The following is a 46,715-nucleotide window of genomic DNA, read 5'->3' as shown; positions in this document are numbered from 1 at the left end:
CTATTTTATATATATTAAATCCTTTTTGACTGAACTTTTCTTCATACTCAGTTCGAATGTTATCCTCATCTTCATCTGCATGTAAATCTAAGTTTAATTCTAGAAATTCCGTTTTAAAATTATTTAATGAAACTAAACTATATTCAAATAAACCTCTATTATCCGTTTTAAATTGCAATACTCCATCATCTTTTAATATAGATTTATATTGTTTTAAAAATGATTTATACGTGAGACGTCTCTTTTCGTGACGGTTTTTAGGCCACGGATCAGAGAAGTTTAAATATATTTTAGACACTTCATCTTTATTAAAATACTCGTCTAATAGATTCGCATCATATAAAAGCAGACGAACGTTTGTCAGCCCCTCTTCTAACACTTTCTCTAAAACACGAATGAGTACGTTTTTCTCAATTTCAATTCCGACATAGTTAATATGTGGATTTTGTTTTGCAAGAGTCGTTATAAACTGACCCATTCCAGTACCAACTTCGATATGAATGTCGTTATCATTACCAAAGTACTCTTTAATTTTTGTTTTATATGTACCATCTACGTCGACGATATGACTATTTTCAGTTAAATAGTCCATCGCCCATGGCTTGTTTCGCATTCTCAATGTACTTACCTCTATACCATCATATCTTTCTCTAAAATATCATTTAAAAAAATAATCCAATGGTTCATTTCTTTATATCTTTTACGGTCTTCGTACCACTGAATCATCGTTAAACATTGAATGAGTGTATACCACTTCATACGCTGTCTAAAATCATGATCGAGTGATTTTCCGTATTTAGATAACCAATTTTTCCAATCTTTAAAATCGACATACGTATATAGAATCATTCCGATATCGATTGCAGGGTCGGCGATCATCGCACCTTCCCAGTCTACTAAAAATAGTTCGTCTTCATCAGATAACAACCAGTTTTGATTATTGACATCTCCGTGACATACTCTACAAAATTCAGAATCGATATGTGGAATTTTATTATTTAAATATTTGATCGCTTTTCTTACTGTTTTATGCGCGTTAATTTTTGGTGAAAGTGAGGATTCGATTCTGTTTAATAATAATTCTGGTAACATCGGTTGCATCCCGAGACGCTCTAGCGTGTTAAGTAATTTATCCGATGAATGAATTTTACGCATAAGTGAAGCGACACGGTCAGAGTTCATTTCTTCATCGGTTAAACATCTACCGTTTTTCCAATGTTGAGCTGTAACAACTTCGCCTGTTTCGATACGTTTTGTCCAAACGAGTTTAGGTACGATTCCTTCTACTGATAGCATCGTAATAAACGGGCTTGTATTACGTTTTAAAAAGAATTTGTCGCCATTAATCTCTGCCTTATACGCATCGCTAGACGAGCCACCAATAGGGTCTAACGTCCACCCTAGCTGATAAAAATGCTCCACCGTGTTCACCTCACTTTCTCTTCATAAACGTTTCATTAAAAAAAGCGCTAAGTAAATTTTTTAATTAGCGCACGATTAGTTGTATTTAAAATACTATCCACTTTTATAACTAAATTCAAGGTAAAAATGACGCTATATTTTGCCAACTGCTGTTATATCTTAATTAATAAGTGCTTAAGCGACCAATGTTATAAATGTTATTTTTTTGTTAATTAAAGTTAAGTTTTGTTAAACGAATGTACGTTCTGATTTAACACATTTTAAAAAATTAATAAAAATAGACAGACCGATCGTCTGTCTATTATAAATATTATTTTTCTAATTTACCGTTTACAAGAATTTCATATAGTGCTTCTAAATAAATCGTTGTCGCTAATAAAAGTTCTTCTACTTTCATTTGCTCATTCGCTTGGTGCATTGTATCTTTTGTATCTTTAAACATCGCACCGTACGCTACACCATTTTTTAGTACACGCGCATACGTTCCACCACCGATTGTGAATGGTTCAGTGTCATCATCGACATGTTTACGATATGTTTCAGTTAACACTTTAACGAGCGGAGAATCTTTTTCGACATAATGCGGCACTTGATCATTTACGTTTTCGATTGAAACACCGTATACTTCTACATCGTTTTTAAGTGCATTTAGTGACGCTTTAAAGTCCATTCCCATTGGATAACGTAAGTTCACACCGAAATAACTTTTATCGTTTAAATCATAACGAATGATTCCTGTGTTGACTGATGTTTCACCCATTTCGTCATGGTTAAAGTCCATTTCAAATAATTTACCGTCATAATTATCTTCAATATATCTATCGTAAAATGACACGAACTTATGTGCACGTGCATCGATTGGAATAACTTTTAAGAAACGTAGTAATTCTATTCCTGCGTTTTTACCTTCAAGTGGTGTTGAACCGTGTGCACTTTTCCCGAACACAGTAATATTTACTTTGTTGCTGTCTTCAATGAAGTCACCTTTTAATTGCATCTCATCTAAAAACGATTCAAATGACTGTTTTAATTTTTCAACATCTTTTACAGTTAAATTCGCCGTCGCTGATTCAGGTACCATATTGTATCGATCACCTGACGTGAATGTATTTAGTACAATATCTCCATACGCATCGTCATCGCTTTTAAACACGATGTCAAACGTCGTAATACCCTTTTCACCATGAATGACTGGAAACTCAGCATCTGGTGCAAATCCTGAATCTGGCATTTCTTCATTTTTAAAATATGCATCTGTACATAACCAATCAGACTCTTCGCCCGTACCTATGATTAAACGCACACGCTGATTTAATGGTACTTCAAGATCTTTTAAAATCTTCATTGCGTAATAAGCTGCGATAGTTGGTCCTTTATCGTCTTGGACACCGCGCGCATAAATAATATCATCTTTAATCACCGGTTCAAACGGATTAGAGTCCCAACCTGTTCCAGCGGGAACGACGTCAACATGTCCGAGAATACCGAATAGCTTTTCACCGCTACCGAGTTCAATATGGCCTGCTAAATTATCGACAACTTTCGTATCCATTCCGTCACGGTCACCTAAAGAGAGCATGTACATTAACGCTTCTTTCGGTCCCTCGCCGACAGGTGCACCCGGCTTAGCTTCTGTACGAACACTTTCAATTGAAAGAAGACCGTTTAAATCCTCGAGTATTTTATCTTTATACTGATTTACAATTTCATTGAAATTCATACAACTACTCCTTTCTATTTGTAATTATTATACTAAATAAAAGTTCTCACACAATAAAAAATCCTTTAGCACATGCTAAAGGATGAGAATTATTCTTTATTCATTAACGTTAAAACAAAGAATAGTATATAGCTAATTAATAAAACTGATCCACCGATAATATAAATGATGAGTGATACAGTATCCGGGAAACTAAATGGATTCACAAATTGGAACCACATGCCGAGTGTTAACCCAACAGTTCCAATAATTGCCGTCCATACATGTAACTTCGCAAGGAAACTTTCTTTTTGATGAAATACTCTATAATACATCGCGAAAGAAAATAAACTTAGCCATCCGACGACTAAAATATGTGCGTGGATCGGTCGAAGTTCATAACCACCAGAGCCCGCCATATGTGCACCCATAAATGCACCCATCAGTCCAAAAGCTGCAGAAAATCTTAATAACGTTTTACTATAACTCTTCATAATTGCCTCCAAATGTTGTTTTACCTTTATTTCAAACTATACATAGTGAATATGAACGCAATATGAATTGGATTTTTGTAAATTGGATGAGGGCAGTGCTAGATTGGCGTTGGATCGTTGAGTTATAACCTTTAAAGTGTATTAGTTCATCTTATTATGGATATAATTAACAAAAAAATTTAGATTTTGTTAGATATATCGATTTATCTAACAAATTTAGGTCCTGTGCCTCAATTTTTGTTAATTATAATTTTTTATCTAACATATTTCGCGCATGTGATCCGATTTTTGTTAAATATCCTAATATATTTAACACTTTTTCATTTTCAAAGTCTATTTTTGTAAATAAGGATGAAGAGCCAGCTATTTAGTTATTATTACGGTTATCATTAAAAGCAATTTTACTCTTAAACAGATATAAAACACTTTATCCAAAATATAATTAACAAAAAAATTTGGATTTTGTTAGATATATCGATTTATCTAACAAATTTAGGTCCTGTGCCTCAATTTTTGTTAATTATAATTTTTTATCTAACATATTTCGGGTCTTCGATCCGATTTTTGTTAAATATCCTATTATATCTAACAGATTTCAACCATAGTCATTCATTTTTGTAAAATACAACATCATTCTAGCTCAATTTATCGACTTTCCTCATAACACAACGCATTTTAAGATAAAAAACACCCTAAAACATTTGTTTTAGGGTGTGTCTGATTACTTATCTTCTTTTACGATGTGCACGTTGTGGTTACTATCGAATTTACCTTCTTCATCCACAACTTCATAGTCCTTTTTGTTGCCTTGCTTCTTGTCGTATTTATCAAATTGTTTTTCAGTATTCTTTACTGATTTTTCATTTTTGGCTTTTTGTTGCTCTTTCTTAACTTCATTTGCAGCTAATCCGCCTTCGTCTGCAAGAACTGCTTTAGAACCTTTCGTGCTCTTTTCAGCTGTAGAATCCGGAGTTGTGTACACTTCGTCCTTTTTATCTTCTACTTTTTCTTTAACTTCCTTTTTTTTTGATTCGACGTCTTCTTTCACGTCTTCTGCTTTGTCTTTAGCTTCATCGACTTTATCTTCAGCTTTAGATTTCACTTCTTCAGCTTTATCTTGAGCTTTGTCTTTCGCGTCTTCAGCTTTAACTTTCACATCTTCAACTTTTTCGTTGACTTGTGATTTTACGTCTTCTACTTTATCTGCCACTTGATTTTTAACATCTTTCGCGTTGTCTTTTAACTCATTTAAGTCTTTTGAAGCTTTGTTTTGGAAGTCTACTGCTTCATTTTTAACTTTGTCGACAGTGCCTTTTGCCTTTTCAGCAAGTTCATCGACTTTGCCACTCGCCGAATCTTGAACGTTTTTAGCATATCCTTTTGGATCTTCTTTTGCTTTTTCTATTTCACGTTTTACCACTTCTTCGTTATCTGCTAATTTTTTAACTGCGTAACCTACACCAACAACTGCTGCTAACTGTAACACTCTCTTTAATAATTTCTTCATAATAAAAAACACCTCTTCGTTGTAATTAGTTTCTCAACTATCTATTACATACCCGATGGTGTTTTTTATAAACCTTTTTTAAATTAATTTTTTTAAATCCGTTAATTCATCTTCTGTTAAGCGTCGATATTCGCCCGCTTCAAGTGTCTCATCTAATACTAGATTTCCAAACTTGACTCGTTTTAACTCGAGTACTTCGTTATTTAAATATTTAAACATTCGCTTCACTTGGTGAAATTTACCTTCTGAAATTGATAAAAGAACTTCATCCTCTTCGATGACTTCAACTTTGGCAGGTTTTGTCGTGAAGTCTTTTAACGGTATACCTGTTTCTAAAAAAGTAATATCTGACTTTGATACATCATGTTTAAGTTTACAATAGTATGTCTTAAATACTTCTTTTTTCGGACTCAGCAATTGATGACTTAACTTACCATCGTTTGTGATGATGAGTAGTCCTGTCGTATCGATATCGAGACGACCAACTGGAAATAATTCACGATACTGAGAATGATCGATTAAATCAATAACAGTCTCATGCTCAAAGCTTTCAGTCGCTGAAATCACATTTTGTGGCTTGTTTAACATAAAGTACATATATTCTTCTAATACAACTGTAAAGCCATCGACTCTAACTTCATCTTCGACTTTTACTTTTAATTTTCTGTCTTTAACGGTTTTTCCCCCTACAGTTACACGACCACTTTTGATCAATTCTCCGACTTCTTTTCTAGAACCAAAATTTGCATGCGCTAAATATTTATCGAGTCTCATAAGAATCTCACCTTACTTCGAATCTTATTTGCACGTTCACCAAGTACTCTGTCCGCCAGACCGGATTTAAATATGACCACTAAATAAATGAACGCTCCGACAATGACACACGTCGCGAGAGTTACAATCGCATTTCTTCTTATTGTAATATCTAATGATAAAACAAATAATCCATAAACGATTTCTACAGCTAGAAGCATAATTAAACTGTATAGAACGATTTCTAACATCGGTGTTAATATTTTTCTAAAACTAAATTTTCCATACTTTTTAATGATAAAGAAATTGAACATCACTCCACAAAATAGCGCAATGAGTGTTGAAATAACTGCACCAACAGTGTGGAAGTACATAATTAATGGGAAGTTTAGCGCTGCTTTAATGACTAAGACGAGTAACACTACAAGCACATTAAACTTTTGCTTCTCTATTCCCTGGACGATAGATGCTGTCATACTAAATACAGAAATCACAATACAAACTGGCGCATAAATCGTTAAAATTTTAATACCCATTTCACTAAAACTATAAAATGATGTATATAACGGCACTGCCATAATCATCATACCGACTGCTGCGGGTACGACTAATGTCAGTTGAAGTAACAACATCGTACTTACTTGATGCTCGAGTTCGTTAAACTTCTTTTGTTGAAAACTTTTCGTTATAAACGGCAAGATCGTAATTGAAAACGACACAGCTAAACTGACTGGAATCATAACGAGTTTTTGAGTCGTAATATTTAACATTCCAAACCATGCATCTTGCACGTTTGACGGTACCCCTACAATTGCCAGTGCGTTATTATGTGTCAATTGGTCAATAAACATCATCATTGGAAATGTAATACCGATAACTACAAATGGAATACCAGATAAAATAATCTCTTTATACATTTCTTTATAAGATAATGTAATACCAGTCTTATCTTCTTTAAGAGAAGCTTCAATCAATTTTTTACGTTTAAACCAAAATACTGCTAGTGTAATTATCGCACCTATTGCTGCGACAAAAGCTGCAAATACAGCGATTTGGTTCCCCTGTTGAATCGTTCCACCCATCACACGAATCACAACGTATGATCCGACTAAAACGATTGTGATACGTACAACTTGTTCTACAACTGATGAAACACTTGTTGGACCAAATGATTCAAACCCTTGGAAGACACCGCGCCACGTCGCCATAAATGGAACGACGATTACTGCAAATGCGACGACACGAATAATATTTGTAATTTCATCGTGTCCCCATACGTGCTCACCATCTGAAGATGCCGCGAGCTGAATATCAGCAATGACAGGTGCGAGTAAATACAGTACCATAAAGCAAATCAACCCAGATACTAACATAACGACAAGACTCGAACGATAGAGTTTTTGCGTCGTTTGAAATGCACCGAGAGAATTATACTTTGCAACGAATTTTGAAACAGCACCTGGCACACCTGCGGATGCGATTGAAAGCATGATAGTATAAGGTGTATAAGCATATCCGTATAGTGCTAGATTTTCTTCTCCACCCATGATGCTATAAAATGGAATGATATAAATCATTCCTAAAAATTGTGTAATTAGACTCGCTGAAGACAAGAACAGCGTACTTCTAAACATTTTTTGATTTGAATTTGACATTTAAAAACCTTCTTACATAATCATTAAGCTATATTATAATAGATTCATTCGTTTTTTTAAATCAATTGAGGTGAAACACGATGTACGATACGATAATTATCGGTGGCGGAGTATCCGGTATAATGGCCGCTGTCGCTGCAAGTGAAAACAAGCAAAAAGTCTTACTCATCGAAAAAAATAAGCAGCTCGGTAAAAAACTTCTGATTTCTGGTGGCGGTAGATGCAACGTGACGAATAACCTACCGTACGAAGAGATAATTCAAAACATACCAGGTAACGGTAAGTTTTTATACGGGCCGTTTTCTATATTTGATAACCAATCAATCATACAATTTATAGAGTCGCACGGCGTCAAATTAAAAGAAGAAGATCACGGAAGAATGTTTCCTGTTTCAAATAAAGCTAAAGATGTCTTACAAGTGTTTTTAAATTGTTTAGACAATCAACACGTCGAAATATTATTAAATACCGAAGTGAAGGAGATTCTTCATGATAATGCTTCAATCACAGGTGTTAAATTAACAGACGGCAAGACAATTAAAAGTCATAATATTATCATTACAACTGGCGGTAAAAGTGTACCGCACACTGGATCTACCGGAGATGGATTTAAATTCGCTAAAAATCTTGGGCACTCAGTGACAAACCTATTTCCAACAGAAGTGCCAATTTTAAGTAACGAACCTTTTATAAAATCTGGAGACTTAAAAGGTTTAAGTTTAAAAAACGTTAAACTATCAGTTTTAAAGAAAAACGGGAAACCAAGAATTTCTCATCAAATGGATATGTTATTTGCTCATTTTGGAATTACTGGACCTGCAGCGTTACGTTGTAGTCAATTTGTAATTAAAGAACTTGAAAAACAGAAGACAGAAACTGTTATGATGGAACTAGATTATTTTCCAGAGTTTTCGAGTCATGACTTACGACAAAAAATTGAAATTGATGTCAAAGCAAATAAAGATAAAGCCGTTCATAACGTATTAAAACAATTTATCGAAAATAGATATGTCGATTTTATGTTTAATCATTTAAAGTTAGATAAAACGATGACTGGACATAATTTTGATAACGAATCTAAAAACAAAATTTTAAATTTTTTAAAATCATTTCAATTTAAAGTCACCGGTACACAACCGATAGAAAAGTCGTTTGTCACAGGTGGCGGTGTCCACTTAAAAGAGATTGACCCAAAAACAATGGAAAGTAAAATAATAAAAGGTTTACACTTTGCTGGCGAAGTATTAGATATCCATGGATATACTGGAGGGTATAACATCACAAGTGCATTAGTTACTGGATACGTCGCAGGACAGCACGCTGGGCAAAATACAAATTAGGGAAGGTATACAATGAAAGAATTAAAAAAATCACCAAATTATTCATCTCTTGAATATAGAGAACAACATATATTACCACTCATGAAAGAAACGATGGGACGCTTAAAGTTTCTCGAATCTTCAATCGTTAAAAATAAAACGATTCAACCAGAGCATTTAAATAAACTCATTCAAAACCATGTGGAACATATGCTTCTTGCGATGAGTTACGAACAAGTCGTTTCATATCGTATCAATGAAGATAATGAAGAGATACCGTTAGATGACTATTACGCAATGCATGCGCTTTTCAGATCGACACCCGATAAATTTGGCACATATAACTACACAGATGCACAAAAAGATATTCATGAAAAAGTACTACGCTCATTAGATGAGTATGTTGAAAGAGAAACACATATCATTAAAGCATTACCTTTTGATCATAATGAGTATTACGATGGTCTAGTGAAGGTGCTCGATCACCTCATAAAAAGCAACATTTTAATTTTATCTAAAGTGTTAAATAAAAAATTCCGTACCGAAGCACTAAATCATTTAACGACGAGTGTCATCGAACAGCTATTTGTGTATACAGAACTCGAAAATCCATTCATTACAAGTTATGCTCAATACAGTCTCGCTTTCTATGATCAATCATTAAAACAACAAATGCTTAATGCTGAAATCAAAGAAGATTAACTTTAGCAAAACCTCATCATTGTATGAGGTTTTTTAGTTTATGCTAAAAATTATTTTCTTTTACTTAATGATGCAGTATAATGAAAGTGATTACATAATTATTAGGAGTGATACTATGTTGACAACACTACTCCCCTTTCTCATGATGACTGCTTTGTTTATCGGTATCGTATATTTTAAAAGGTTTTTAGTTAGAAAAATTTAGCCCTGCCTTCATAATTATTTTGGAGAATAAAATTTAAAAAGAAAAAAACTGCGTCACGATAAAAATCGTAGACGCAGTTTATATTTTAATAACGAACTATTTTAATTCGCCACTATATTTACAAGTTTTCCAGGTACGACGATCACTTTTCGAACCGTTTTACCTTCAATTGCTTCTTTTACCTTTTCATCGTTTAATGCAATCTCTTCTACTTGTTCTTTACTTAATGTTGGATCCATCATAATACGTGCTTTTGGTTTTCCGAGTACTTGTACGAGTACTTCGACTTCATCTTCGACAAGCTTTGACTCGTCAAATGTTGGCCACTCTGCGTACGTAATTGTATCTGTTTCACCAAGTTTTTCCCATAACTCTTCAGAGATGTGTGGTGCGATTGGTGATAATAGTTTTACGAGACCTTTCGCATAATCTAGTGACACTTCATCGACTTTATACGCTTCATTTACGAATACCATCATTTGAGATATTGCCGTATTAAAATGCATATTATCATAGTCTTCTGTCACTTTTTTAACTGATTCGTTGTACACTTTATCGAGTTTAGGCGTTTCTTTATCGACAACCGTTTCTTTTACATTGTTGTCCTCGTCAATTAATAATCTCCATACGCGGTCTAAAAATCGTCTCGCGCCGTCTACACCTGTCGTTGTCCATTCTACTGAGGCGTCTAACGGCCCCATAAACATTTCATATAGACGTAAAGTGTCTGCTCCGTGGCTTCTTGTAATGTCATCTGGGTTTACGACGTTACCTTTTGATTTAGACATTTTTTCGTTACCTTCACCGAGGATCATTCCTTGGTTAAATAATTGTTGGAATGGTTCTTTTGTTGGAACAACACCAATGTCATATAAAAACTTATGCCAGAATCTTGCATATAGTAAGTGAAGCACAGCGTGTTCAGCTCCACCAACGTATAAGTCAACAGAGAGCCAATGTTTTAATTTTTCTGGATCTGCAATTAACTCATCGTTCGTTGGATCAATGTAACGAATGTAATACCAGCAAGACCCTGCCCACTGTGGCATCGTGTTCGTTTCACGACGACCTTTAACACCATCTTCACGAACTACAGTTAGCCACTCTTCATTGTTAGCAAGTGGTGATTCACCTGTTCCGGAAGGCTTGATTTCGTCCATTTTTGGAAGTTCTAATGGTAATTCACTTTCCGGTACTGCAGTTGAAGTTCCATCTTCCCAGTGGATAATAGGAATTGGCTCTCCCCAGTAACGTTGTCTAGAGAATAGCCAGTCACGTAATTTGTACGTTACTTTTGCTTCCCCTACTTTTAATTCTTCTAACTGTTCGATTGCTTTTTGAATCGCGTCTTCGTTATTTAATCCGTCTAAAAATTGAGAGTTTACGTGTTTTCCGTCACCAGTAAACGGGAGTTCTTCGTCACTATCTACAACACGTTTAATATCTAAGTCAAACTTTTTAGCAAATTCATAGTCTCTTTCGTCATGTCCAGGAACCGCCATAATCGCACCTGTTCCGTACGACGCAAGTACATAATCTGCTATGAAAATTGGCATCGATTCGCCACTAAATGGATTCACAGCATAGCTTCCAGTAAATACACCTGTTTTATCTTTTTGAAGTTCTGTACGTTCTAGATCTGATTTATGAGATGCTTTTTCAACATACTCTTCGACAACAGATTTTTGATCATCTGTCGTAATTTTTTGAACTAAATCATGCTCTGGTGCAAGCACTGCATACGTCGAACCAAATAACGTATCTGGACGTGTCGTAAATACTGTAAATGTTTCTTCAGTGTCTTTAACATTAAACGTCACGTGTGCACCTTCAGAACGGCCAATCCAGTTTCGCTGCATATCTTTTAATGATTCAGGCCAATCTAAATCGTCTAAATCTTCGAGTAAACGATCTGCATACTCTGTAATTTTTAAGACCCATTGACGCATCGGTTTACGAATTACTGGGTGTCCACCACGTTCAGATAATCCGTCGATGACTTCTTCGTTCGCAAGTACTGTACCAAGTGCTGGACACCAGTTTACAGGCACTTCATCAACATACGCGAGTCCTTTTTCATATAGTTTGATGAAAATCCACTGTGTCCATTTGTAATAATGCGGATCTGTCGTGTTTACTTCACGGTCCCAGTCATATGAGAAACCGAGCTCTTGAATTTGACGACGGAAGTTATCGATATTCTTATTGTTAAACTCATGAATATCGTTTCCTGTATCTATTGCGTACTGTTCAGCTGGTAATCCGAACGCATCCCACCCCATCGGATGAAGTACGTTATATCCATTCATACGCTTATAGCGCGCTAAAATATCAGTCGCTGTATACCCTTTTGGGTGACCGACGTGAAGCCCAGAACCTGAAGGGTACGGGAACATATCTAGCACATAATATTTCTCTTTACTAAAATCGCTCGTGTCCGTTTTAAATGTTTTGTTTTCTAGCCAATAATCTTGCCACTTTTTTTCAATTTTACGATGATTAAATGACATTTTCTTCCTCCTATATAAAAATCCCAATGTCAAAAGACATTGGGACGATCTATTAGACCGCGGTACCACCCGCATTCACATCATTGTGCAACTTCATTTAGAATTTTAGTTGTAATTAATGGACGAGTTCGTAAATTTTTGACGTTAGTTTTCACCAGCCACTAACTCTCTAAAAGTCATACGTTTACTACTATTTCCTAAAGTTATTATAATTCGTTTAATTATTTTTTGCAAACTTCTTTTCTAAATAAAACGACATCTTAAAATCTATATATTAGGCTATAATATATTAAGTAATATTTTGGAGGCCGTTATGCTAAATAGAGTTTTAGATCAAAGTAAACAGTTCGCTTATGATATACTTCACCCTCACTCGATCGCGGTAGATGCGACATGTGGCAATGGAAATGACACTTCATTTTTACTAGACCATATTTCAAAAGGTAAAGTATACGCATTCGATATACAAAGTGAAGCGATTGAATCGACGAAAGAAAAAATCGCCCATCATAAAAATCTAGAACAGCTCACTCTCATTCATGATAGCCATGAGAATGTTTTACAGTATGTCGACAAACATATCGACGTCGCCATGTTTAACTTAGGTTTTTTACCGAAAGCTAACAAAACAATTACGACACTTTCTCATTCAACAATCACTGCTATCGAAGCAATACTATCAAAGTTATCCGTCGGCGGTCGTATTATTATTACGATTTACCATGGCCATGAAAATGGAAAAGATGAAAAACGCGCAGTCTTATCATATGCAGAAAAACTCGACCAACACTTTTTTAACGTTTTAATGTATCGTTTCATCAATCAAATAAATGATGCACCTTTTATTTTAGTCATTGAAAGAAGACGATCTAGCCCATGAATCCGATGCGATGTTGAATATCATCTAAAAATCGTTCGAGATGATAAAACGGCACGCTTATATTTTCTCTTTGGAAAATACCGTGTTCTATATTATTCAGTCGGACGATTTTTAAATAACCATTGTCCACTTTTTTTATGATATTTACATTTCGGTCCACATCAATGATGTCATTCTCATTTGAATGGATACATAGTACATCTACATGAATTAAATCCATATCATTTTCTATATTATTCATACGTTCGTTGATTAAGCTATACCAATGATAACTCACTTCTTCAGTAAGTAGTTCGTCTTTAGAATAACGCTCTAACCATTTGTTATCTGATGTAAAACTCGACAAATCGACACCAAGTTTAAATTTCGATTCGTCTCTCGATAAGCGAATTGAGGATTTTAGTAGATTTTTACGGTTTATAAACGACTGTTTAAACGTAAATAATGGATTTAAAAATATAGCACCATCAATTTGTATCGACTCTTCTTTTAATGCTTCAGCTAATATGAGTCCACCTAAACCTTGTCCGACAACGATTACTGGTAGTTCATATCGATTGGCTACATCTACCCATTCTGTGAGACGTTCGATATATTGTTTAAAATCTTCGACATGTCCTTTATTCATACGTGTCGTTTGACCTTGGCCTGGTAAATCTCCCATTAACACATGGTAGCCAATACTATTAAATTTTGAAATTAGATCGATGTAATACTCATGGTGTTCAATCATGTCATGTAATATTACAATAGTTCCTTTTGCTTTATTTTCAATTTCCCATTTCCACATAATTTTCCTCCTTACATATTGTAAAAAATTTGATATTATATAATTATAACAAAGTTAAAGGACGCGTTTATAATGATATTAAACTATAAAGAACACGTTCCAAAAATTCATGATAGCACTTTTATTGCTCAGAATGCTACAATAATCGGTGATGTTGAAATCGGTGCACACTGTTCTGTTTGGTTTGGTGCGGTAATACGAGGTGACGTTGCGCCAGTCAAAATTGGAGATTATACAAATATCCAAGATCAATCGGTCCTTCATCAGTCTCCTAATATGCCACTCACTATAGAAGACAATGTCACAATTGGGCACAGAGTGACGTTACACAGTTGTACAGTTAGAAGTGGTGCGTTAGTCGGTATGGACTCAACGATATTAGACGGTGCAGTAATTGGTGAGAACGCATTTATTGGTGCAGGTTCACTCGTTACTTCAAATACTGAAATACCACCGAATAGCCTAGCATTCGGCCGACCAGCAAAAGTGATTCGACAATTAACGGATGAAGACATACAAGAAATGACACGTATTAACGCAACATATGTCAATCATATTCCGCATTACAAAGGGTAGTTCTTATTATTTTTATATTTTATACATTTTGGAGGAATTTTTAATGGCAGTTTTACGCGACTTTTTTATTGGTTTATCTCAAATTAAACCAGTAAACGATGCAACGAAGAAAATGGGATTACGTTTTGGTGCTCAACACGTTGTCGGAGGAACAAAAACAGACGACACTGTTGAAAAAATCCGTCAACTAAACCAAAAAGGCTTATCTATTACAGTTGATAACCTTGGTGAATTTATTGAAGATCGTGCTCAAGCAGAAATAGAAAAAAATCTAATTCTCGACATGATTGATGCGATTCATAAAAATCACTTAGATGCACATTTTTCAGTTAAATTAACACAACTTGGTTTAAACCTTGGAGATGACTTCATCTTACAAAACATGCGTGAAATTATGGAAGCTGCTAAAAAAGCAGATAACATGTTCGTAAATATCGACATGGAGAACTACGCTTCTAAAGAAAAAACGTTTTTTGTTTTAGATGAGTTATTAAAAGATTACGACAATGTCGGTACAGTGTTACAAGCATACTTATTTGATAGTATGGAAGACGCTGAAAAGTACAAGGATAACCGTACGCGCTTAGTTAAAGGTGCTTACAAAGAAGATCCAAGTATCGCATACCAAAGTAAGAATGATATTGACAACAACTACTTTGATTTAATTAAATATCACTTAACTCACGGTAAAGGTTTCACTTCGATTGCAACGCATGACCATAACATTATTAACCGCGTGATTGATTTCGTTGAAGCGAATGACATTTCACACGATTCATTTGAATTCCAAATGTTATACGGATTTAGAAACGATTATCAACTCGAATTAGTTGAAGAAGGCTACAACATGACAGTTTACGTACCATACGGTAACGACTGGTACGCATACTTCATGAGACGTCTTGCAGAACGCCCTCAAAACTTAAACTTGCTCGTTAAATCAGTAACGACAAATAAAAAGTTCAAAGTCGGTGCTGCAGCTGCTGCGGCAGTCGGTGCTGGAATCGCAGTAACAAAATTATTCAAAAAATAATATAATAAAGGATACGGATCTTCCGTATCCTTTATTTATTAGGTGAATTTTATGAATAAAAAAAGAATGTTTTTAGTATTTCTAGGTGGTACATTAGGCGGACTCTGTCGATTTAGTATTGATACTACCCTTCAATATTTTGACAGTTTCTTTATGATTTCTACAATCACCGTCAATTTAGTCGGTCCATTTTTACTCGGACTCGTATACAATCGTTTTAATGATACTCTTTATGCATCAATATTTATAACTGGATTCCTCGGATCATTTACGACGTTTTCTACATTGACTGTACATCTTACAATGACTTTAGAGTATAATGTCCTCTCGTTTTATATCTATTTATTATGTGCAATGACATTTGGTTTCGTGATGTTTTTAATCGGAATAAAAGTGCAACAGTTAGTTGGTGAGCGCCATGTTTAAATTACTGATAATTATTTTACTTTCTGGAATTGGCGCTGTCGTTAGAGACATGATATCTATACATATGCCTAAATCATTATATGGCACACTAATTGTCAATATTCTCGGCGCATTTTTAGCAGGCACAATAATTCGTAGTCAGTTTATTAATGGAGAGTATTATGATTTAATGATGGTTGGATTTTTAGGCGGTTTTACGACATATTCTGCTTTTACAAAAGATCAATACGAATTGTTCAAAGAGAAACAATATATCAAACTTTTCCTATACACACTAATAATGTTTTCACTTACGTTGTGTGCATTTTTTGTCGCATTATCAATCAATATTTTAAATTAAAAAAACTCACGGAAGTATTACACTTTCGTGAGTTTTTCAATTAAGGATTTAGTCGCATTAGTGATTCTGCGATTTCATCTAAATCTTTTACTGTATATTGGAAACGACCTTGGAAGACGTGTTTATTGAAGTAGTCTTCAAGTTGTTCTGTTCCTACGATTACTTTCGCATTGCTATCTGTTGCGTAGTTCATAATCGTATGACCACCGTTATCTTTCGGGTTAAAGTAAATAATAGGTACGACGTCAAACTGTAATTTTAATACGTTTCTCAGTTTTTCAGCTGTCATCTCAGTATCTTCGATCGTGTTGTTGTAATAATTTACAGCCACTTTTTCATCGTTTTCTTTTTCAAATATTAACGTTTGTTCTTTGTTTGGATCTAAGTTTAACAGTTGGAAAATCCCTTCTAAATAAGGAATCTCATCGTACTGTTCTTCAGTCACACCATGTAAAATATGTCCGCTCCAATATTTTGAATCGATTAAATAAATACCTGTGCGCGTTAATACTAAGTGATCAATCTTACGCGTGTTCGTATAATTTCTAGATGGTAAATAAATATTCGACAGAATGTACATATCAGACTCGCGAATTCTCTCTTCTGTGACGAGTTTATTTTTAAAGTTTAATAGTGCTAAATCTGTTAAATATTCACCTTTATCAACAGTAAATTGTTGGATACTTGATAATTTATTGTTTAAAAGTGTTGTATCTTCTAAATATTTTTCATTTAAGTGAGACACTTCTTTTTTATGTGCCATGCGTTCATCTTCTTGATTTTTAACATAGCTTTCGATGAGTGTTTCTTCTTTCTTTTTATATAATCTTTCATTTTCTTCAACTTCGTTACGATGTTTCACGTAGTAAATTAAAAATGAAATAATAACTATAAGTAACAAAGCTGCAACGATAATAAATAGAGGCTCTGTTAGTATTTCTGTTGACATAAAACTCACTTTCCTTTCAATTAACTTTGTTAATTATACCAATAATTTAAATAGAAATAAAATTAAAACAGCTCATGATGAGCTGTTTTACTAATTAAGATATGATTTTAAAGTATCTACTTTATCGAGTGCTTCCCATGGGACGTCGATATCGTGACGACCGAAGTGTCCGTAACTTGCTGTTTGTTTATAAATCGGACGCTGTAAATCTAACATTTCAATAATACCATCTGGAGTTAACGTAAATTCATTGCGTACTGCGGCTGCAATTTTTGAATCTTCGATTTTACCTGTTCCAAATGTATTTACTGAAATCGAGACAGGTTCAGCAACACCAATCGCATATGATAACTGAATTTCACACTGTTTAGATAAACCACTTGCAACGATATTTTTAGCAATGTAACGCGCTGCATAAGCTGCAGATCTATCTACTTTAGTTGGATCTTTTCCACTAAATGCTCCCCCACCATGTCGTGCATAACCACCGTAAGTATCGACAATAATCTTACGTCCAGTTAATCCTGCATCTCCATGTGGTCCACCGATAACGAATCGACCTGTCGGGTTAATGATCATCCGAGTATCCTCGTCGATGAGATTTTCATCAATAACATAATCGATAACTTCACGCTTAATATCTTCTTTAATTTCACTATGTGCGACTTTTTCATCGTGTTGTGTGGATAAGACGATTGTATCTACACGTAACGGCTGATTATTTTCATCGTATTCGACAGTGACTTGAGTTTTTCCATCTGGTCGAAGGTAGTCTAAAACATGCGTTTTACGTACTTCTGTTAGACGACGCGCGAGTTTATGCGCTAAAGTAATTGGAAGTGGCATAAATTCCTCAGTTTCGTCTGTCGCGTAACCAAACATTAAACCTTGGTCACCTGCTCCAGTAGTTCCGCTCTCTTTTGATTCGTTATCCCCTTCTCCATCAACTCCTTGAGCAATATCGACTGACTGCTCATCAATTCCTGTTAATACAGACATCGTTTTATAATCATATCCGTATTCAGCATTCGTATAACCAATTTCTTGTACCGTGTTTCTAACGATTTTAGGAATGTCGACGTACGTAGACGTTGAAATTTCTCCAACGATCATTGCAAGACCAGTGTTTACAACAGTCTCACATGCAACACGTGCATCTTTATCGTCTTTAATAATCTCGTCTAAAATCGCATCTGAAATTTGGTCTGCAACTTTATCTGGATGACCTTCTGTTACAGACTCTGACGTAAATAATCTACGTTCCATTATATTTTCTCCTTAAAATATATTAGCTATCTCTTTCGATAAAAAAAGCCTTTTCTCACACATAGAGAAAAGGCCACCCTTTTCTCTTATCGTTCAGAAATCATTATTTCTGCAACCTTTAGCACCATTCTTCTACGTTAGAAGGGGTTGCTGGGCTTCACAGGGGGTATTCCCTCCACCGACTCTTGATAAGAGATAACTTGTTTACTAGAATACACAACATCAATGAAATTATCAAGTACTTTTAAAACATATCGCGATTCGGTGGAATCTTTTAGTATCTTGTATTAAAATATTAGATGATAAACAAAATTTGGAGGAAATTTATATAATGTCAAACTCTGTGAAAAGAATCGAAGCACTTGTACAAAAAGATTCAACAAACAATCAATTATCACGTGCAGAGCTTGTAGAAGCCGCATCTAGAAGAAAAGAAGGTAAAATTGCATCGAACGGTGCATTCACTGCAACTACTGGTAAATATACAGGTCGTAGCCCTAAAGACCGCTTCATCGTTGAAGACGATGTGACAAGAGACACTGTAGATTGGGGAGAAGTAAACCAACCAATTAGTGGTGAAGTGTTTGATGCACTACTCGACAAAGTGTTAGATCACTTAGATAGTAAAGATGAATTATACGTATTTAACGGATATGCAGGTGCAGATACGGATTCACGTTTAAACATTCGTGTCGTAAACGAATTCGCATGGCATAATTTATTCGTAAAAGCTTTATTTATCGATCCAGAAACAAAAGAAGAAGGTTTAAACATTACACCTGACTTTACAATTGTTTCTGCACCATCATTTAAAGCAGACCCATCTGTAGATGGTACGAACTCTGAGACATTTATTTTAGTTAACTTTGAAAAACAAATCGTTTTAATCGGTGGAACTGAATACGCTGGAGAGATGAAAAAATCTATCTTCTCTGTAATGAACTACCTACTTCCTCAAAAAGGTATTTTAAGCATGCACTGTTCAGCAAACGTCGGTGAAAATGATGATGTAGCGTTATTCTTTGGATTATCTGGTACTGGTAAAACAACACTTTCAGCAGATCCAGAACGTGGTTTAATCGGTGACGATGAGCACGGATGGAACGAACACGGTGTATTTAACATCGAAGGCGGTTGTTACGCAAAAGCAATAAACTTATCTGAAGAGAAAGAACCTGAAATTTACCGTGCAATTAAATTCGGAAGTGTATTAGAGAACGTTATTTTAGACGATGAAAGAGATCCAGACTACGATGATAATTCTCTAACTGAAAATACACGTGCAGCGTACCCAATTAAACACATCGACAATGCGGTATTACCATCAAAAGCTGGTCACGCGAAGACGATCGTATTCTTAACAGCTGACGCTTTCGGAGTACTCCCTCCAATTGCGAAATTAACAAAAGAACAAGCAATGTACCACTTCTTAAGTGGATTCACATCGAAACTCGCAGGAACTGAACGCGGAGTAACATCTCCTGAACCAGTATTCTCAACGTGCTTCGGTGCACCATTCTTACCATTACATGCATCAGTATATGCAGATAGACTCGGTGAATTAATCGATGAACACGACGTTTCAGTTTATCTTGTAAACACTGGTTGGACTGGTGGAGAATACGGTGTTGGTGAACGTATGAACTTAAAATACACTCGTAAAATGGTTTCAGACGCTGTTGAAGGTGAACTTAAAAACCATGAGTTTGTTACTGATGAAACGTTCGGTTTACAAATTCCAACTGAAATCGAAGGCGTTCCTAGCGACGTATTAAACCCTAGAAAAACATGGGCAGATAAAGATGCTTACGACAAAGTAGCTGGTCAACTGATTGACTCATTTAAAGAAAACTTCAAAAAATTCGGTGATGATGTAAAAGAAATCGCTGAAAAAGGCGGATTCTAAACTCCGCATCATAATATAAAACGCACATTGATTATTTAATCAATGTGCGTTTTTCTATATAGATACATTATACAATCATCTTTAAGTAATCGACTTTTATCGGTTTCTTTTATTTCTTCAACGGAGTGAAACAATATCGGACCTTTCGTTTCTAAATAGTCACTTTTTTCTTCTATATCAGATAACTCTACACGATAGACCGCTTTATAAAACGGTGTTGTTTCGTGAACTTTATACGTCCCGAGATACTCGACAGTTTTAACGACTCCCCCAGTCTCTTCAAATACTTCCCGTTTTAACGCTTCTATAATCGTTTCACCCGCTTCTACTTTTCCTCCTGGGAATTCAATACCACGTGTTTTATGTCGAGTAAAGACATATTTATTATTATAAATTGGAATTGCAAGACAATGTGTCGCTTCAATTGATTCATCAAAAAACAACTCTACTACATTACCATTGTCATCTATAAACTGCTTCATCTGCTCACCTCAATTGAAATTAAAGTTGCTATTCTGTTATATTAAATTTAATAAGAAAAGATGGTGCACATGAAAAAAATAATCTTACAAATGATTCGCTTTTATCAGCGGTATATTTCACCTATGTCTCCCCCATCATGTCGATTTTACCCGACGTGTTCTCAATATGCGATTGAAGCGGTGGAAGAACACGGTGCATTTAAAGGGAGTTATTTAGCTATTCGCCGTATTTTAAAATGTCATCCGCTTCATAAAGGTGGATTTGACCCTGTCCCTCCTAAAAAGAAGAAGTAGATGTTGTGATATACGCCTCTCGGTTTAATTTTCTAGAAATTTTACCAGATGGCGTATATTTTATTTCTTTAACGACTATAATTTCTTTTGGATGCTTATAACGTGCTAAATGTGTGTTAAAAATATTGATGAGTGCTCTCTCATCAATATTTTCCTCAATGAGTAAAACAGGAACTTGTCCCCACTCTTCATCTTCTTTTTTAACAACAACACACGTTTTTAAATCTGTATATTGTAAGACGATATCTTCGATTTCTTTTGGATAAATATTTTCTCCACCACTAATAATTAAATCATCTCTACGATCTAATATATATAAATATCCACCTTTAACTTCGGCGATATCTCCAGTATTAAAAAAGCCATCTTCTGTAATCATTTCAGCATTTAAATATCCACTCGTGACATTTTCACCTTTAACGAGCAACTCATTATTCTCATTGACACGGATATTTTCATTGGTTTTACCTACCGTACCCGTTAATATATTGTCATCATCATAGGATACAATAACAATTTGAGAACACGTTTCTGTCATACCAAAACTATTAAATACCGGTAATTTAAATTGAAGTGCCTCGTTTAGTAATTTAGGTGTCGTATTTGCTCCACCCATTAAAATCGCTTTTAAGCGAGATAAATCCGTGCTATGAATCATTTTGTCGTTCATAATCCGAGATAACATAATCGGTACAAATGACGTATGTGTCACTTTATAGCGTTCAATATCATTTAAAACGTGTTTAGAATCGAATCTATTATGGATAATTAACGTACACCCTGAAATTACTGCACGCATTAATATCGAAAAGCCCGAGATGTGAAATATCGGATTGACCATGAGCCATGTACTATTCTCATCATAATTTAACCCATTCATCGCATTTATATGAGACGCATAATGGTTTAAATACGTTTGAGTCACGGCTTTCGGTCGTCCTGTCGTCCCACTCGTAAACATGATTGATAATATATCATCATCATTTGCTTCAACCTCTTCATATGATGCTTTATCGTGCTGTATGATTTCTCTATAGTAGATGACGTTTACGTTCACTTTATTTAAAACGTCTGAGTCAATCGTTGAAAAAATTGTATCGACATTAACGTCCATTAGTTGATTGTTAATTTCTTCAGATGAAAGACGTGTGTTCACCATGACGATTTCGATATGACGCTCAATTAAACTATGTATTAAAATCGCACTATCTACACTGTTATCTATAAATAACCCAACTCTTTTAATGTTAGGAATTCTTTGAGAGAGATCGTGTACTTTATCTTGTAATTGTTTATAAGTTAAATGTAAGTCTTCGTAAATGACCGCGATCTTTTCCGGATAATTTTTTGAATTACGGTGAAGCCAGTGATTCAATATAAACACTCCTTTAACTATCCTATTATATCAAATCTTTAAAGTGACTCGTATCATTTAGACAATCATTAGAAAAAATGATAAATTATAATTAAGAAAACAACGAGGGAGACGAAATTATGGCAGGCCATTCAAAATGGAATAACATTAAACAACGTAAAGGTGCCCAAGATAAAAAACGCGGTAAAATCTTCCAAAAGTTATCGCGTGAAATTTATATGGCAGCAAAACAAGGTGGCGGAGATCCAGATACGAATCCAGCACTACGTTTAGCTATGGACCGTGCACGTTCAGAAAATATGCCTAAAGACAACATTACACGTGCAATCGACAAAGCAACATCATCTGGCTCTGGTGAAAACTACGATCCAGTAATGTATGAAGGATACGGCCCAAGTGGTGTCGGTATTTTAGCAGAAGCATTAACAGATAACCGTAACCGAACAAACACAAACGTACGTATCGCATACAATAAAAACGGTGGAAACATCGGTGAAGCGGGTTCTGTAAGTTATATGTTTGAACGTAAAGGATATATTGTAATCGAACGTAGTACGACAGAAGACGATGAAGAAACAATGTTATTAGAAGTGCTTGAAGCAGGTGCTGAAGAGTTAGAAACGAGCGATGAAGTATTTGAAATCTTCACTGAACAAGCAGACTTCGCACAAGTGAGAGACCATTTAGAAGAAAAAGGATACACGTTAGCACAAAGTGAATTAACGATGATTCCGATGAATACAGTCGCATTAAGCGATGAAGACTATGAAATTTTAGAAAACATACTCGACGCGCTCGATGATGATGACGACGTAACTGACATCCATCATAACGCAGTACGTGCAAGTGAAGAATAAAATAGAAATTCCACTTAAGTTTAGTAGCTTAAGTGGAATTTTTTTATATTATAAACTCTCTTTTTATACATAATAAATTCAAAATATCATCATTAAAATTTAATGTGAATTCTGTTAAAACACACTCCCTATTTTGAAATAAAAAAGAAATAATACCCATTTTTTATTACTAAGCGCTAACAACTCAATGAGAATTCAATGAAAAGTATTGAGTGTTAATTTTCTTTTCTCTATATTAAATGTGCTCTCGTATTGATATAGAGCACATTATATCTAAAAGTGATAACACTTGAAAGCGAATGATTTTATTGAAATTTTTATTGATACTGATTTTGTATCCAGCAATTATGTCTATGTACTGGACAATCGGATCTTCCCTTTACTTTATTAGGTATGAGTTATTTTCAAAAAGTCGACCGATTCCATCAGATTTAAAAGGAATCACATTTGTCGTCGCTTGTTTTAATGAACAAGATACGTTAGAAGAAACACTTACATCCCTAGTACATCTCGATTATCCTTTAAAAGAAATTATTATGGTCAATGATGGGAGCACTGACTATACAGCTGCAAAATTAACTGACTTAAAAAGTCGCTATGATTTTAAATTTATTAATTTAAAAGAAAACAAAGGTAAAGCAAATGCATTAAATGAAGCGGTTAAAGAAGCATCGTATGATTACGTTCTATGTATAGATGCGGATACTGTAATTTTTGACGGCGCACCCCAGTATATGATGACACATATGTTAAACGACAATTCGATCGGTGCAGTTACAGGTAACCCAAGAATTCGTAATAAGGACTCTATGCTTGGAAAAATACAAGTCGTTGAATACGCGAGTATTATTGGTGGTATTAAACGTGCACAAAGTTTAGCAGGTGCAATCAACACTGTTTCAGGTGTATTTACATTGTTTAGAAAAGAAGCACTAGAAGACGTCGGTCTGTTTGATACGGATATGATCACTGAAGATATCGCTATGTCTTGGAATCTGCATTTAAATGATTGGAAAATCCTTTACGAGCCACGCGCGATGTGTTTTATGCTCGTTCCTGAAACGCTTGGTGGTTTATGGAAGCAAAGAGTGCGTTGGTCTCAAGGTGGTCATGAAGTTATTATTCGTGATTTTAAAAATATTATCAAAAAGGGACAATTCCCGCTTTATCTATTACTGTTAGAATCTCTACTTTCAATTTTATGGATTTATATCATATTGCTAACATTGTTCTTTACAGTAATGAGGTTAGATTTACTAAATATTTTTAGTGTTAGAGAACAATTAAGTTTACTCGTCATCAGTGCTTTAATATTAACGTTCTTTAATATTATTCAGTTTTTAGTCGCTTTATTTATCGACGTAAAGTACGAACGTAGAAATATTATTGGCCTTCTCTTTTTAAGTTGGTATCCAACGGTTTACTGGCTAATTAACGGTCTCGTCGTATTGTTTGCATTACCGAAAGCACTAAAGCGTAAGAAAGGAGAGTTTGCGACATGGACAAGCCCAGACAGAGGAGACATCCAGTAGTACACTCCAATCTGAACCTTTTAAGAGAAACAATTCTTTATGTGAGTTCTATTCCATTATGGCTATATTGTTTATTCGTTATTTACATTACATCTATGACACTTTTAAATATTAATACAGAGTTCGTACAGCTCGCTAGAATCTCAATGTCTATCAGTCGTACAGATTATATCGATATGTTTAAATCCGTGTTTTACTTCATAATTGTTATAGTAATTTTCTTCGTTGTGAGATTTATTCAATCGTTTAAAGAGGAAAAATTATGAAGAAATTGTGTATAGCTCTACTACTTACATTCATGATATTTATGAATATACCAAACGATGTCAAAGCATCTGAGGAGTGTCTCGCGTTAAATTATCATCGCATCCGTGAAGAAACACTTCTATATAAATTGCTCAAAGTCATTGCACCAAACAAAGAGCAAGATATCTATAGTGTCACAACTGATGAGTTTGAGCGGCAGATGAAATGGCTCGTAGATCACGATGCAACGTTTGTTAATGCAGAAGAGTTAGAATTTTACTACGAAAAAGGAGAATTCCCTAAGCGATGTGTTTGGGTGAATTTCGATGATCTGGATGATACGGTTTTAAATGCTGAAGAAATATTGAAAAAGTATGATATAAAAGCTACAGGTTTTGTTATCACTGGCCAAGTCGGTAACGATAATTATTTAAATTTAACTTTATTAGATCTCGACGGTTTAAAGAAACTCTATAAAACAAATCGATGGGAATTTAGCTCTCATACAAATAACTTACATTTCATGGATAAACATCATAAAACCATTTTAAATAGAACAGAAGATCAAGCGTTAACAAAAGATATTAAAACGAGTAATGCTTACCTTAAAAAACATTTTAACGAAACCAATCATCGACTCGCCTATCCGTATGGCTATGTCGATGATTCCAAATTAAGTGCGATTAAAAGTGCAGAAATTGTATACGGCTATTCACTTCAGGAAGCACCTATTCGAACAGACAGTCATCCTTATTATTTGCCTCGCATTTTAATTACAGAATCTTCGTTTAAAAAACTTGTGGAAGAATGGGATGAATTTAAATGAAAAATAAGAAACTAGAGCTCGTATACGTACGTGCAATAATATGTACTTCGATTGTATTAACGCATATTTTAACGTCTTATACAATACAAGAAGCGACGGAGACAGTTGAGTATGAATACTTATATATCATACGAAATATATTTATTTTTGGAGTGCCATGTTTTTTAATTTTAAGTCAACTACTGGTGACTGCAAGGTATGATTATATACCTTATAACTTTATAAGAAAAAGAATTGTTTATGTGTTTATACCGTACTTTTTTGTCGGCATTTTATACGCTTATACTATGAAATATGGCAGTGATGAGAGTTTCATCGAAATCTATAAAGATGCTGTAATCATCGGAAACTGGTACGGGTATTTTATTATCATATTTTTATTTACGATTTTACTCAATTTACTTTTTAAAAGGATACCTCTAAAAATATTCGGAAATATTTGGGTCTTGTTTAGTGCACTCATAGTCCAAGTCGTGTTCTTCTATGTAAGAAATCACTATGACTGGTTCCAAGAGTTTTTAATACATGACTATCCATTAAATGAGCACACGTTCTTTCTAGGCTGGATATTCTACTACTTTTTAGGTGGCTTTATTGGCTATCATTATGATAATGTAATCAAGTTCTTAGAGGATTATCTAGTGATCGTCATCGCAGCTTCAATATTAGCGTTTGTCATTTTCGTCATGTACTTTAACCACGATTACTATACAGTTCAAAGTTTTGCAGGAAAACTCATACCGTATAATACAATGATGTTTTTCTTAGTACTCGGAATAGCGATTCATTGTAATACGATTGCTTATTCTTACGTCGTATTTGTGTCGCATTTCTCATACCAAATTTATTTACTTCATCCGTTATATTTAAATAGCGTGTATGACGTCACTCGACCATTTGTAGATTCAACACTTGCATTCATATTAATAACACTGTTCGTTGTTCAAACAAGCATCATCGGATTTTCAATATTCGTTCATACATTCTCAGTAACACGAATTTTATTTGGTACGAGAGATTTTAAATATATATTTAAAGAAATAGATGCAAAATATCTATCATAAAAAGAGCTACTTCCCATAAAATTTTGGGAGGTAGCTCTTTTCATTTTCATATGTCAATAATCCAATAAATTAAAAATCACTCAGTTTATCTATTTTGTTGTAGAGACTAGTCCACTGAGATTTAAGATATTTAGTTGATTCATCAAATAACTTTTGTCTCGCATCATTTTGTTCATCATCATATTTTTTACGTGTAAATTCACCCTTGTACTCCAAAGGAAACTGACCATTAGGTGGACTAAAAGTGTCGCATTCATATATTTTAATCGGTGTCATTTTGGTTTTATGATACAAATCATTTGTATATTTTATAAGATGATCTGTATTTTCAATTTCTGACAGTCTGAATTCAAGTAAATTTTTCGCTTCCAGTGCTGGATAAGTCAACTCAAAATAATTTTCACTTATTGATTGTAAGTTGTTTTTATAACCCTCCTCATCTCGAATTCGATGAAGTAAATTATTGTATACAACCTTCTTTAGTTCACTGACTTTTAATAAGTAGTCACTAGTTAACTGTCTGATATCCTCAATTCTCTCTTTTTGAGACTCAACAATAACCTTCACTTCTAACTCTCTTGTATGTTGTTCATTCAATTGCTTCAATTGCTCAGCGAATTGTTGTCTTTGTTGTTCTATTATCTCTTTATGTCGTATATTGGTATCTTCGATTTCACGTTCTCTAAATTTCGCCATTTTCAAAAATTGATAAACACTAAGGAAAAGATTTATACCAACTAAAATATATAGTAACCAGTGTGAAGAATTGCTACTTACTAAAGCTTCTGAAGCTTGTACTCCTGCATTCATGAAAACACTCCTTTAAATAATTAATCATCTCTTTATAATAAAGTTGATTTTCTTATCAAAATAATGTCGTTATATTATTTTGCATCAAATTAAATAATTTAATTTTATACAAATCCCTTTTGTATTAAAGCACCATTCATTTCGTTGACAATTAAGCCTTTTGCGTAAACGAAACAGACACCTTCTTTATACAAATCGTTTTTATATAAAATTAATAAAAACGATTTTACGCAAAACTCATTTGCGTAAACTTAATCCTTTATTTCTCTTTTTAAGGTTTTAAAAATGATTAACAACGCACCGAGAATGACTGGTCCTGCCATTAATTTTTGAAATACTGGATCATTTGGCATAATAGAAGTAAAACTATTGAGAAATACATATATGATGATTAAAAACAGTACGACTACATCTACGAATTTCATAAGTCACCTTCTCTTTATGTATATTTAATAAGTAAACATTAATCAATGTTGATATTTTATCCTCTTAAATCTATTATATACAATTTACAAACTTTAGGGTAGTATATTGTGATTTCCATAAAAAATACCGTCCTTATACTAGGACGGTATTTATATTATTCATTCACTTATTGTGCTTTAAATTGTTTAAGCATTTCTCGTACTTCATCTGTATTTTTAGTGCTTATTAATGCGTGTCTTAACTGACTCGCTCCTCTAAAGCCTTTGACATATATTTTAAAGAATCTGTGTAACGCTTGAAACGGACGTTCTTCGAGTTCTTTTGAGTATTTGTCATGTAGATCTAAGTGCAAATAGAGTAGTTCGAGTAATTCGTCGCTTGAATGTTCTTTCGGTTCTTTTTCAAAAGCAAATGGATTATGGAATATCCCTCGCCCAATCATCACACCATCTACTCCATATTTTTCAACGAGTTCTAAACCTGTTTTACGGTCAGGGATATCTCCGTTTATTGTGAGTAACGTATTCGGTGCGATTTCGTCTCGTAATTGTTTAATTTCTGGAATTAGCTCCCAATGTGCGTCAACTTTACTCATCTCTTTACGTGTACGTAAATGGATAGATAAGTTCGCAATATCTTGTTTTAAAATATGCGTTAGCCACGGCTTCCATTCGTCTATTGACGTGTACCCAAGTCTCGTTTTTACACTTACTGGAAGTCCCCCAGCTTTTGCTGCTTCTATTAAATCAGCTGCAACGTCTGGTCGTAAGATTAGACCACTTCCCTTGCCGTCACCAGCGACATTTGGGACTGGACATCCCATATTTAAATCGATCCCTTTAAATCCTGCTTTGGCCATACCGATACTCATCTCACGGAAGAACTCCGGTTTATCACCCCAAATGTGTGCAACCATTGGTTGTTCATCTTCAGTAAATGTTAAACGACCACGCACACTTTTATTACCTTCAGGGTGACAGTAACTTTCAGAGTTCGTAAACTCTGTAAAATAAACGTCTGGACGAGCCGCTTCTCCAACGACATGTCTAAAGATGACGTCCGTCACATCCTCCATCGGTGCAAGCACAAAAAATGGTTTCGGAAGATCGTTCCAAAAATTCTCTTTCATCTATCGTTCAATTCCTCTCAAACACAGTTAAAATACTAATTATTATAACGTAATATTGTACCCACCAGTTATACCATAAATTTGTCCTGTCGTGTAGCTACTTTCTTCACTACCTAAAAGTACATAAACTGATGAGAGCTCTACTGGTTGACCAGCTCTACCAAGTTGTGAACCTTGTCCAAATGTTGGTATTTTACCTTCAAGTTGCCCACCGTCTAATTGAAGTGGTGTCCAGATTGGACCAGGAGCGACTCCGTTTACTCGAATTCCTTTTTCACTAAAGTACTGAGCGAAGTTTACGACTAAGTTTGAAATGGCACCTTTTGTCGCTGCATAATCCAGTAATTGTTTAGATGGATTAAATGACTCAACAGACGTCGTTAAAATAATAGATGCACCAGGTTTTAGATGTTTTTCAGCTTGTTTAATTGCTTCAAACATACTAATGACGTTCACTTGAAATGTGTTTTTTACTTGTTCGATTGATAAATCTTCTAACTTCTCTTGAGCGAATTGCTCTGCTGAGTTTAAAACTAAAACGTCTAATCCACCAAGGGCTTCTACAGCATCTTCTACTACTTTTGCCGCTTCTCCGTCATTACGAAAATCTGCTTTTAAAGTCACAGCTTTTTGACCTAAATTGTTAATGAAATCCTCAACTTCTTTAGCATCTTTTTCTTCACCTGGAAGATATTGAATGGCAACGTCTGCACCTTCTTTAGCATATGCGATTGCTGCCGCACGTCCAATACCTGAATCTCCTCCAGTAATGAGTGTTTTTAACCCTTTCATACGACCGTGTCCTGTATACGTTTCTTCACCAGTATCAGGAACTGGTGTCATTTCAGTTTGTAACGCAGGTCCTTTTTGATTTTGATCTGGAAAATCATTATATTCAAATTTTGTTCTTGGGTTTTGTAAATGTGTCATGAAAAAACTCCTCTTTTAAAATTTACTTATTCTATACCCTATTTTTTTAATTTTAAAAATGTTTCTCGTAGTCTTTCATATCATGTAATATATAATTAATAAAAACTAAAGAGTGAAGCCTATGATATTAAATGTTCAACCGAAAACGCAACTTCTCCCTTTCCCAATGATTATGGGGTGTGAGTCAACAGTTGCATCGATGCTTTTAGAATATAACGGCATCAACTATTCACCAAAAAAACTTGCTGAGCTAATGCCAAAACATGCGGATGATCCAAGAATTGGATATGTGGGGCATCCGAGCTTTTTATATTTTAACGTACATCAAACGATTTTCCCAAGACCGCTCGGTCAATTTTTAAAATCTTTTGATGACAAAATTGTTGTACATTCTAAAATGACGATGAAAGAGATTGAAGACGTACTCGATACGAAGCAACCGATTATTATGCTTCCAACGAATAATTTTAAACGTCCAAAGTATAAGACGTTTCAGTTATCAACAGGATCTTTTAGAACGGTATCAAATATACATGCGATCCTTTTAATCGGATACGATGAACAACACTATTTCTATATCGATCCTATATTATTTCAGTTTAAATTTTTACATTTACCAGCATTATGGCCAAGTAAACGTCAGATTTTTAAAATACGTAAATCGAAATTTTATAAAGGATATGTAAACGGTGAAAACGACGTTGTATACAGGGAGGTCAGTCTACATGAATAAAACATTAAAACACGTCTGGCCAAAATTTAAGTACGTGTTAATATTTGCGATCATTTTAATCGTTACGAATTTACTATTTAAAGAAATTCGAACAATTAACTTTAAAGAAACGATTAAAGAATTTCAAAATCTAGATACGTTAAGCTTTACGGGTATTGCACTCATTGGGATTTTAGCAATTTTTTCTTTATCTCTATATGATTTACTATTACGACGTGCAGCACACATAGATTTACCCGTTCGCACTGTTATTATTATTAGCTTTATCGTTAATGCGCTCAATAACTTAATCGGATTTGGATCGTTAATCGGCAACGGTATTCGTATTATGATGTATCAACCGAAAACTGAAAATAAAAATCTAATTAAATATATATCACTCGTTTTATTATCATTTGTGAGTGGGCTCGGTATTTTTAGTATTTGTGTCATTACAAAAATGATTGATATTTCTCACTATAGTTTAGAGTACAAAGGTGCTCAACTATTAATGTATGCGATGGCTCTTTTTGTTATTGTTTTTATTTTATTCACGATATTGAAACCGATCGGAACAGATCGACTATTTGGTATTAAAGTCGTTTCTATCTCTACAATTGATTGGATTTTAGCAAGTGGAATTTTACTGATTATCTTTAAATTACTGGATGCTGATATGTCATTTAGTTTATTCTTTGCGGTATTTACGATTTCATCGATTATCGGATTACTCAGTATGATTCCGGGTGGATTAGGTGCATTTGATTTAGCATTTATTTCACTTTTAAGTTCACACGGTATTCCGAGCGAAAAAATATTACTTGCATTATTAATCTATCGATTTGTCTATTACATCGTACCGTTTATGATCGCGTTAACACTCATTATGAGTAATTTACCGACGATTATGAGTACATATATTAAAGACAACGATTCTTATACGACACATTTAATACAGTCATACGTTAAACATATACCAAGCGCAGTGACAGCGATTATTTTACTCATCACAGCGTTCGTACATTTAACAGGTAGTGTCATTATCTTATACAATATATCATTTGACCATTCGTCAGTGTCATTCATCATGTATACAGTAGTAATCACCGGTGCAATGTTGCTTGTTATATTTTCATACGGAGTGTTTAAACAGTCGTTACGTGGTATGTTGATGGCCCTAATCGGTGCAGCAATGCTATGTGTCGGTGTGTTGTTTACTTACGGAACTGTCGTCAGTGTTATATGGCTTGTCACAATTATCGTCATGCTATTTAACCAGATGAAAAACTGCCGTTACATCATATATCCACTAGAACCAAAGCGATATGGATTATTATTTATGATGTTCGTGTCAGGTTCAGTATATACGTATTTTATTTCACGCATATCTCTTAAAGAATCATTTAAAAGTATAACACTCGTTGAATCTATAACTTTAATGACCGTTGTGCTCGTTGGATTAGCGATTCTTTTATCCGCAATTTTAAAATCTCGTATTAAACGTGAACTCGGTCAATTACTCGGTCAATGTATTGATAAAAATGATGTTCGTGAGATTTTAAACACATATGGTGGGAACTATTTAAGCCACCTCGCATTTAGCGATGATAAATATATATTTAGTAATGAAACTAAGAACGCCTTTATTATGTTTAGTATCACGAAAGACCGTGCAGTTGTTCTCGGAGATCCTGTTGGAAACGAGGATTCTTTTGAAGACTTATTAATGGAGTTTTACGACACGTATCAACCACTCGGATTGCGCATCGTATTTTATCAGGCACAGGAAAAATATTTGCCGCTCTATCATAATTTCGGTAATGTGTTCTTTAAGCTTGGTGAGGAAGCTGTAATCCCGTTAGATAATTTTACTTTAAGTGGTAAAAAGCAGCGCGCATTCCGTGCGACGATGAATAAATTTGAAAAAGAGGGATACTCTTTTGAAGTCGTAGACACGTTATCTGAAAAAGATTACAACGCATGTTTACGTGTGAGTAATCATTGGCTCGGTGTAAAAAATGAGTTGTCATTTTCTGTCGGTCAATTTGAAAAAGACTATGTAATGGCTGCACCAGTCGGTTTAGTGCGTGACGAAATCTATAACGTCGTCGGATTTTGCACTTTCATGCCTGTCGATGACGAACGACTATCCGTCGATTTAATTCGTTGGAGCCCAAATGTCGACTTACCAATGATGGACGTTTTATACATTAACATGCTACTTTACGCACAAAATCATGGCTATAAATACTTTAATATGGGGATGGCGACATTATCTAACGTCGGATTAAATAAATACGGTTACTTACGAGAAAAATTTGCAGCAATCGCTTATGAAAAACTCGGAGACTACTATAGTTTCAGTGGTTTACGTCATTATAAATCTAAATTTAAACCACATTGGGAGACACGATATTTAGTGTATAAAAAATATGACTCGATATTATTAAATATTATTCGAGTTCTTCAAACAATCCATAAAAAATAATCTCAAGTTCAATTGAACTTGAGATTTTTTATTCATAAATTTATGGGAATTTAGGGAATTGATCAAAGTCTGGTGAACGTTTTTCTTTAAACGCATCGCGACCTTCTTTTGCTTCATCTGTCGTGTAGTAAAGAAGCGTTGCGTCACCAGCGAATTGTTGAAGCCCAGCGAGTCCATCAGTATCAGCGTTCATCGCTGCTTTTAAGAAACGAAGTGCTGTTGGTGAATGTTGCATCATCTCTTCACACCATTTCACTGTTTCGTCTTCTAAATCTTCTAGTGGTACAACCGTGTTTACTAAGCCCATGTCTAACGCTTCTTGTGCGTCATATTGACGGCATAAGAACCAAATTTCACGTGCTTTTTTATGTCCTACAATACGTGCTAAATAACCTGAACCGTAACCAGCATCAAATGAACCTACTTTTGGTCCTGTTTGTCCAAATCTTGCGTTATTCGCAGCAATTGTTAAATCACACACAACGTGAAGTACGTGTCCACCACCAATTGCATATCCAGCAACCATTGCGACAACTGGTTTAGGCGTTACACGAATTAAACGTTGTAAGTCTAATACGTTTAAACGTGGGATTTGGTCGTCTCCAACGTATCCACCGTGCCCGCGTACTTTTTGGTCTCCACCTGAACAAAACGCTAAGTCACCTTCACCAGTTAAAACAATCACAGAAACGTTCTCGTCATCTCGCGCGCGACTCATCGCGTCGATCATTTCTGAAACAGTTAACGGTGTGAATGCGTTACGCACTTCCGGTCGGTTGATCGTAATTTTAGCGATACCGTTATAAAATTCGTACTTAATTTCTTTATATTCCTTTAATGTTTTCCACTCACGTGTCATTGTTTTCCCTCCGATAAAAATTCGTGGCATAGTTTTACGAATGTCTCTTTATTTTCAAGGTGGACGTTATGGCCACACCCTTTAAATATATGTAAGCGACTATTTTTAAGTTGCTTATTCATATTATCTCCAATTTTAACAAACTTTTCATCTTTTTCACCGGCGATAATTAAAACGTCGTTATCTTTATTTAAATCGTCCCAATAATGTGGCTGAATACCTGTTCCGTATTTACGTAGACTATCTGCTGCTTCAATATTATTTTGACTCAGTCTTTCTTCTCGTTGCAATAAAAAAGATTTTTCATCTAACAGTTTTTGACTTTGAAATAACGGTAACTCTTCCCATTCATCTATAAACGCTTTAAAATCTGTTTCAAGTCGCTCTCTACGTGATTCGTCGATTTTAATACGCGCATGTCGTCGGTCTACTTTACTCATTCCTGGCGACGTGGATTCTAATATAAATTTAGAAAATCGTTCACTATAATTTGCAAGTAGTGACACTGCAACACGCCCGCCCATCGAGTATCCGTACACATGAACATGTTTTAAATGTAATGTATCGATAAGCTGAACAATACTTTTAGCAATATGATTCATATCATAATCAATACCGACACTTTTCGTTTTCCCAAAGCCAGGTAAGTCTATAAGTAAAGTGTTCACATCAGTAAATGCTTTAGCAAGTTTTCTCATAGAACGTAAATCTGATAAAAAACCGTGTAAAATGATTAGCGTTTCGTCGTGACCATGATCATTAAATTCATAATTAAAATTTAACATGTTGAACGAGTGCCTTTACCTTTTGTTTTAAATCATTATGCTGCTTTACGTTATCTTCACGGTCTGTTTTAATTTCAATGAAGTTACGACCTTTTTGATTTAAAATTTCCTCTGTTAAATCATCTACGGATTTAATTAAATGATAATTAAATCCATATAATTTCGCTGCATGTGAAAAGTCTAAATCAAGCGGTGTTCCAAACAATCTCTCGAAGTGTATGTCGTGCTCTTTTTGAGGTAAATAACTAAAAATATTACCGCCATTATTATTAAAACAAATGACTGTGCCGTCTATCTCTTCAAGCTTCGACATGACAAGACCATTAATATCGTGGTTTAATGACACGTCTCCGATAATTAACGTCATCGGCATCTTCGTTCCAACACCAAATGCCGTTGAGACAACACCATCTATACCGTTTGCTCCGCGATTTGCTAATATATTTAATCGATTAAATACATCATACCGTTCAAAGTCACGAATCGGCATACTACTTGAGACGAATAACGTTCGATCATTATTAGTTCTTTTAATAATTTCATACATATAGCGTCCTTCGTCGTCATAGTTTTCAATTTCATCATTGATCAACTGCTTAATATCTCTATCGACTTCGTATAGTACATCCACTGAATGATCCGATTCAATGAGTAACGCATCTAACGTTTGTTTAACGTCACCAACATAAGTGACGTCTGGAGTTTTCGGAAATGTTTTAACATCGATAAACTCACTTATTAATATTTGTTTTAAAGACGTCTGTTTTAAAAATTGATTTGTCGATTTGGACGTCACCGCTTCACCGATACGTAATATAAAATCAAACTGTGATTCTAATTCATTACGTTGTTCATCTGTTAAATTCATAAATATTAAGTCATGTGTTGTAACAACACGTGATAACTTCGTGCGCTCACTGACTCTTGGGTCCATTATAAACGTGAGTTGCTTATACTTTTCAAAGTCAATCTTTTCTAAACTACAGTCCGTTTCACCAATAATGACTAATCCATTTCCTAGTAACGGCTCTATATTCGATTCTACAGTAATAGATTCTTGAATGAGTTGTTCTCTAAAAAAGAAATCTGTTCGATTTATATTTGGCATTAACGGTTCACGAACCGGAATATTAATGTGTACAGGACCTTTTAAAATCCCGTCAAAATACTGACTCGCTTGAAGTACACGATCTTCAACGTGAGACATATTATATTCACTTTCGTCAGCAATCGGAAGTTCTGTTTCAAATTTTACATAGTTCGAAAACATATTCGTTTGTTTAATCGCTTGTGGTGCGCCGACATCTCTTAATTCATGTGGGCGGTCTGACGTTAAAACGACTAACGGAATGTGCATTAACCCCGCTTCAGACACACTCGGTACGTAGTTTGCTGCTGCTGTTCCAGAAGTACATAGTATGCCGACTGGTTGTTTTGATGCTTTACTTAACCCGAGCGCAAAAAAACCTGCACCACGTTCGTCTGGGTGAATATATGTTTTAATATGTGGATGACATTCACATGCGATCGCAATTGGTGTCGAACGAGATCCTGGACTAATGACGATTTCTGTCATCCCTTTACTGTATAACGCGTCGACTAACGTAAAAATTTGTTCAGTTAAGGCTTCTTGATGATTCATTCTAGCGCCTCCAATACATCTAACATCGGTCTAAATTTCGTTCTAGTCTCTTCGTATTCAGATTCTCCTGTAGATCCTTTCACAATTCCAGCTCCAGCATAAAGCGTCGCACTTTTACCTGTAATGCGCATCGAGCGCAGTGCTACTGCAAACTCAGCTTCGTTAGACTTTGAAATGACGCCAATAGGTGCTGCGTATAATCCACGCGTAAAGTATTCTTTTTCCTTTATATATTCTAACGCACGATCCTTTGGTAACCCTCCGACAGCAGGCGTTGGATGCAAGGCGTGTAAGACGTCGAACAAGTTGCTTTCCTTATTAAGTGTCGCTTCGATTGGTGTATATAAATGATAAATAAATTTATTTTCTAATATACGCGTATCGTCATAATAAACTGAACATGTATAAGGTTTTAAGTCTTCGACGATTGAATCCCTGACGACGATATGTTCAAAGTGGTTTTTTTCATCGTTTAAGAAATCTTTTTTATTTTGTTCGTTTACCGTGTCGTCATCTTCTCTACGAATCGATCCAGCGATTGCGTGCGTCGAGAGTTTTTCATCTTTTAAGTAAAATAGCTTCTCTGGTGTTTTAGAAACGAACGTCGACGTCCCACGTTCATAAAATATCTTGAAAGTATCTGACTCTACTTTTAAACGGTTAATTAAAAAATTTGGATCAATTTCATTTTCAAATCGAATAAGTAATTCTCTCGATAAAACGACTTTTTCAAAGTCATCATCTAAAATGTCCACTGTATTGTCAACAAGTGCTTTCCAAGCTTTTGGATAAATTTCATGATGGCTCGATATTTCTGGAAATCTGAAGCGAGGCTCTGCCACTTCGATTCCACGCAACGTATTCACGATTAATTCAGCTAAATTTTCTGTTTGAAGGTCTTCTTTCTTTAAAATAAGAAACGCTTCCTGATTGTGTAAATCAAATTGCCATGATGCAAGGATAAACTCGACCATTTTAAAATCGATCCATTCATCAGTCGTTTTTTTATCGTCAAAACGTGTGCCACCAAATAAGTGGATATCCCCGACTAATCCATCATTTAATTTAACATGTTGAATATTATTAAATAGGCCATTTTTTTGAGTGTTTAAAATGTCCGCATTAAATTGTTTACGATTAATTGAATCGATATAGTCAACACCTATTACGTTAATATCCGCTTCACGTGATTTAAACCAGTATCTTTCGCCTTTTTTATGATTAAAGTGCATAAAGATTTTGGACGGCGTTATATCGAAATCTTTCGTACTAAAATGTAATGCCAAATATGATGTGTTTGAATCTATACCAATCTCATCAATAAGTGATTGCGAGGACTCAATATGCATTATACTCACATTCCTTTAATATAATTACTTTATATTTTATCATCTTTCCAAAAAACTGTGTACATAGTTCGCCATAAAGTATGATAGAATGTTGTACAGTTATCTTTAAAAGGAGATTTAAAATGCAACATGCAGATGTTCTTACCGGATACAAAAAATATATTAGTTTAACACGTCCTCATACATTGACCGCGGGATTTGTCCCTGTGTTTGTTGGGACAGCGGCAGTACTTCCATTTGGAAATGTAAACTTTTTAATGTTTTTCTTAATGTTAACTGCGACAATTTTAATTCAATCCGCAACAAATATGTTTAACGAGTACTACGATTTTAAACGTGGACTCGATAGTGCAGATTCTGTTGGAATCGCCGGTGCCATCGTACGAAATGGTATTACACCGAGACGTGTGTTAACTTTCGCACTTACATTTTACTTTATTGCAGCGATTATTGGATTATACATTGCATACGAAACTTCTTGGTGGTTACTCGTCATTGGTGGTATATCGATGGCTGTCGGATACTTATATACAGGCGGGCCAATCCCTATTTCTTGGACACCTTTTGGTGAAGTATTTTCAGGAGTATTTATGGGACCTGTCATTATTCTTATTACGTTTTACATCCATTTACAAGAATTACATATGTTTCCATTCGTATTATCTTTACCAATTATGATTACAATCGGCTTGTTAAATATGTTTAACAACATTCGTGATCGCGTAAAAGATGCACAAAGTGGACGACGTACATTCGTCATTCTCGTAGGTAAAGATACGGCTACTCAAGTCGTTAACTTTTTACTAATACTATGTTTTGCATTCGCAATTATTATGGCTTTTACAAATTTATGGCCATCATTATTTTTACTTTTACCGTTACTTTCATTTAAATTGTATAAAAAAACAATGCAGCTTTTAAGAGACGGAGATTCACCAGTAGAGCTCATTACAGCGATGGCTGCGATGGGCAAATTCAACACGATTTACGGTTTATTACTGTCAATAGGCGTATTATTATACGGTTTATTTATACATTAACCATTTACTGAAAATAGCTATAAATTTAATTTGTTCTCATATATACTTAAACTATTCACACAATTTGGAGGGCATAATAATGAGTTTTAAACACTTTTTAGTTGCAGGTGCAGCTTCTACATTACTACTTACTGCTTGTAACACTGATGATAACAAAACAAGCGAAAAAGAGAATGGTACAGAAGAAACTGCAACGACAGAATCAAACGAATCAGTAGTTAAAGACGTTGACGTAAGTGAAAACGACTTAAACGAAACGATTGAATATGACGGCGAGTATGGTAAATACGTAATTACACGTATCGATACTATCGATATCGAACCATCAGATGAAGAAAAAGAAGCAGATGAAAATGCTACAGCTAAGAAAGCTGTCGTCATCGAATATGAATTCACAAACAAGTCATCAATCCCTACTGCAGGAAACGAAGCATTTGCTTTAGACCTTGCGGTACGTCAGTTCTCAGAAACTGGGATGATTGCAACAGATAACTTAACATTAGATATTCCAGAAAATAGTGAATATCACGCACTTGTCAACGACTCTACAAAAACACTTCAAACAGATGAATCTACTAAAGCAGTAGTTGCATATGGTCCAGTAGATCCAGACGAAAACGAAGTGAAAGTTCAGTCTCGCGAAGACGAGTCATTACTTGATCTTGTTTTAAAATTTAAATAATAACTTTTTACAACAGTATGCTGATGATGTGCTACCCAAAAGTTGGACTTTTGGAATTAAGCAGATTGTAAGGTATGTTTCCTGAATTGTTCAGGAGACATGCCTTTTAATTTTAGCTTAATTCTATCTTTATTATAGTATCTAATATATTCATGTACTGCGATCTCTAATGCTTCATATGTCTTGAATACTTCTCCTTTTACTTCAATATCTTCTCTTGATGGGTTTGTATCTTATCAATAGTAAATTATGAAAAAAATGGTTTAAATCAATGTTCTTACTTTAAGTACATGTGTTTAACGTAAATGATAATTAGTTAAATATAAAAAGGTTATCCCAATCAATAGGATAACCTCTTTATACTTTACTTTATGGTTTGGATTCGCCACTTCAAAGAAGAAATGAAATCAGAGCATTGAATGTTCCATTTTCAAACAATATATAAATACCTAGCCCAATGAATACAATTGGTACAATCCAACGTTCATATTTCTCAATTGTTTCCGATATAAAATCGAAGGAAGCTAGACGGTAACTGACATAGCACAAAACTCCAACCATAATAAGAAAGACAATAGTGACAATAAAGATTTCAGACATATTTAAGGTCGTGAAGTACGGTATATAAATGGAAAAGTCATCCGCACTGGAAGCCAATACGATGAAAGTCATCGTCAAAAATAACTGATTAAATTTTCCAGAGGAGAATAAGGATAAAATGCTACTTTCATCTTCATCCTCTTCTCCTTTAATCCATATTTTCACGCCTAGGTAAAGTGGTAAAAGCCCAAGTAGTCCGATAACCCATTGCTGAGGAATTAAATTTACAATCCCCTGTGCAACTAAAAGACTTGCTCCTATCACAATTGCAGTCCCTATATATTGTCCTATCCAAATATGTTTTACCTGACCTTTTTTTACTTGCGAAAACAAAAGAATTAATATGACGAGATAATCAATTCCTGTTGCTACATATACCGCAGTAGCCGTCAGTATCGTCGCGACAATTTTATCATCTCCAATATTTTAGGGATAGGACTTTTCTTCAAAATGAAAAGTCCTTCCGTAAATTGCACACATATAGTACCTATTTATCCTTCACTCTCATCAGTCGCAAACTATTTAATGCTACCAAAATAGTGGCTCCCATATCGGCAAGAATCGCAATCCAAAGGGTTAGCCAGCCTGGAATAACCAATAGTAAGGCAATTATCTTAATTCCGATGGCAAACGTGATGTTCGCTTTGATGATATTTAGCGTTTTCCTGCTAAGTCTTACTGCAAATGGAAGCTTACTTAAATCATCTCCCATTAATGCAATATCAGCTGTCTCGATGGCAGTATCTGTTCCAGCACCGCCCATTGCAATGCCAACAGTGGATGCAGCAAGTGCAGGAGCATCATTGACGCCATCGCCAATCATAGCTACATTACCATGCTCGGCTTTCATTTTTTTAATATAGTCCAACTTATCCTGTGGCATCAATTCGGACTGAATATCAGAAACGCCTACATGAGCACCGATTGCTTCTGCGGTACCTTGATTATCACCTGTCAGCATAATTGTTTGCTTGATTCCTAACTGATGAAGTTTTTGAATCACATTTTTACTTGTTTCGCGGACCTCATCTGCTACAGCAATCACGCCGAGGATTGTTTGGTCCGTTCCAATAATCATGGCCGTTTTCCCTTGGTTTTGTAAAACTTTCACTTTATTTTCAAACTCAAGGCTAAAATCGGAAACATTTAATTCTTTAAAAAGCCTTGGACTGCCAATATAATAGGTTGTTCCATCTATATTCCCTTGAATGCCCCGACCTGTAATAGAAGTGAAGTCTTCCACTCTAACATCGGAATAAGTAATATTATCTTGCTCTGCTTTCTTCATTATTGCTGAAGCAAGTGGATGTTGTGATCGATATTCTAAAGCTGTAATAATGGAAAACAGCTCTTTTTCTTCCACTTGATCATTTAACACTTTAAAATCTGTTACCACTGGTACACCTTTTGTCAGTGTTCCTGTTTTATCAAATGCGATTGCCTTAATGGCTCCTAATTCCTCTAGATAGACACCGCCTTTAATCAACACACCTTTTTTAGCTGCATTTCCAATTGCCGAGACAATCGAGATTGGAGTAGAAATAACTAATGCACACGGACATCCAACTACAAGTATCGCTAATCCTTGATAAACCCAAGTATCCCAACTTCCACCAAAGAATAAAGGTGGAACGACTGCAACGAGCGCCGCAATAACCATAATGATCGGAGTATAATATTTCGCAAATTTATCTACGAATGCTTGCGCTGGAGCGCGCTCCCCTTGTGCTTCCTCAACCAGATGAATAATCTTGGAGATGGTTGTATCCTCTACGTATTTGGTGATTTTTACTTCAAGTAGTCCCTCTTCGTTAAGCGTACCTGCAAATACTTCATCATCTACCGTTTTGGCAACAGGGACAGATTCTCCTGTTATAGCAGCCTGGTTGACAGCCGACACCCCATTTATAATGATCCCATCCATGGCAATTTTCTCCCCTGGTTTGACGATCATAATATCACCCACGGCGATATCGTCCACATGGATCATTATTTCCTGACCATTCCGCCTAACAAGTGCTTCTTTTGGAGCAATATCCATCAATGAACGAATGGACTGTCTTGCTCTATCCATAGAAAAACGTTCAAGTGCTTCACTGATTGCAAAGAGAATGACAACAATGGATGCCTCTGCCCATTCACCAATGATGGCAGCTCCAATAACTGCAACGGTCATAAGGGTTTTCATGTCGAAATCAAAGCGTATCAAATTATGAAAACCAACTTTAAATAGTGAATATCCGCCAATTACAATCGAACTTACAAATAACATGGAAGTTACAAGGTTATCTTCTCCATTTACAAAGTGAGAAAGGTAACCAAAAGCAATCATTAATGTGGCAAACAGCAATGTGCTGTGCTTTTTATAAAACGGTATTTTCTCTTCTTTAAGAGCCTTAGTGTCTTCTTTGACCGCTTGTATCGATGGATTCGCCAGTTTTTCAGGAATTACCTTAAGATTCTCGAAAGCACCTGCTTTTTCAAGCTCTTCAACCGATGCATTTCCATATACATCAATTTTGGAAGCTCCGAAATTGACTTTAGCATCATGCACCCCTGGTAGTTCTTTTACATTTTTTTCAAACTTCCCAGCACAGTTTGCGCAAGAAAATCCCTCCACACGGTAAACATTTTTATCTTCTGTTACCACTGGTTCGACCCGTCTTCTAGTCTTCTCTGGTGCCACTTTAAGATTCTCGAAAGCACCAGCCTTTTCCAGATCTTCAACAGTTGCACTGCCAAAGACATCAATTTTGGAAGCTCCGAAATTGACTTTCGCATCATGCACCCCTGGTAGTTCTTTTACATTTTTTTCAAACTTCCCAGCACAATTCGCACACGAGAAACCCTCCACACGGTAAACCTGTTTATCTTCTGTTAATGTTTTTGTTGAACTATCCAATACTAGCAACCTCCCTTTGATGCAAGAAAGCTTTTTCTACAAGCTGTTTAACATGCTCATCATCTAGTGAATAATAGACTAATTTTCCTTCTTTACGGTATGTTGCTATACCTAAATTTTTCAACAATCTTAAATGATAGGATGCCGTAGCCGTTGAAGATTCAATGATATTCGCTACATCACAAACACATAACTCTCCCTCTAAAGATAAAACATAAGCAATTTTAACCCTTGTATCATCTGACAGAGTCTTAAAAACTTTCGCTACATCCATAGGATTCTGTTTAGCAAGCTCTTTTTTAGCCCTGTTTACCTTATCTTCGTGAATACAGGTAACTTCACACATATCTTTTGTCATAATTATCCTCCTTATTCAAATGACTATTTGTTTGATGATTATAATATATCATACCATAAACAAATAGTCAAATGATTGTTTGAATGATATATAATTAATATTAAAAAGGATTGATTTCTAATGTTAGAAACCAATCCTTTCGGAGATTTTAACCAAATTTTAAAGTATCTTAAACATAACTGCCCTGTTAGTTTAAGTACATTTCTTCACAATTCAATTATAGATTAACTTTTAACTATTCATTATTGTACAATTCTCCATATAATTTCTGAATTTGGTTTTTTAATTTTTTATTTTCCTCCTCTAATTCCTTAACTCTTGTTTTTAAAGTCTTAACAAGAACCCCTTCAGATCGAGAGCTTTTCTCAGATTTTGATAAAATAATGTCTAACTTGTGCATTTGAATTCCTTCTTTCAAATTTTTCTACTACACTCACCGTAGTGAAAAAGTAAGTATTTTGTTTTATGACAAGTTTTTAACATATCTGGAACGGGATGCATGGACTAGTTATCCTTATGAGTATACGAATTAGGATCAACTGCATGTTTATCCTTGCATCTATCAGTGAGAGATGCGGTAGTGTCACGATCAATAACAAATACCACTGGCGAAATAGAGTGTGAGAAAACGAACGCTTTGCCTTTTTTATTGTCGGAATATGATTATACAAAATGTTGTTTTACTGACATTGGTGTCAGATGAAGGCAAATAATAAAAAGGGCTCTTCTAGGAGTACTTACATTCATATATTTATTATAGTAAGAAATATAAAAGCGAATTTCTGGAAAATATTTCTATGCTTAAGGTAAAACTACTCAATCTAAAATTTATAATTCCAATTGGTATTTAAAGTTTCTCTTATTTATCGTCAAATAGTCTTTAGACTTAAAAATAATGTAACTAGCTATACCAGTGAAATCCCTTCTAAAATTCCTACTTTCAGAACTAAATGACGTAGTCTTATCTTGTATGATTTCTAATATTTCTTCATAGGTGGTTTCTATTGATTCTTTTATAAATTTTAATTAAATCTATTTCTCTCTCTTTAAATTCAAAAGTAGATAACCCTAAATCTTCATTACTAGATTCAACTCGTTTATCAAAATAAGCATTAATATTTAAGATAAAAAGCTTATTTTTTACAAAGTATACTAAATAGAGTCCTACACTAATTAAGAAAAAACCGGTGATTAATTGAATCCAATTGGTTTGTGAGAATGATGAATTTGCTTTTATAACATCATCTATAGATTCACTTAAAAAACCTATTGTAATCATTTGATTTATATTACTCCATATGATCCAACCACAAGTGAAAGTTCAGTCTCACGAAGACGAGTCATTACTTGATCTTGTTTTAAAATTTAAATAATAACTTTTTACAACAGTATGCTGATGCATACTTTTTTTTATTTCATTAAATCCTATTACTCTATAATTTTGAAGATAAAATAAACCATTATATTTTACCAAGTAATGAATGACTGTTTGTTTTAATTTCATTAATATGGTTATATAAATAGTAAGAATATTTAGAAATGAGTGTTAATATGTTTACATTAATTAAAAACGCAGATTTATTTACTCCAAAGTCATTAGGCAAAAAAGATATTTTATTTACTCAACATAAAATTTTAAAAATTGACGATCATATCGATGTCACAGATCTTCAAAAAATGTTTACTGTTAAAGTCATCGAGTCTAATAATAACTACGTCGTTCCTGGTTTTATTGACCCACATATCCACTTACTCGGTGGTGGCGGTGAAGGTGGTTTCCATAAGCGTACACCTGAAGTTCAACTCAGTGACCTTATAAAAAGTGGTTTAACAACTGTCGTTGGACTACTCGGAACTGACGGCACGACGAGACATGTTTCATCCCTACTCGCTAAAGCGCGCGGATTAGAAAAAGAAGGTGTCACTACTTTCATTTACACAGGAAATTATGACGTACCTACACCGACAATTACAGGGAACGTTAAAGACGATATTATTTTAATCGATAAAATCATCGGTACTGCTGAAATTGCAATAGCCGATTCACGATCAGGTCAACCGAGTACGCATGAACTCGCAAAAATTATTGGAGATTCTCGTGTTGGCGGATTAATAAGTGGTAAAGTTGGTGTTACACATTTCCATACTGGGCCGGGGAAAGCTTATTTATCACAATTACATGAGGTACTCGATGAGTACGAATTACCTGCTTCAAAGTTATATGCAACACATATTAATAGAAGTAAAGAGTTAATGAACGACGCCATTACTCTCGGTAAAAAAGGGGCATTTGTTGACATTACATGTGATTATGATGAGGCATTTGGATGGGTCAAATATTACAAAGAAAATAATGGAGATTTATCACAACTGACGTTATCTACTGACGGTAATGGGAGCTTACCTAAATTTGATGACGATGGTAATCTACTCGGCTTAGACGTCGCACCAACGGATACTATTTTAGAGACAGTGAAAAGAGTCGTACAACATCATATTCTTTCATTAGAAGAAGTTTTATGTTTAGTGACAACTAACACATCTAGAGCTTTAGAATTAGAACATAAAGGAAATATCGCGAAAGACTATGACGCAGATATTTTAATTATTGATAGAGACACATTTAAACTTACAGAAGTATTTATGAGAGGTAGACAGATGATGTCACGTGGTGCTGTCATTGTAAAAGGAACGTTTGAATAATTAAATTAAAAATAGAGATGTTATGAGCTGCACCCCTAAAGTTGGACACTAAAATCCAACTTTAGGGGTGTTTTTGTATGAAGAATAAAAAGCATAGCTTTGAATTTAAGGTAAAAATAGTTAATGAATATTTAAACGAAGAAGGAGGATACAGATTCTTAGGTAAAAAATATAATTTAAACAAGTCCCTTG

The 46,715-nt window shown here is 34.8% G+C and carries 44 protein-coding genes, 1 pseudogene and 1 riboswitch; of the genes and pseudogenes, 18 read left to right on the top strand and 27 right to left on the bottom strand.

The window, feature by feature from the left end:
* From trmB to HMPREF3029_RS05290, 7 genes are all read right to left on the bottom strand, one after another.
* A partial coding sequence (gene trmB / locus HMPREF3029_RS05320) for a tRNA (guanosine(46)-N7)-methyltransferase TrmB (RefSeq protein WP_070710090.1) occupies nucleotides 1-619 on the bottom strand: 619 nt, incomplete at its 3' end.
* A gap of 11 nt (nucleotides 620-630) precedes the next feature.
* Entirely contained in the window at nucleotides 631-1,422 is a 792-nt protein-coding gene (locus tag HMPREF3029_RS05315) for a phosphotransferase family protein (protein ID WP_040928500.1), read from the bottom strand.
* Nucleotides 1,423-1,732: 310 nt separating this feature from the next.
* Nucleotides 1,733-3,142 carry a dipeptidase PepV gene (gene pepV, locus HMPREF3029_RS05310; RefSeq protein ID WP_070710089.1) on the bottom strand — a complete coding sequence of 470 codons (1,410 nt, stop codon included), beginning with the start codon at nucleotides 3,140-3,142 and terminating at the stop codon, nucleotides 1,733-1,735.
* An 89-nt stretch (nucleotides 3,143-3,231) separates the two neighbouring features.
* Nucleotides 3,232-3,615, bottom strand: a complete 384-nt coding sequence (locus tag HMPREF3029_RS05305; RefSeq protein ID WP_180953402.1) for a hypothetical protein — start codon at nucleotides 3,613-3,615, stop codon at nucleotides 3,232-3,234.
* Between the two features lie 721 nt (nucleotides 3,616-4,336).
* A complete protein-coding gene (locus HMPREF3029_RS09235) occupies nucleotides 4,337-5,122 on the bottom strand; it encodes a hypothetical protein (RefSeq protein ID WP_070710088.1) in 786 nt (261 codons plus the stop codon).
* 78 nt (nucleotides 5,123-5,200) lie between these two features.
* Nucleotides 5,201-5,896 (bottom strand): pseudouridine synthase, encoded by a 696-nt coding sequence (locus HMPREF3029_RS05295; RefSeq protein WP_070622826.1) that lies wholly within the window; start codon nucleotides 5,894-5,896, stop codon nucleotides 5,201-5,203.
* Nucleotides 5,893-7,530: a putative polysaccharide biosynthesis protein gene (locus HMPREF3029_RS05290; protein WP_070710087.1), complete on the bottom strand. Its 1,638-nt coding sequence runs from the start codon at nucleotides 7,528-7,530 to the stop codon at nucleotides 5,893-5,895. Before HMPREF3029_RS05290 ends, HMPREF3029_RS05295 begins: the two co-directional genes overlap by 4 nt.
* Nucleotides 7,531-7,610: 80 nt before the next feature.
* On the opposite strand from HMPREF3029_RS05290, the gene HMPREF3029_RS05285 reads away from it, so the two are divergent.
* Nucleotides 7,611-8,870 carry a BaiN/RdsA family NAD(P)/FAD-dependent oxidoreductase gene (locus HMPREF3029_RS05285; RefSeq protein ID WP_068130759.1) on the top strand — a complete coding sequence of 420 codons (1,260 nt, stop codon included), beginning with the start codon at nucleotides 7,611-7,613 and terminating at the stop codon, nucleotides 8,868-8,870.
* 12 nt (nucleotides 8,871-8,882) lie between these two features.
* Nucleotides 8,883-9,551, top strand: a complete 669-nt coding sequence (locus HMPREF3029_RS05280) for a hypothetical protein (protein WP_070710086.1) — start codon at nucleotides 8,883-8,885, stop codon at nucleotides 9,549-9,551.
* 306 nt (nucleotides 9,552-9,857) lie between these two features.
* Here HMPREF3029_RS05280 and leuS read toward each other — a convergent pair whose 3' ends face one another.
* Nucleotides 9,858-12,266 (bottom strand): leucine--tRNA ligase, encoded by a 2,409-nt coding sequence (gene leuS / locus HMPREF3029_RS05275; protein ID WP_070710085.1) that lies wholly within the window; start codon nucleotides 12,264-12,266, stop codon nucleotides 9,858-9,860.
* A gap of 313 nt (nucleotides 12,267-12,579) precedes the next feature.
* On the opposite strand from leuS, the gene HMPREF3029_RS05270 reads away from it, so the two are divergent.
* Entirely contained in the window at nucleotides 12,580-13,146 is a 567-nt protein-coding gene (locus tag HMPREF3029_RS05270) for a tRNA 5-(aminomethyl)-2-thiouridylate-methyltransferase MnmM (protein ID WP_070622831.1), read from the top strand.
* Here HMPREF3029_RS05270 and HMPREF3029_RS05265 read toward each other — a convergent pair.
* Nucleotides 13,136-13,936: an alpha/beta hydrolase gene (locus HMPREF3029_RS05265; RefSeq protein WP_070710084.1), complete on the bottom strand. Its 801-nt coding sequence runs from the start codon at nucleotides 13,934-13,936 to the stop codon at nucleotides 13,136-13,138. The two genes, HMPREF3029_RS05270 and HMPREF3029_RS05265, sit on opposite strands and share 11 nt — an antisense overlap.
* Before the next feature lie 72 nt (nucleotides 13,937-14,008).
* Here HMPREF3029_RS05265 and HMPREF3029_RS05260 point away from each other — a divergent pair, with 72 nt between their 5' ends.
* Genes HMPREF3029_RS05260 through HMPREF3029_RS05245 form a run of 4 tightly spaced genes read left to right on the top strand, consistent with a single transcriptional unit; the run spans nucleotide 14,009 to nucleotide 16,311 of the window.
* Nucleotides 14,009-14,512, top strand: coding sequence for a gamma carbonic anhydrase (locus tag HMPREF3029_RS05260; protein WP_070710083.1), 504 nt, complete (start codon nucleotides 14,009-14,011; stop codon nucleotides 14,510-14,512).
* A 43-nt stretch (nucleotides 14,513-14,555) separates the two neighbouring features.
* The gene (locus HMPREF3029_RS05255; RefSeq protein WP_070710082.1) at nucleotides 14,556-15,545 is read left to right on the top strand and encodes a proline dehydrogenase family protein; all 990 of its coding nucleotides are present in this window, start codon (nucleotides 14,556-14,558) and stop codon (nucleotides 15,543-15,545) included.
* A 51-nt stretch (nucleotides 15,546-15,596) separates the two neighbouring features.
* Nucleotides 15,597-15,971 carry a fluoride efflux transporter FluC gene (locus HMPREF3029_RS05250; protein WP_070710081.1) on the top strand — a complete coding sequence of 125 codons (375 nt, stop codon included), beginning with the start codon at nucleotides 15,597-15,599 and terminating at the stop codon, nucleotides 15,969-15,971.
* Nucleotides 15,964-16,311 (top strand): fluoride efflux transporter FluC, encoded by a 348-nt coding sequence (locus tag HMPREF3029_RS05245; protein WP_068130734.1) that lies wholly within the window; start codon nucleotides 15,964-15,966, stop codon nucleotides 16,309-16,311. The genes HMPREF3029_RS05250 and HMPREF3029_RS05245 overlap by 8 nt, the downstream gene beginning before the upstream one ends.
* Before the next feature lie 40 nt (nucleotides 16,312-16,351).
* Here HMPREF3029_RS05245 and HMPREF3029_RS05240 read toward each other — a convergent pair whose 3' ends face one another.
* Together HMPREF3029_RS05240 and metK are read right to left on the bottom strand one after the other, a co-directional pair.
* Nucleotides 16,352-17,260, bottom strand: coding sequence for a nuclease-related domain-containing protein (locus HMPREF3029_RS05240; protein ID WP_070456920.1), 909 nt, complete (start codon nucleotides 17,258-17,260; stop codon nucleotides 16,352-16,354).
* A 90-nt stretch (nucleotides 17,261-17,350) separates the two neighbouring features.
* Nucleotides 17,351-18,526, bottom strand: coding sequence for a methionine adenosyltransferase (gene metK / locus HMPREF3029_RS05235; protein WP_068130728.1), 1,176 nt, complete (start codon nucleotides 18,524-18,526; stop codon nucleotides 17,351-17,353).
* 83 nt (nucleotides 18,527-18,609) lie between these two features.
* Nucleotides 18,610-18,721: riboswitch (SAM riboswitch) on the bottom strand.
* Between the two features lie 136 nt (nucleotides 18,722-18,857).
* On the opposite strand from metK, the gene pckA reads away from it, so the two are divergent.
* A complete protein-coding gene (pckA, locus tag HMPREF3029_RS05230; protein WP_070710080.1) occupies nucleotides 18,858-20,432 on the top strand; it encodes a phosphoenolpyruvate carboxykinase (ATP) in 1,575 nt (524 codons plus the stop codon).
* 35 nt (nucleotides 20,433-20,467) lie between these two features.
* Here the strand turns inward: pckA and HMPREF3029_RS05225 are convergent, their stop codons facing one another.
* Nucleotides 20,468-20,914, bottom strand: coding sequence for an NUDIX domain-containing protein (locus tag HMPREF3029_RS05225; RefSeq protein ID WP_070710079.1), 447 nt, complete (start codon nucleotides 20,912-20,914; stop codon nucleotides 20,468-20,470).
* A 69-nt stretch (nucleotides 20,915-20,983) separates the two neighbouring features.
* Between HMPREF3029_RS05225 and yidD the strand changes: the two genes are divergently transcribed.
* The gene (gene yidD, locus HMPREF3029_RS05220; RefSeq protein ID WP_070710078.1) at nucleotides 20,984-21,208 is read left to right on the top strand and encodes a membrane protein insertion efficiency factor YidD; all 225 of its coding nucleotides are present in this window, start codon (nucleotides 20,984-20,986) and stop codon (nucleotides 21,206-21,208) included.
* On the opposite strand, the gene menE is transcribed toward yidD, so the two are convergent.
* Complete coding sequence (gene menE / locus HMPREF3029_RS05215; protein WP_070710077.1) at nucleotides 21,192-22,583, bottom strand: o-succinylbenzoate--CoA ligase; 1,392 nt, start codon at nucleotides 22,581-22,583, stop codon at nucleotides 21,192-21,194. The genes yidD and menE overlap by 17 nt on opposite strands.
* Nucleotides 22,584-22,702: 119 nt before the next feature.
* Between menE and HMPREF3029_RS05210 the strand changes: the two genes are divergently transcribed.
* The 4 genes from HMPREF3029_RS05210 (at nucleotide 22,703) to HMPREF3029_RS05190 (ending at nucleotide 27,108) form a co-directional block, all read left to right on the top strand.
* On the top strand, nucleotides 22,703-23,440 hold the full coding sequence (locus HMPREF3029_RS05210; protein ID WP_070710076.1) for a YebC/PmpR family DNA-binding transcriptional regulator: 738 nt from the start codon (nucleotides 22,703-22,705) through the stop codon (nucleotides 23,438-23,440).
* A gap of 308 nt (nucleotides 23,441-23,748) precedes the next feature.
* On the top strand, nucleotides 23,749-24,972 hold the full coding sequence (gene pgaC, locus HMPREF3029_RS05205) for a poly-beta-1,6-N-acetyl-D-glucosamine synthase (protein WP_070710099.1): 1,224 nt from the start codon (nucleotides 23,749-23,751) through the stop codon (nucleotides 24,970-24,972).
* A gap of 262 nt (nucleotides 24,973-25,234) precedes the next feature.
* A complete protein-coding gene (icaB, locus tag HMPREF3029_RS05195; RefSeq protein WP_070710075.1) occupies nucleotides 25,235-26,044 on the top strand; it encodes an intercellular adhesin biosynthesis polysaccharide N-deacetylase in 810 nt (269 codons plus the stop codon).
* A complete protein-coding gene (locus tag HMPREF3029_RS05190) occupies nucleotides 26,041-27,108 on the top strand; it encodes an acyltransferase family protein (RefSeq protein ID WP_070710074.1) in 1,068 nt (355 codons plus the stop codon). Before icaB ends, HMPREF3029_RS05190 begins: the two co-directional genes overlap by 4 nt.
* Nucleotides 27,109-27,177: 69 nt before the next feature.
* Here the strand turns inward: HMPREF3029_RS05190 and HMPREF3029_RS05185 are convergent, their stop codons facing one another.
* From HMPREF3029_RS05185 to HMPREF3029_RS05175, 4 genes are all read right to left on the bottom strand, one after another.
* The gene (locus HMPREF3029_RS05185; protein WP_070710073.1) at nucleotides 27,178-27,918 is read right to left on the bottom strand and encodes a hypothetical protein; all 741 of its coding nucleotides are present in this window, start codon (nucleotides 27,916-27,918) and stop codon (nucleotides 27,178-27,180) included.
* A 251-nt stretch (nucleotides 27,919-28,169) separates the two neighbouring features.
* A complete protein-coding gene (locus HMPREF3029_RS09415; RefSeq protein ID WP_168165506.1) occupies nucleotides 28,170-28,343 on the bottom strand; it encodes a hypothetical protein in 174 nt (57 codons plus the stop codon).
* Between the two features lie 167 nt (nucleotides 28,344-28,510).
* Nucleotides 28,511-29,473, bottom strand: coding sequence for a tRNA dihydrouridine synthase (locus tag HMPREF3029_RS05180; RefSeq protein WP_070710072.1), 963 nt, complete (start codon nucleotides 29,471-29,473; stop codon nucleotides 28,511-28,513).
* Nucleotides 29,474-29,515: 42 nt separating this feature from the next.
* Nucleotides 29,516-30,403 carry an SDR family oxidoreductase gene (locus tag HMPREF3029_RS05175; protein WP_070456934.1) on the bottom strand — a complete coding sequence of 296 codons (888 nt, stop codon included), beginning with the start codon at nucleotides 30,401-30,403 and terminating at the stop codon, nucleotides 29,516-29,518.
* A gap of 121 nt (nucleotides 30,404-30,524) precedes the next feature.
* On the opposite strand from HMPREF3029_RS05175, the gene HMPREF3029_RS05170 reads away from it, so the two are divergent.
* Both HMPREF3029_RS05170 and mprF read left to right on the top strand, forming a co-directional pair.
* A complete protein-coding gene (locus HMPREF3029_RS05170; protein WP_083302062.1) occupies nucleotides 30,525-31,136 on the top strand; it encodes a C39 family peptidase in 612 nt (203 codons plus the stop codon).
* Nucleotides 31,129-33,603: a bifunctional lysylphosphatidylglycerol flippase/synthetase MprF gene (gene mprF / locus HMPREF3029_RS05165; protein ID WP_070456937.1), complete on the top strand. Its 2,475-nt coding sequence runs from the start codon at nucleotides 31,129-31,131 to the stop codon at nucleotides 33,601-33,603. Before HMPREF3029_RS05170 ends, mprF begins: the two co-directional genes overlap by 8 nt.
* Nucleotides 33,604-33,643: 40 nt before the next feature.
* Here mprF and menB read toward each other — a convergent pair whose 3' ends face one another.
* Genes menB through HMPREF3029_RS05145 form a run of 4 tightly spaced genes read right to left on the bottom strand, consistent with a single transcriptional unit; the run spans nucleotide 33,644 to nucleotide 38,238 of the window.
* Nucleotides 33,644-34,462, bottom strand: a complete 819-nt coding sequence (menB, locus tag HMPREF3029_RS05160) for a 1,4-dihydroxy-2-naphthoyl-CoA synthase (protein ID WP_070710071.1) — start codon at nucleotides 34,460-34,462, stop codon at nucleotides 33,644-33,646.
* The gene (gene menH, locus HMPREF3029_RS05155) at nucleotides 34,459-35,247 is read right to left on the bottom strand and encodes a 2-succinyl-6-hydroxy-2,4-cyclohexadiene-1-carboxylate synthase (RefSeq protein ID WP_068130696.1); all 789 of its coding nucleotides are present in this window, start codon (nucleotides 35,245-35,247) and stop codon (nucleotides 34,459-34,461) included. Before menH ends, menB begins: the two co-directional genes overlap by 4 nt.
* Nucleotides 35,234-36,889 carry a 2-succinyl-5-enolpyruvyl-6-hydroxy-3-cyclohexene-1-carboxylic-acid synthase gene (gene menD / locus HMPREF3029_RS05150; RefSeq protein ID WP_068130695.1) on the bottom strand — a complete coding sequence of 552 codons (1,656 nt, stop codon included), beginning with the start codon at nucleotides 36,887-36,889 and terminating at the stop codon, nucleotides 35,234-35,236. The genes menH and menD overlap by 14 nt, the downstream gene beginning before the upstream one ends.
* Nucleotides 36,886-38,238: an isochorismate synthase gene (locus HMPREF3029_RS05145; protein WP_070710070.1), complete on the bottom strand. Its 1,353-nt coding sequence runs from the start codon at nucleotides 38,236-38,238 to the stop codon at nucleotides 36,886-36,888. The genes menD and HMPREF3029_RS05145 overlap by 4 nt, the downstream gene beginning before the upstream one ends.
* Nucleotides 38,239-38,360: 122 nt before the next feature.
* Here HMPREF3029_RS05145 and HMPREF3029_RS05140 point away from each other — a divergent pair, with 122 nt between their 5' ends.
* Nucleotides 38,361-39,278 carry a 1,4-dihydroxy-2-naphthoate polyprenyltransferase gene (locus HMPREF3029_RS05140; protein WP_070710069.1) on the top strand — a complete coding sequence of 306 codons (918 nt, stop codon included), beginning with the start codon at nucleotides 38,361-38,363 and terminating at the stop codon, nucleotides 39,276-39,278.
* 79 nt (nucleotides 39,279-39,357) lie between these two features.
* Nucleotides 39,358-39,960 (top strand): hypothetical protein, encoded by a 603-nt coding sequence (locus HMPREF3029_RS05135; protein WP_070710068.1) that lies wholly within the window; start codon nucleotides 39,358-39,360, stop codon nucleotides 39,958-39,960.
* Between the two features lie 56 nt (nucleotides 39,961-40,016).
* Here the strand turns inward: HMPREF3029_RS05135 and HMPREF3029_RS09135 are convergent, their stop codons facing one another.
* The 6 genes and pseudogenes from HMPREF3029_RS09135 to HMPREF3029_RS05110 form a co-directional block, all read right to left on the bottom strand.
* A complete protein-coding gene (locus HMPREF3029_RS09135) occupies nucleotides 40,017-40,169 on the bottom strand; it encodes an IS3 family transposase (protein ID WP_083314993.1) in 153 nt (50 codons plus the stop codon).
* A 181-nt stretch (nucleotides 40,170-40,350) separates the two neighbouring features.
* A complete protein-coding gene (locus HMPREF3029_RS05130) occupies nucleotides 40,351-40,968 on the bottom strand; it encodes a CadD family cadmium resistance transporter (RefSeq protein ID WP_068128932.1) in 618 nt (205 codons plus the stop codon).
* 79 nt (nucleotides 40,969-41,047) lie between these two features.
* On the bottom strand, nucleotides 41,048-43,462 hold the full coding sequence (locus HMPREF3029_RS05125; protein WP_070710067.1) for a cadmium-translocating P-type ATPase CadA: 2,415 nt from the start codon (nucleotides 43,460-43,462) through the stop codon (nucleotides 41,048-41,050).
* Nucleotides 43,455-43,820: an ArsR/SmtB family transcription factor gene (locus HMPREF3029_RS05120; RefSeq protein ID WP_068128936.1), complete on the bottom strand. Its 366-nt coding sequence runs from the start codon at nucleotides 43,818-43,820 to the stop codon at nucleotides 43,455-43,457. The genes HMPREF3029_RS05125 and HMPREF3029_RS05120 overlap by 8 nt, the downstream gene beginning before the upstream one ends.
* Before the next feature lie 235 nt (nucleotides 43,821-44,055).
* Nucleotides 44,056-44,202 (bottom strand): annotated as a pseudogene (locus HMPREF3029_RS05115) (DUF6262 family protein); the annotation flags it as partial.
* A 606-nt stretch (nucleotides 44,203-44,808) separates the two neighbouring features.
* The gene (locus HMPREF3029_RS05110) at nucleotides 44,809-45,099 is read right to left on the bottom strand and encodes a hypothetical protein (RefSeq protein WP_070710066.1); all 291 of its coding nucleotides are present in this window, start codon (nucleotides 45,097-45,099) and stop codon (nucleotides 44,809-44,811) included.
* Nucleotides 45,100-45,371: 272 nt separating this feature from the next.
* Between HMPREF3029_RS05110 and iadA the strand changes: the two genes are divergently transcribed.
* Nucleotides 45,372-46,523, top strand: a complete 1,152-nt coding sequence (iadA, locus tag HMPREF3029_RS05105) for a beta-aspartyl-peptidase (RefSeq protein WP_070710065.1) — start codon at nucleotides 45,372-45,374, stop codon at nucleotides 46,521-46,523.
* Nucleotides 46,524-46,715: the final 192 nt, after the last annotated feature.

It is taken from the genome of Nosocomiicoccus sp. HMSC059G07 (genome assembly GCF_001815515.1).
Lineage (GTDB): Bacteria > Bacillota > Bacilli > Staphylococcales > Salinicoccaceae > Nosocomiicoccus > Nosocomiicoccus ampullae_A.
The sequence above is the reverse complement of the archived record's forward strand: the minus strand, read 5'-3'. Positions and strand labels throughout refer to the sequence as shown.

Excerpts from the sequence above, each read along its gene's own strand:
- icaB (WP_070710075.1), top strand. The coding sequence starts at position 25,235 with ATGAAGAAATTGTGTATAGCTCTACTACTTACATTCATGATATTTATG.
- pckA (WP_070710080.1), top strand. The coding sequence starts at position 18,858 with ATGTCAAACTCTGTGAAAAGAATCGAAGCACTTGTACAAAAAGATTCA.
- leuS (WP_070710085.1), bottom strand. The coding sequence starts at position 12,266 with ATGTCATTTAATCATCGTAAAATTGAAAAAAAGTGGCAAGATTATTGG.
- HMPREF3029_RS05170 (WP_083302062.1), top strand. The coding sequence starts at position 30,525 with ATGATATTAAATGTTCAACCGAAAACGCAACTTCTCCCTTTCCCAATG.
- HMPREF3029_RS05240 (WP_070456920.1), bottom strand. The coding sequence starts at position 17,260 with ATGTCAACAGAAATACTAACAGAGCCTCTATTTATTATCGTTGCAGCT.
- iadA (WP_070710065.1), top strand. The coding sequence starts at position 45,372 with ATGTTTACATTAATTAAAAACGCAGATTTATTTACTCCAAAGTCATTA.
- mprF (WP_070456937.1), top strand. The coding sequence starts at position 31,129 with ATGAATAAAACATTAAAACACGTCTGGCCAAAATTTAAGTACGTGTTA.
- HMPREF3029_RS05210 (WP_070710076.1), top strand. The coding sequence starts at position 22,703 with ATGGCAGGCCATTCAAAATGGAATAACATTAAACAACGTAAAGGTGCC.
- HMPREF3029_RS05245 (WP_068130734.1), top strand. The coding sequence starts at position 15,964 with ATGTTTAAATTACTGATAATTATTTTACTTTCTGGAATTGGCGCTGTC.
- HMPREF3029_RS05280 (WP_070710086.1), top strand. The coding sequence starts at position 8,883 with ATGAAAGAATTAAAAAAATCACCAAATTATTCATCTCTTGAATATAGA.
- HMPREF3029_RS05265 (WP_070710084.1), bottom strand. The coding sequence starts at position 13,936 with ATGTGGAAATGGGAAATTGAAAATAAAGCAAAAGGAACTATTGTAATA.
- menH (WP_068130696.1), bottom strand. The coding sequence starts at position 35,247 with ATGTTAAATTTTAATTATGAATTTAATGATCATGGTCACGACGAAACG.
- HMPREF3029_RS05110 (WP_070710066.1), bottom strand. The coding sequence starts at position 45,099 with ATGATTACAATAGGTTTTTTAAGTGAATCTATAGATGATGTTATAAAA.
- HMPREF3029_RS05225 (WP_070710079.1), bottom strand. The coding sequence starts at position 20,914 with ATGAAGCAGTTTATAGATGACAATGGTAATGTAGTAGAGTTGTTTTTT.
- HMPREF3029_RS05135 (WP_070710068.1), top strand. The coding sequence starts at position 39,358 with ATGAGTTTTAAACACTTTTTAGTTGCAGGTGCAGCTTCTACATTACTA.
- HMPREF3029_RS05285 (WP_068130759.1), top strand. The coding sequence starts at position 7,611 with ATGTACGATACGATAATTATCGGTGGCGGAGTATCCGGTATAATGGCC.
- HMPREF3029_RS05140 (WP_070710069.1), top strand. The coding sequence starts at position 38,361 with ATGCAACATGCAGATGTTCTTACCGGATACAAAAAATATATTAGTTTA.
- HMPREF3029_RS05295 (WP_070622826.1), bottom strand. The coding sequence starts at position 5,896 with ATGAGACTCGATAAATATTTAGCGCATGCAAATTTTGGTTCTAGAAAA.
- HMPREF3029_RS05145 (WP_070710070.1), bottom strand. The coding sequence starts at position 38,238 with ATGCATATTGAGTCCTCGCAATCACTTATTGATGAGATTGGTATAGAT.
- HMPREF3029_RS05290 (WP_070710087.1), bottom strand. The coding sequence starts at position 7,530 with ATGTCAAATTCAAATCAAAAAATGTTTAGAAGTACGCTGTTCTTGTCT.
- metK (WP_068130728.1), bottom strand. The coding sequence starts at position 18,526 with ATGGAACGTAGATTATTTACGTCAGAGTCTGTAACAGAAGGTCATCCA.
- yidD (WP_070710078.1), top strand. The coding sequence starts at position 20,984 with ATGAAAAAAATAATCTTACAAATGATTCGCTTTTATCAGCGGTATATT.
- HMPREF3029_RS05185 (WP_070710073.1), bottom strand. The coding sequence starts at position 27,918 with ATGAATGCAGGAGTACAAGCTTCAGAAGCTTTAGTAAGTAGCAATTCT.
- pepV (WP_070710089.1), bottom strand. The coding sequence starts at position 3,142 with ATGAATTTCAATGAAATTGTAAATCAGTATAAAGATAAAATACTCGAG.
- HMPREF3029_RS05255 (WP_070710082.1), top strand. The coding sequence starts at position 14,556 with ATGGCAGTTTTACGCGACTTTTTTATTGGTTTATCTCAAATTAAACCA.
- HMPREF3029_RS05305 (WP_180953402.1), bottom strand. The coding sequence starts at position 3,615 with ATGAAGAGTTATAGTAAAACGTTATTAAGATTTTCTGCAGCTTTTGGA.
- HMPREF3029_RS05190 (WP_070710074.1), top strand. The coding sequence starts at position 26,041 with ATGAAAAATAAGAAACTAGAGCTCGTATACGTACGTGCAATAATATGT.
- HMPREF3029_RS05175 (WP_070456934.1), bottom strand. The coding sequence starts at position 30,403 with ATGACACATTTACAAAACCCAAGAACAAAATTTGAATATAATGATTTT.
- HMPREF3029_RS09235 (WP_070710088.1), bottom strand. The coding sequence starts at position 5,122 with ATGAAGAAATTATTAAAGAGAGTGTTACAGTTAGCAGCAGTTGTTGGT.
- HMPREF3029_RS05120 (WP_068128936.1), bottom strand. The coding sequence starts at position 43,820 with ATGACAAAAGATATGTGTGAAGTTACCTGTATTCACGAAGATAAGGTA.
- HMPREF3029_RS05250 (WP_070710081.1), top strand. The coding sequence starts at position 15,597 with ATGAATAAAAAAAGAATGTTTTTAGTATTTCTAGGTGGTACATTAGGC.
- HMPREF3029_RS05270 (WP_070622831.1), top strand. The coding sequence starts at position 12,580 with ATGCTAAATAGAGTTTTAGATCAAAGTAAACAGTTCGCTTATGATATA.
- HMPREF3029_RS05260 (WP_070710083.1), top strand. The coding sequence starts at position 14,009 with ATGATATTAAACTATAAAGAACACGTTCCAAAAATTCATGATAGCACT.
- HMPREF3029_RS09415 (WP_168165506.1), bottom strand. The coding sequence starts at position 28,343 with ATGAAATTCGTAGATGTAGTCGTACTGTTTTTAATCATCATATATGTA.
- HMPREF3029_RS05180 (WP_070710072.1), bottom strand. The coding sequence starts at position 29,473 with ATGAAAGAGAATTTTTGGAACGATCTTCCGAAACCATTTTTTGTGCTT.
- menD (WP_068130695.1), bottom strand. The coding sequence starts at position 36,889 with ATGAATCATCAAGAAGCCTTAACTGAACAAATTTTTACGTTAGTCGAC.
- menB (WP_070710071.1), bottom strand. The coding sequence starts at position 34,462 with ATGACACGTGAGTGGAAAACATTAAAGGAATATAAAGAAATTAAGTAC.